This is a genomic window from Rhizobium vallis, from assembly GCF_003985155.1.
Lineage (GTDB): Bacteria > Pseudomonadota > Alphaproteobacteria > Rhizobiales > Rhizobiaceae > Rhizobium > Rhizobium vallis.
Map to the genome: position 1 here is coordinate 1 of NZ_ML133702.1, position 57,671 is coordinate 57,671.

At 60.2% G+C, this 57,671-nt stretch carries 46 protein-coding genes and 5 pseudogenes (1 of these 51 running past the window's edge); 25 read left to right on the top strand and 26 right to left on the bottom strand.

Annotation, left to right across the window (positions count from 1 at the left end; genetic code table 11):
• From EFQ99_RS31010 to argE, 7 genes and pseudogenes are all read right to left on the bottom strand, one after another.
• Window positions 1–270, bottom strand: a pseudogene (locus tag EFQ99_RS31010) (IS110 family RNA-guided transposase); the annotation flags it as partial.
• Window positions 271–388: 118 nt separating this feature from the next.
• Window positions 389–1,846 (bottom strand): NAD-dependent succinate-semialdehyde dehydrogenase, encoded by a 1,458-nt coding sequence (locus EFQ99_RS31015; protein WP_126924878.1) that lies wholly within the window; start codon window positions 1,844–1,846, stop codon window positions 389–391.
• A 23-nt stretch (window positions 1,847–1,869) separates the two neighbouring features.
• A complete protein-coding gene (locus EFQ99_RS31020; protein WP_126924879.1) occupies window positions 1,870–2,910 on the bottom strand; it encodes a tartrate dehydrogenase in 1,041 nt (346 codons plus the stop codon).
• Window positions 2,911–2,923: 13 nt separating this feature from the next.
• Window positions 2,924–4,387 carry an aldehyde dehydrogenase family protein gene (locus EFQ99_RS31025; RefSeq protein ID WP_126924880.1) on the bottom strand — a complete coding sequence of 488 codons (1,464 nt, stop codon included), beginning with the start codon at window positions 4,385–4,387 and terminating at the stop codon, window positions 2,924–2,926.
• Between the two features lie 126 nt (window positions 4,388–4,513).
• Window positions 4,514–4,870 (bottom strand): cupin domain-containing protein, encoded by a 357-nt coding sequence (locus EFQ99_RS31030; protein WP_126924881.1) that lies wholly within the window; start codon window positions 4,868–4,870, stop codon window positions 4,514–4,516.
• Between the two features lie 22 nt (window positions 4,871–4,892).
• On the bottom strand, window positions 4,893–5,816 hold the full coding sequence (locus EFQ99_RS31035; protein WP_126924882.1) for a 2-hydroxyacid dehydrogenase: 924 nt from the start codon (window positions 5,814–5,816) through the stop codon (window positions 4,893–4,895).
• Between the two features lie 25 nt (window positions 5,817–5,841).
• Window positions 5,842–7,014, bottom strand: a complete 1,173-nt coding sequence (gene argE / locus EFQ99_RS31040) for an acetylornithine deacetylase (RefSeq protein WP_126924883.1) — start codon at window positions 7,012–7,014, stop codon at window positions 5,842–5,844.
• A 258-nt stretch (window positions 7,015–7,272) separates the two neighbouring features.
• Between argE and EFQ99_RS31045 the strand changes: the two genes are divergently transcribed.
• The 5 genes from EFQ99_RS31045 to fabI all read left to right on the top strand — a co-directional run bounded on the left by EFQ99_RS31045 (window position 7,273) and on the right by fabI (window position 13,640).
• Entirely contained in the window at window positions 7,273–8,130 is an 858-nt protein-coding gene (locus tag EFQ99_RS31045) for a GNAT family N-acetyltransferase (RefSeq protein ID WP_245441612.1), read from the top strand.
• A gap of 258 nt (window positions 8,131–8,388) precedes the next feature.
• Window positions 8,389–10,635 carry a DUF3141 domain-containing protein gene (locus tag EFQ99_RS31050; protein WP_126924885.1) on the top strand — a complete coding sequence of 749 codons (2,247 nt, stop codon included), beginning with the start codon at window positions 8,389–8,391 and terminating at the stop codon, window positions 10,633–10,635.
• A 49-nt stretch (window positions 10,636–10,684) separates the two neighbouring features.
• On the top strand, window positions 10,685–11,650 hold the full coding sequence (locus EFQ99_RS31055; RefSeq protein ID WP_126924886.1) for a phosphate acetyltransferase: 966 nt from the start codon (window positions 10,685–10,687) through the stop codon (window positions 11,648–11,650).
• A 4-nt stretch (window positions 11,651–11,654) separates the two neighbouring features.
• Complete coding sequence (locus tag EFQ99_RS31060; protein ID WP_126924887.1) at window positions 11,655–12,824, top strand: acetate/propionate family kinase; 1,170 nt, start codon at window positions 11,655–11,657, stop codon at window positions 12,822–12,824.
• Between the two features lie 30 nt (window positions 12,825–12,854).
• Window positions 12,855–13,640: an enoyl-ACP reductase FabI gene (gene fabI / locus EFQ99_RS31065; RefSeq protein WP_126924888.1), complete on the top strand. Its 786-nt coding sequence runs from the start codon at window positions 12,855–12,857 to the stop codon at window positions 13,638–13,640.
• Between the two features lie 121 nt (window positions 13,641–13,761).
• Here the strand turns inward: fabI and EFQ99_RS31070 are convergent, their stop codons facing one another.
• Window positions 13,762–16,371, bottom strand: a complete 2,610-nt coding sequence (locus EFQ99_RS31070) for an AMP-binding protein (RefSeq protein ID WP_126924889.1) — start codon at window positions 16,369–16,371, stop codon at window positions 13,762–13,764.
• Window positions 16,372–16,650: 279 nt separating this feature from the next.
• Here EFQ99_RS31070 and EFQ99_RS31075 point away from each other — a divergent pair, with 279 nt between their 5' ends.
• The gene (locus EFQ99_RS31075; RefSeq protein WP_126924890.1) at window positions 16,651–17,673 is read left to right on the top strand and encodes a class I SAM-dependent methyltransferase; all 1,023 of its coding nucleotides are present in this window, start codon (window positions 16,651–16,653) and stop codon (window positions 17,671–17,673) included.
• A 110-nt stretch (window positions 17,674–17,783) separates the two neighbouring features.
• Here the strand turns inward: EFQ99_RS31075 and EFQ99_RS31080 are convergent, their stop codons facing one another.
• Window positions 17,784–18,968 (bottom strand): MFS transporter, encoded by a 1,185-nt coding sequence (locus EFQ99_RS31080; RefSeq protein ID WP_126924891.1) that lies wholly within the window; start codon window positions 18,966–18,968, stop codon window positions 17,784–17,786.
• 303 nt (window positions 18,969–19,271) lie between these two features.
• Here EFQ99_RS31080 and EFQ99_RS31085 point away from each other — a divergent pair, with 303 nt between their 5' ends.
• Both EFQ99_RS31085 and EFQ99_RS36350 read left to right on the top strand, forming a co-directional pair.
• Complete coding sequence (locus EFQ99_RS31085) at window positions 19,272–20,249, top strand: phosphodiester glycosidase family protein (protein WP_126924892.1); 978 nt, start codon at window positions 19,272–19,274, stop codon at window positions 20,247–20,249.
• A gap of 41 nt (window positions 20,250–20,290) precedes the next feature.
• Window positions 20,291–20,413 (top strand): annotated as a pseudogene (locus tag EFQ99_RS36350) (helix-turn-helix domain-containing protein); the annotation flags it as partial.
• Window positions 20,414–20,484: 71 nt separating this feature from the next.
• On the opposite strand, the gene EFQ99_RS31095 reads toward EFQ99_RS36350, so the two are convergent.
• The gene (locus EFQ99_RS31095; RefSeq protein WP_126924893.1) at window positions 20,485–22,446 is read right to left on the bottom strand and encodes an elongation factor G; all 1,962 of its coding nucleotides are present in this window, start codon (window positions 22,444–22,446) and stop codon (window positions 20,485–20,487) included.
• A 344-nt stretch (window positions 22,447–22,790) separates the two neighbouring features.
• On the opposite strand from EFQ99_RS31095, the gene EFQ99_RS31100 reads away from it, so the two are divergent.
• Complete coding sequence (locus tag EFQ99_RS31100) at window positions 22,791–23,093, top strand: zinc ribbon domain-containing protein YjdM (protein ID WP_126924894.1); 303 nt, start codon at window positions 22,791–22,793, stop codon at window positions 23,091–23,093.
• 20 nt (window positions 23,094–23,113) lie between these two features.
• On the opposite strand, the gene EFQ99_RS31105 is transcribed toward EFQ99_RS31100, so the two are convergent.
• Complete coding sequence (locus EFQ99_RS31105) at window positions 23,114–23,527, bottom strand: hypothetical protein (protein WP_126924895.1); 414 nt, start codon at window positions 23,525–23,527, stop codon at window positions 23,114–23,116.
• A complete protein-coding gene (locus tag EFQ99_RS31110; protein ID WP_126924896.1) occupies window positions 23,524–23,790 on the bottom strand; it encodes a type II toxin-antitoxin system prevent-host-death family antitoxin in 267 nt (88 codons plus the stop codon). The genes EFQ99_RS31105 and EFQ99_RS31110 overlap by 4 nt, the downstream gene beginning before the upstream one ends.
• 455 nt (window positions 23,791–24,245) lie before the next feature.
• Between EFQ99_RS31110 and EFQ99_RS31115 the strand changes: the two genes are divergently transcribed.
• Complete coding sequence (locus EFQ99_RS31115) at window positions 24,246–25,433, top strand: hypothetical protein (protein ID WP_126924897.1); 1,188 nt, start codon at window positions 24,246–24,248, stop codon at window positions 25,431–25,433.
• A 167-nt stretch (window positions 25,434–25,600) separates the two neighbouring features.
• Here EFQ99_RS31115 and EFQ99_RS31120 read toward each other — a convergent pair.
• Window positions 25,601–27,784: pseudogene (locus EFQ99_RS31120) on the bottom strand (DUF1217 domain-containing protein).
• A 212-nt stretch (window positions 27,785–27,996) separates the two neighbouring features.
• Entirely contained in the window at window positions 27,997–28,644 is a 648-nt protein-coding gene (locus EFQ99_RS31125) for a TetR/AcrR family transcriptional regulator (protein ID WP_126924898.1), read from the bottom strand.
• 612 nt (window positions 28,645–29,256) lie between these two features.
• Here EFQ99_RS31125 and EFQ99_RS31130 point away from each other — a divergent pair.
• The gene (locus EFQ99_RS31130; protein WP_126924899.1) at window positions 29,257–31,074 is read left to right on the top strand and encodes a methyl-accepting chemotaxis protein; all 1,818 of its coding nucleotides are present in this window, start codon (window positions 29,257–29,259) and stop codon (window positions 31,072–31,074) included.
• Window positions 31,075–31,218: 144 nt separating this feature from the next.
• Window positions 31,219–31,614, top strand: a complete 396-nt coding sequence (locus EFQ99_RS31135; RefSeq protein ID WP_126924900.1) for a DUF4112 domain-containing protein — start codon at window positions 31,219–31,221, stop codon at window positions 31,612–31,614.
• Window positions 31,615–31,650: 36 nt separating this feature from the next.
• On the opposite strand, the gene EFQ99_RS31140 is transcribed toward EFQ99_RS31135, so the two are convergent.
• From EFQ99_RS31140 to repA, 4 genes are all read right to left on the bottom strand, one after another.
• Entirely contained in the window at window positions 31,651–32,706 is a 1,056-nt protein-coding gene (locus EFQ99_RS31140) for a DUF1176 domain-containing protein (protein ID WP_126924901.1), read from the bottom strand.
• A 204-nt stretch (window positions 32,707–32,910) separates the two neighbouring features.
• Window positions 32,911–34,203 (bottom strand): plasmid replication protein RepC, encoded by a 1,293-nt coding sequence (gene repC, locus EFQ99_RS31145; protein WP_126924902.1) that lies wholly within the window; start codon window positions 34,201–34,203, stop codon window positions 32,911–32,913.
• A 156-nt stretch (window positions 34,204–34,359) separates the two neighbouring features.
• Entirely contained in the window at window positions 34,360–35,340 is a 981-nt protein-coding gene (gene repB, locus EFQ99_RS31150) for a plasmid partitioning protein RepB (RefSeq protein ID WP_126924903.1), read from the bottom strand.
• 75 nt (window positions 35,341–35,415) lie between these two features.
• Window positions 35,416–36,612 (bottom strand): plasmid partitioning protein RepA, encoded by a 1,197-nt coding sequence (gene repA / locus EFQ99_RS31155; protein WP_126924904.1) that lies wholly within the window; start codon window positions 36,610–36,612, stop codon window positions 35,416–35,418.
• Between the two features lie 390 nt (window positions 36,613–37,002).
• On the opposite strand from repA, the gene EFQ99_RS31160 reads away from it, so the two are divergent.
• The 4 genes from EFQ99_RS31160 to EFQ99_RS31180 all read left to right on the top strand — a co-directional run bounded on the left by EFQ99_RS31160 (window position 37,003) and on the right by EFQ99_RS31180 (window position 39,788).
• Window positions 37,003–37,737: an NYN domain-containing protein gene (locus tag EFQ99_RS31160; RefSeq protein WP_126924905.1), complete on the top strand. Its 735-nt coding sequence runs from the start codon at window positions 37,003–37,005 to the stop codon at window positions 37,735–37,737.
• Between the two features lie 155 nt (window positions 37,738–37,892).
• Window positions 37,893–38,099 carry a cold-shock protein gene (locus EFQ99_RS31165; protein WP_126924906.1) on the top strand — a complete coding sequence of 69 codons (207 nt, stop codon included), beginning with the start codon at window positions 37,893–37,895 and terminating at the stop codon, window positions 38,097–38,099.
• Between the two features lie 1,030 nt (window positions 38,100–39,129).
• The gene (locus EFQ99_RS31175) at window positions 39,130–39,378 is read left to right on the top strand and encodes a type II toxin-antitoxin system VapB family antitoxin (RefSeq protein ID WP_126924907.1); all 249 of its coding nucleotides are present in this window, start codon (window positions 39,130–39,132) and stop codon (window positions 39,376–39,378) included.
• Window positions 39,375–39,788 carry a type II toxin-antitoxin system VapC family toxin gene (locus EFQ99_RS31180; RefSeq protein ID WP_126924908.1) on the top strand — a complete coding sequence of 138 codons (414 nt, stop codon included), beginning with the start codon at window positions 39,375–39,377 and terminating at the stop codon, window positions 39,786–39,788. The genes EFQ99_RS31175 and EFQ99_RS31180 overlap by 4 nt, the downstream gene beginning before the upstream one ends.
• 179 nt (window positions 39,789–39,967) lie before the next feature.
• On the opposite strand, the pseudogene EFQ99_RS31185 reads toward EFQ99_RS31180, so the two are convergent.
• Together EFQ99_RS31185 and EFQ99_RS31190 are read right to left on the bottom strand one after the other, a co-directional pair.
• Window positions 39,968–40,778, bottom strand: a pseudogene (locus EFQ99_RS31185) (hypothetical protein).
• 9 nt (window positions 40,779–40,787) lie between these two features.
• Window positions 40,788–41,087 (bottom strand): type II toxin-antitoxin system Phd/YefM family antitoxin, encoded by a 300-nt coding sequence (locus EFQ99_RS31190; protein WP_126924909.1) that lies wholly within the window; start codon window positions 41,085–41,087, stop codon window positions 40,788–40,790.
• 157 nt (window positions 41,088–41,244) lie between these two features.
• Here EFQ99_RS31190 and EFQ99_RS31195 point away from each other — a divergent pair, with 157 nt between their 5' ends.
• Both EFQ99_RS31195 and EFQ99_RS31200 read left to right on the top strand, forming a co-directional pair.
• Window positions 41,245–41,520: a type II toxin-antitoxin system Phd/YefM family antitoxin gene (locus EFQ99_RS31195; protein WP_126924910.1), complete on the top strand. Its 276-nt coding sequence runs from the start codon at window positions 41,245–41,247 to the stop codon at window positions 41,518–41,520.
• On the top strand, window positions 41,507–41,938 hold the full coding sequence (locus EFQ99_RS31200; protein ID WP_126924911.1) for a plasmid maintenance toxin (PemK-like): 432 nt from the start codon (window positions 41,507–41,509) through the stop codon (window positions 41,936–41,938). Before EFQ99_RS31195 ends, EFQ99_RS31200 begins: the two co-directional genes overlap by 14 nt.
• Before the next feature lie 471 nt (window positions 41,939–42,409).
• On the opposite strand, the gene EFQ99_RS35235 is transcribed toward EFQ99_RS31200, so the two are convergent.
• From EFQ99_RS35235 to EFQ99_RS31225, 5 genes are all read right to left on the bottom strand, one after another.
• Complete coding sequence (locus tag EFQ99_RS35235) at window positions 42,410–42,577, bottom strand: hypothetical protein (protein WP_164736471.1); 168 nt, start codon at window positions 42,575–42,577, stop codon at window positions 42,410–42,412.
• Between the two features lie 264 nt (window positions 42,578–42,841).
• Complete coding sequence (locus EFQ99_RS36185; protein WP_342635432.1) at window positions 42,842–44,686, bottom strand: IS66 family transposase; 1,845 nt, start codon at window positions 44,684–44,686, stop codon at window positions 42,842–42,844.
• Between the two features lie 230 nt (window positions 44,687–44,916).
• Window positions 44,917–45,396, bottom strand: a complete 480-nt coding sequence (locus EFQ99_RS31215; protein ID WP_126924912.1) for an NUDIX hydrolase — start codon at window positions 45,394–45,396, stop codon at window positions 44,917–44,919.
• 191 nt (window positions 45,397–45,587) lie between these two features.
• The gene (locus EFQ99_RS31220; protein WP_126924913.1) at window positions 45,588–47,681 is read right to left on the bottom strand and encodes an ATP-binding protein; all 2,094 of its coding nucleotides are present in this window, start codon (window positions 47,679–47,681) and stop codon (window positions 45,588–45,590) included.
• Window positions 47,678–48,418: a response regulator gene (locus EFQ99_RS31225; RefSeq protein WP_126924914.1), complete on the bottom strand. Its 741-nt coding sequence runs from the start codon at window positions 48,416–48,418 to the stop codon at window positions 47,678–47,680. The genes EFQ99_RS31220 and EFQ99_RS31225 overlap by 4 nt, the downstream gene beginning before the upstream one ends.
• 216 nt (window positions 48,419–48,634) lie before the next feature.
• On the opposite strand from EFQ99_RS31225, the gene EFQ99_RS31230 reads away from it, so the two are divergent.
• From EFQ99_RS31230 to EFQ99_RS31260, 7 genes are all read left to right on the top strand, one after another.
• Window positions 48,635–49,657 carry an ABC transporter substrate-binding protein gene (locus EFQ99_RS31230; RefSeq protein ID WP_126924915.1) on the top strand — a complete coding sequence of 341 codons (1,023 nt, stop codon included), beginning with the start codon at window positions 48,635–48,637 and terminating at the stop codon, window positions 49,655–49,657.
• A gap of 116 nt (window positions 49,658–49,773) precedes the next feature.
• On the top strand, window positions 49,774–50,799 hold the full coding sequence (locus tag EFQ99_RS31235) for an ABC transporter substrate-binding protein (RefSeq protein WP_126924916.1): 1,026 nt from the start codon (window positions 49,774–49,776) through the stop codon (window positions 50,797–50,799).
• 68 nt (window positions 50,800–50,867) lie between these two features.
• Complete coding sequence (locus EFQ99_RS31240) at window positions 50,868–53,090, top strand: ABC transporter permease (RefSeq protein ID WP_126924917.1); 2,223 nt, start codon at window positions 50,868–50,870, stop codon at window positions 53,088–53,090.
• Window positions 53,087–54,148, top strand: a complete 1,062-nt coding sequence (locus EFQ99_RS31245) for an ABC transporter ATP-binding protein (protein ID WP_126924918.1) — start codon at window positions 53,087–53,089, stop codon at window positions 54,146–54,148. Before EFQ99_RS31240 ends, EFQ99_RS31245 begins: the two co-directional genes overlap by 4 nt.
• Before the next feature lie 346 nt (window positions 54,149–54,494).
• A complete protein-coding gene (locus tag EFQ99_RS35765; RefSeq protein ID WP_245441614.1) occupies window positions 54,495–54,896 on the top strand; it encodes an HAD family hydrolase in 402 nt (133 codons plus the stop codon).
• Window positions 54,897–55,060: 164 nt separating this feature from the next.
• Window positions 55,061–55,855, top strand: coding sequence for an inositol monophosphatase family protein (locus tag EFQ99_RS31255; protein ID WP_126924919.1), 795 nt, complete (start codon window positions 55,061–55,063; stop codon window positions 55,853–55,855).
• A gap of 206 nt (window positions 55,856–56,061) precedes the next feature.
• Window positions 56,062–56,724, top strand: a complete 663-nt coding sequence (locus EFQ99_RS31260) for an HAD family hydrolase (RefSeq protein WP_245441615.1) — start codon at window positions 56,062–56,064, stop codon at window positions 56,722–56,724.
• A gap of 946 nt (window positions 56,725–57,670) precedes the next feature.
• Here the strand turns inward: EFQ99_RS31260 and EFQ99_RS31270 are convergent.
• Window position 57,671: pseudogene (locus EFQ99_RS31270) on the bottom strand (PGN_0703 family putative restriction endonuclease) (its annotated part continues 215 nt past the right edge of the window); the annotation flags it as partial.

Here is a 57,671-nt window from a genome sequence, read left to right on the forward strand (position 1 = left end):
CGGCTGCGCTTTCAGGAAAGCCTTGGTGTGCCTGGTTTCGATGCAGATCACAGGAAGGTCGACCTTGGCCAGGCCCTCGAACAGCCATTGAGATAGCGGGCCCGCTTCGAGACCGATCCACTCAATACGCCACTGCGGATCGGATAGAAGTGTGATGAGATCTTCCGGGTGACTGACCACCTTACGTTCCCGGCAGACTTTTCCATTCTCATCGACAATACAAACGGAAGTCTCCTTTACGGAAACATCGAGACCGGCATAATGCTTCATGCTGCGCTTCCTTTCTGATGCTTGTGGCTGATGGCTCAGACCACGTTCTACCATCAACTCGAAGCGCAGCACCTTCCTCACCGTCAAAGATGGGCACCAAGCCGATTATCCCATCTGCTCAGGCGAGCCCACCGATGTGGAAGGACTTCATTTCCAGATATTCCTCGATGCCGGCCTGCGCGCCTTCGCGGCCGAGCCCCGACTGCTTGACGCCGCCGAACGGGGCGACTTCGGTCGAAATCGCGCCGGTGTTGAGGCCGATCATGCCGAACTCAAGCGCTTCACCAACCCGCCAGGCGCGTTTCAGACTTTCCGTATAGAAATAGGCGGCGAGGCCGTAAGGCGTGCCGTTGGCGATCGCGAGCGCTTCTTCCTCGGTCTCGAAGCGGAAGAGTGGCGCGACCGGACCGAAGGTCTCTTCGCTGGCGAGCTGCATGTCGGTGGTGGCGCCTGTGAGAACCATGGGTGCCGTATATTGCCTGCCGGCCGGCAGTTCCGCACTTCTTGTGACGATCGCGGCACCCTTGGTAAGGGCATCCTCGACATGGCGGTTGATCTTGGCGATCGCCGCTTCATTGATCATCGGCCCGATCGCAACGCCGGCTTCCGTGCCGGGGCCGACCTTCATCCTGTCGACGCGGACGGCAAGTTTTGCGGCGAAGACGTCATAAACGCCGGCCTGGACGAGAATACGGTTGGCGCAGACGCAGGTCTGGCCGCCGTTGCGGAATTTCGAGGCGATGGCGCCCTCGACGGCGGCATCGATATCGGCATCGTCGAAGACGATGAACGGCGCATTGCCGCCGAGTTCCAGGGAAAGCCGCTTCACGCTGTCGGCCGCACCGCGCATCAGCAGCGAACCGACGCGGGTCGAGCCGGTGAAGGAAATCTTGCGGACCGTCTCGTTGGCCATGATCTCGTTGCCGATCCCGCTGGGCATGCCGGTGACGATGTTGATCACGCCGGCCGGAATGCCGGCCTTTTCGGCAAGCCAGCCGATGGCGAGCGCCGAATAGGGTGTGAATTCGGAGGGCTTTATAACGACGGTGCAGCCGGCGGCAAGTGCGGGCGCGACCTTGCGGGTGATCATCGCATTGGGGAAATTCCAGGGCGTGATGATACCGCAGACGCCGACCGGCTCCTTCAAGACGACGATGCGCCGGTCCGGCGTCGGCGACGGGATCGTGTGGCCGCCGATGCGGCGGGCTTCCTCGGCAAACCATTTGATGAAGGAAGCGCCGTAGCGGATTTCGCCGCGGGCCTCATCGAGCGGTTTGCCCTGTTCCGTCGTCAGGATCAGCGCGAGATCCTCGATATGTTCGATCATCAGGGCGTGCCATGCCTCGAGAAGTGCTGCGCGTTCGGCATGCGTCCTCTTCTTCCACGGGCCATAGGCTGCCTCCGCGGCCTCGATTGCCGCCCGCGTTTCGGCGCTTCCCATATCGGGCACCGTGCCGATGATCGCCTGGCTGGCCGGATCGATGACGTCGACGCTGTTGCCGGATGCGGCGGGAATCCACCTTCCGCCGACAAGCGCCTGTTGCCGGAAGAGGCCGGCTTCCTTCAAGTTCTGCATCTATCTGTCCCCGGTGAAGAAAATCAAAGCTGAGCGAGAATGGCGGCGGTGATCGCCTCGGTCCTGTCCTTGCCCGGGACCGTGCCGATGCCGTCGGCGGTCGTTCGTTCGATCGCGGCAATAATGGCGCCGGCAGCGGCCTTTTCTCCGAGATGTTCGAGCATCATGGCGCCGGACCAGATGGCGGCGATGGGATTGGCAATGCCGAGATGGGCAATGTCGGGGGCCGATCCGTGCACGGGTTCGAACATCGACGGCGCGCTGCGATCCGGATTGATGTTGGCCGAGGCGGCAAAGCCTAGCCCGCCCTGGATGGCGGCGCCGAGATCGGTGAGGATATCGCCGAAGAGATTGGAGGCGACGACCACGTCGAGGCTTTCCGGCGCCATCACCATGCGCGCCGCCATGGCATCGATGTGATAGCTCGTCACCTCCACATCGGCATATTCGCCGGCAAGCTTGCGGGTGATCTCGTCCCAGAAGACCATCGAATATTTCTGGGCGTTCGATTTCGTCACCGAGGCGAGCTTGCCGCGGCGGGCGCGCGCCTGTTCGAATGCGAAGCGCAGGATGCGCTCGACGCCCGTGCGGGTGAAGATCGAGGTCTCGACAGCCACCTCGTCCGCCGTGCCCTGATGGACGCGGCCGCCGGCGCCGGAATATTCGCCCTCGGTGTTTTCGCGGATGCAGAGAATGTCGAAGCCATCGGACCTCAGCGGTCCCTTGACGCCCGGAAGCAGGCGGTGCGGGCGGATATTGGCATATTGCACGAAGCTTTTGCGGATCGGCAGCAGAAGGCCATGCAGCGACACCGAATCCGGCACCTCCGCCGGCCATCCCACCGCACCGAGCAGGATGGCGTCGAAACCGCACAGCGTCTCGATGCCGTCGGCCGGCATCATCGTGCCGGTTTCTTTGTAGAAGGCGCAGGACCAGGGGAACTCTTCGCCTTCGAGCGTGAAGCCGGTCTTGTCGGCCACCTTCTCAAGCACCGACCAGGCGGCGGCGGTGACATCGGGGCCAATGCCATCGCCGGGAATGAGAGCGATCCGGTAGGTTGTCATGGCGATATCCTCCTCAAAGGCTGATCAAGACGCTCTTGCTCTTGCGGTTGGCATGATAGGCCTCGCGGCCGAGATCCTTACCGATGCCCGACTGCTTGTAGCCGCCGGTGGGAAGGATATGATCGCGCGAGCGGTTGTATCGATTGACCCAGACGGTTCCGGCCTGCAGGCGGCGGGTGAGCCGGATCGCCCGGGAAAGGTCTCGGGTGAAGAGCCCGGCGGCAAGTCCATAGGTCGGATGATCCGCCAGCGCGAGCGCTTCTTCCTCGTCCCGGAATGTCTGAACCGTCAGCACCGGACCGAAAATCTCTTCGGTGATGGCGGGCGAATTTCCGTCGATCCCGCCAATCAGGGTCGGGCTGTAGAAATAGCCGGGAGCATCCATCGGCCTGCCGCCGGTCAGGCATTCGCCGCCGGCCTCGATGGCCGCGGAAACGATCGCATGAATACGATCCTGCTGCTTCTCGGAAATGATCGGGCAATATTGCGCCGCGCCATCCCAGGTGGGAGCGGCAACGGCGGTCTTCATCCGGGCAACGATTGCTTCCACAAGCGGGCCAGCAATGGCCTCCTCGACGATGAGACGGGAGCCGGCGACACAAGCCTGGCCGGCATTGCTCATGATCCCGGCGGCGATCGCGGCCGCCGTCTTGTCGAGATCCGCATCGGCAAAGACGAGCTGCGGGCTCTTGCCGCCAAGCTCCAGCGTCATCGGCTTGATGCCGGTTCGGGCGATGTTTTCCATGATCGCCGATCCCGCCCGCGTCGAGCCGGTGAAGCTCACCTTGCCGATGTCGGGATGGCCCGTTATCGCAGTGCCGGTGACCGGGCCGTCCCCCAGCACGACATTGATCAGCCCGGCAGGCAGGCCGGCGCGGAGCGCGAGTTCGGCAAGATGGATGGTCGAGAAGGGCGTCATCTCGGATGGCTTCAGAACCACCGCATTGCCGGCGGCAAGCGCCGGCCCGAGCTTCCAGGCCGCCATCGAGACCGGGAAATTCCACGGCGTGATCGCGCCGACGACGCCATAGGGCTCGGTCATGATCATGCCGAGATTGCCGTCATCGGTCGGCACGAGATCGCTGCCTTCTTTATCGGCAAACTCGGCGAAGAAGCGGATCTGTTCCGCCGAAACCGCAATGTCGCCCTCCACTAGATGGCCGACCGGACGCGTCGACGAGAGCGCCTCCAGCCTTGCCAGGTGAGGCGCTTCCGCTTCTATCAGGTCGGCCCACCGATGCAGCACCTTCAGGCGCTCCCGCGGGCGAACGCCGCCCCAGTTGCTGGCTTTCAGCGCCGTCTTCGCCGTTTGAACGGCCTGATCGACCAGATCCTCGCCGGCAATGGGGCAACCGGCATAGGCCTTGCCGTCGGAAGGGCGGCGCATCGGGATGACGCCGTTCGCCGGTATGAGGCGATCTCCAATGAGATGGCCGATCGGAAGGGAAAGACTGTCGGGATCGAAACTCAGCGTCATGGCAATACCTCGGATCACTGAGAGCAAGGCTAACCGATCGGCCGAAGTAGCTTGATCCGATGACGGCGGGGAGGGCAGCGGAAAAACCCGTTCTGCCGCCGCCCGACAGCTTATTGTTTGGCGCCTTCAGGCCATGACGGTGACGTAGATCTTGCGGACCGTTTCGATGGTCTTCCAGACACCGGCGAAACCGGGCTTCATGACGAAACTGTCGCCCGCCTTGTAGACGACGGGATCGGCACCTTCCCCAGTGATTTCGACGACGCCGGACAGGATGTGGCAGAATTCGAAGGTCTCGCCCTTTATCGAGCGCGTGACGCCCGGGGTGGCTTCCCAGACGCCGGTATGGATCATCTCGCCGCGGGCAACATCCTGCGCCCAGGTCTTGAACTCCGGATTGCCCGAGATCAGCCGCTCCGGCAGCGGCAGGTTTTCACGCGGCGCGAAGGAAGGGTTCGGGTCGATGGTCTTGAGAAGGGGCATGGGTTTTCCTTTCTTTGAAGTGTCAGTAGCCGCGGCGGCGGTCGATCAATCCGATCGGATCCAGGCCGGCACGTATCCGCTTGATGTTGTCGGCGACGGCGCATGCAGCGGTGTTGGGTTGGGTGACGCTCGCCACATGAGGGGTGAGCAATATGCGCGGGTGGCTCCAGAAGGCGTGGTCCGTCGGCAGCGGCTCCGGATCGGTGACGTCGATCACTGCGCCGGAAAGATGGTCGCTATCCAAAGCCGCAATCAGGGCTTCGTGGTCGAGCTGCGGCCCGCGGCCGGCATGAACGATCGCCGCTCCCTGCGGCAGGCGCGCGAAGAGACCGGCGTTGAGAAAGCTGCGGGTCTCATCGGTCAGCGGCAGGAGGCAGACCAGGATATCGGTTTCGGCAAGCATGGCCTCGAGCCCGGCATCGCCGGCATGGCAGGCCACCCCCTCGATATTACGCTGCGACCGGCTCCAGCCCGACAGGGGAAACCCGAAAGGCTTCAACCGCTCGAGCACGGCCCGGCCGAGAACGCCGAGGCCGAGCACGCCGACGCGACGCTCTTGCGCCTGAAGCTGCGGCAGAGCCTTCCAGACCCGATCGCGCTGCTGGCCGATATAGGCGGGCAGGTTGCGGTGGAGCGCCAGCACGGCAAGCGTCACATATTCCTGCATCATGCGCACGATGCCTTCCTCGACCATGCGCACCATCTTCACATGATCAGGCACGTCGCCGATCTGGAACTGATCGACGCCGGCGCCGATGGAAAACAGCACTTCGAGATTGCGGTAACGCGAGAGGTCGGCAGGGACCGTCCAGCTGATCAGGTAGCGCACGGCGTTCGGATCGACGCTCGCAGGCTCCATCGAAAAAGGCAGGTCCGGCAGCTCGCGCGCGAAGATTTCCTGGAAGACGGCGCCGCGGCGGGTATCGGAATTGAAGAGAAAGGTCATCGTCCGGAATCCTTGGCTGGAAAAGTCAGGCGCGGCAGCGGGCGGCGAGCGCCTCTATCATCGCCTGGCAGGCGGCAAGCTCGCTCGTGAGAATGAACTCATCAGGCTTGTGCGCACGGGCGATATCGCCCGGACCGCAGATGATCGCATCTACGCCCGCGCGCTGGTAGAGGCCGGCTTCCGTGCCGTAGCTGACGGCCGCTAGCGGCGTCTTGCCGGTCAATTCCTGCAGGAGGCCGGCGAGGGGTGCACCCGGCGGCAGCGACAGAGCCGGATAGGCGCTGAGAATTTCCCATTCGACGTCAAAGCCCGGCGCCTTCTGGCGCTCCGCAGCATCCTGCACGCCGGCGAGCAGGGAGACGGGATCGATGCCGGATATGGCCCGCGCCTCCACTTCCAGCGTGCAGAGATCGGGAATGATGTTGATAGCCTGACCGCCGCTGACGGTTCCGGCCTGCAGGGACGAGTAGGACGGTTCGAATGCGTCGTCGAACGGACCGTCGGCCAGATCCTGCGCCGTTGCGATCGCCGCGTTCAGCACGTCGGCCATGGCATGCACGGCGTTGAGCCCGAGATCGGGCCGGGAGGAATGGCCGGAGCGGCCCTTGATGGTGATGCGGGCGGCGGCCTTGCCCTTGTGGGCGAGGATCGCCTGCATGCCGCTCGGTTCGCCGATCACCGCGCCGAGCGGCTGCGCGCAGAGATCGGGCAGCCGGGCAAGCAGGTGCGGCACGCCGCGGCAGCCGGCTTCCTCGTCATAGGAAAAGGCGAGATGGATCGGGCGCGCAAGCGGGCTTGCCGTCAGCGTGGGAACGGCGGCAAGGACTGCGGCGAGGAAACCTTTCATGTCGGAAGTGCCGCGGCCATAGAGCCGCTCGCCTTCGGCTCTCAGCACGAAGGGATCGGAACTCCAGCCGGCTTCGTTGGCGGGGACGACATCCATATGGCCGGAAAGGATGTAGCCCGGCCTGTCCGAGGGGCCGATGATCGCAAAGAGATTGGCGCGGTCGCCCTCAGGACCGGGAAGGATACGGGCTTCGATCCCGAAGGAGCGGAGATAGGCATCGATCCAGTCGACCATCGCGCCATTGGGCGTGCCGACGACGGAGGGGAAGCCGATAAGCTTGTGGAGGATCTCGACCGCGGAGGTGGCCGGCAGGGCCTTGAACGGGCGATCAGCGCTGACGGGAGCAGACATTCCCAACCCCTTGAGTGAATGGCGACACCGCCGACTGGAATCTTTTCCAGGACGCGAGGCTTTAGATGCCGAAAGCTTCACCGATTTGGTTGATTGTTGCGTCTGCATGGGATTCACCAGCGATTTCTGCTGGCGGGTTTCCTATAGTCTGGTTGAGAGAGGACGTCCGGCCATGCGTTTGGCCGGCGTTGCCATGGGGATCAATTTTGGAGGAAGCGCGTGGCCGCTGGGAAATCGAAACTGGTCGACAGCTTCGAGATGCGCATCGCCGACATCAATACGGTCGATCTCGAACAATTGCATGCCTTGTCGATCGGGGTGGGCTGGCCGCATCGCGCCGACGATTGGCAATTCGTCCGCGAGCTAGGCAAGGGCGTGGTCGCGCTTGACGAAGTCGATCGCGTTCTCGGATCGGCCATGTGGTTTGCCTATGGCGAGGATTTCGCCACGATCGGTCTCGTCATCACCTCGCCGCGCCTGCAGGCCCGGGGCGCCGGCCAATGGCTGATGGACCACGTCCTTACCGAGATTCCCCAACACAATCTGGGTCTCAACTCCACGCGGGCGGCGAAACGCCTTTATCATTCCCTCGACTTCACCACGGAAGCCGTCGTCTCCCAATGTCAGGGCGAGGCTTTCTCTCCCGCTCCCGCGGAAACGCCGCCCGGCGCCGAACTCCGCGCGCTCGATATCGCAGACCTAGCGGCCATAACTGCATTGGACAAAGAGGCCTTCGGCGCCGATCGCACCGCGCTCCTTGCCCGAATTCTTCCTTCGTCCAGCGGCTTAGGGTTGATCCGCGACGGACAAATCGAGGCCTTCTCCTTCTGCCGGCGGTTCGGCCGCGGCCATGTCATCGGCCCGGTGGCGGCCTCAAGCGACGCGGATGCCATCGCCGTCATCCGCCCCCACGTCGCCGAGCATGCGGGCAAATTCCTGCGGCTCGACACACGGGAGAAAAGCGGAGCTTTTTCCGACTTCCTCTCCCAATGCGGCCTTTCCGTTTTTGACACCGTCACCACCATGTCGCGCGGCCGCCCATGGCTGGCAGTGCGGGAACGCCGGCACGCGGCCACGCCGAAAATATACGCATTGGCCGGTCACGCGCTCGGCTGACCCGAATCCGGCCGTGGGGCACAGCGTCGCCGTCGATCTTGATTTGTTCAGGCTACCAGTGACCTTTCCCGGTCAGGTCGGCGAACCGCCGTGTATGCTACCGTAAAATACGTTGGTGAGGCAGCGCGCTGCGCTTATGCTGCAAGTGCTAAGAGGGCGTGTGGCCGCCATACGCCAGCCCTGCACGAGGATCGAGATTATCACCCAGCATTAAGTCTTTGAGCTCCCGCCGAGAGCGGTGAGCCAGGAGGTTTTGGCATGCGGTATCCTTCCCATCTCCCCAAGCTTGATTACGTCACGCACCTCCGCCCAGCCGGTTTTGCTTTCGATTATGTCAGGGACGCCGCAGAGCGCAGTGTCCTCTACTGGGATGTAATGCGCCAGCGCGGCAATCAATATCGCGTCCATTCCGAAGCGGAAGCCCCGCATGTATTGAGCTTCACGCCCGAGGTTCTGCTCGATGGTCGCACGCTGAAGCGGCCCGTCAACTATGCGCTGGTCCGCATCGTTCCACCATCCGGCACAGAGATCGACGAGACGCGCCGGCCCTTCATCGTCGTCGATCCGCGCGCCGGGCACGGACCGGGTATTGGCGGTTTCAAGGCCGACAGCGAAATCGGGGTCGCGTTGAACGCCGGGCACCCCTGCTATTTCATCGGCTTCCTTCCGGAGCCAGTGGCTGGTCAGACGATCGAGGATATTGCGCTTGCCGAAGCGATCTTTCTGGAAAAGGTCATTTCGCTGCATCCCGGCGCCGATGCCAAGCCCTGTGTGATCGGCAACTGCCAGGCCGGCTGGGCTGTGATGATGCTGGCCGCCATGCGCCCGGAACTCTTCGGCTCGATCATCATTGCCGGCGCCCCTCTTTCTTACTGGGCGGGTGAACGCGGCAAATATCCGATGCGCTATACCGGCGGCCTGCTCGGCGGCACCTGGCTGACGGCGCTTGCCGGCGATCTCGGCCACGGGAAGTTCGACGGCGCCTGGCTGGTGCAGAATTTCGAGAACCAGAACCCCGCCAATACGCTCTGGACCAAGCAATATAACCTCTATTCCAAGATCGACACCGAAGCGCCGCGCTATCTCGGCTTCGAGCAATGGTGGGGCAATCACGTCAACCTTAACGCCGAGGAAATCCAGTTCATCGTCGACGAACTCTTCGTCGGCAACAATCTCGCCGCCGGCCGCATCGAGACCTCGAAGGGCGAGGCGATTGATCTGAGGAATATCCGTGCGCCGATCGTCGTCTTCTGCTCCAAGGGAGACAATATCACTCCGCCTGCCCAGGCGCTCGGCTGGATCACCGATCTCTATGACAGCGTCAACGAAATCCGCTCGCACGGGCAGACGATCGTCTACACGGTGCATGAAAAGATCGGCCATCTCGGCATCTTCGTGTCGGCGAGCGTCGCCCGCAAGGAGCACGGAGAATTCTCCAGCAATATCGATCTCATCGATGCACTGCCGCCGGGGCTCTATGAAGCGATTTTCGAAGCCAAGACCGATGCGACTGTCGGCGGCGATCTCGTCGAGGGCGACTGGATCATGCGCTGCGAGGAAAGGACGCTGGACGATATAAGTGCGCTCGGCTGCAACAATGCCGCCGATGACAGGCGCTTTGCGACGGCAGCCAAGGTCTCGGAGATCAACCTGTCGCTCTACCGCACCTTCGTTCAGCCCTTCGTGCGCGCGATGGTGCCGGAACAGGCGGCCGAAGAGATGCGCAGGCTCCATCCGCTCCGGCTGCATTATGAGCTGTTTTCCGACCTCAATCCCTGGATGTCGCGCATCGCCGACCTCGCCGTCGATGTGGCGGAGGAGCGCCATCCCGTTGCTGCCGACAATCCGTTCCTCGCCCTGGAGCAAATCTTTTCGCGCCAGATGGTTGCCGGGCTCGATGCATGGCGTGAAGGCATCGAGACACTCAGCGAGGCGGCGTTCCTGACCATCTATGGGTCTCCGTTCCTGCAGGCGGCGGTCGGCATAAATCCGGCGGACGAGAGACCGCACCGGCGCGCGAGCAAGACCGGATTGCATGCACAGGTGCTGAAAGCGAGGATCGAGGAACTGAAGGCTCAGATAGACAAGGGCGGCCTGAAGGAAGGCTTGGCGCGCAGCCTGCTTTATGTCGCGATGGCGAACGGTGCGGCCGACGAGCGCGGTTTTGCCGCCATCCGTCGGATGCGGCGCACCGAGGACGGAATGCCGGCGATGACACTTGGCGAATTCAAGGCCCTGATCCGCGACCAGTTCCTCATGCTCGTCATCGATGAGCAGGCGGCCGTCGATGCGATCCCGTATCTTCTGCCGACCGACGAGGACGATCGTCGTCACGCTTTGTCCTCGCTCCGCGAGGTGCTGACCGCACGCGGCGCTCTCTCCGGTGAGGCCGAACAGCGCTGGCAGAAGATCGTCAACCTCTTCGGCCTTTCGCAAGCGCCGCTCGCGGGGCCAGTTTCGCCGGACAGCCCGACGCCGCTCAGAGCCGTCAGGCGCGTGAAATAGCCGACTGCATCGGGAGTTGAACGCGTCTTTCAAGAGGGAGCACAGGCACATGCCGGATTGGGAAAACCCTGGCGAAGCCAGGCGGCACGAAAAGTATGAACGGCTGATCGCCAAGGCCAGGCAGGCGCCTCAGATGACGACAGTCGTCGCCCATCCCTGCGACGAGACATCGTTGCGAGGGGCTGTCGAGGCGGCTGAAGACGGGCTGATGCGTCCTATCCTTGTCGGGCCGGCGGAAAAGGTGCGAACTGCTGCAAAGGCCCATGCCATCGATATCTCGCCCTTCGAGCTGGTCGACACTCCGCACAGTGACGCGGCCGCCGCCAAAGCCGTGGAGATTATCCGTGAAGGCCGCGCTGACCTGTTGATGAAAGGCAGCCTGCATACGGACGAGTTGATGCGGGCCGTGACCTCGTCGACGACGGGATTGAGGACCGCGCGGCGGATCAGCCATGTCTTCGTGATGGACGTTCCGAACTATGCCGAAACGCTCTTCATCACCGACGCGGCCATCAACATCGCGCCAGATCTCGATGCCAAGCGCGACATCATTCAGAACGCCATCGATCTCTTCACCGAGATCGGTCTTGGCACGCCGCGGGTCGCGATCCTTTCGGCGGTCGAGACGGTCACCTTGAAGATCCCATCGACGATCGACGCGGCGGCATTGTGCAAGATGGCCGAGCGCGGTCAGATCACGGGCGGCATCCTCGACGGTCCGCTCGCCTTCGACAATGCGATCGATCCGGAAGCCGCAAGGATCAAGGGCATCCAGTCGGAGGTCGCCGGCCGGGCGCAGATCCTCGTCGTTCCCAATCTCGAGGCCGGCAACATGCTGGCGAAGAACCTCACCTTCCTGGCACGGGCGGATGCGGCAGGTATCGTCCTTGGTGCGCGCGTGCCGATCATCCTGACATCGCGGGCCGATAGCGTGCGGGCGCGCCTCGCCTCCTGCGCTGTCGGGGTGCTCTTTGCCGAAGCGCGCCGCCGCACGGCGCCGATACAGGGCGGTTGATGCCATGGATACGATCCTCGTCGTCAATGCCGGTTCCTCCAGCCTGAAATTCGAAGTCTTCTCCGTGGAAGGCTCGCTTGCGCGGCAGATCAAGGGAAAGATGGAGGGCATCGGCACCGCGCCGCACCTGACCATCAAGAGCGCCGGCGGTGACCGGCTGGCGGACGAAGACTATGCCCGCGAGGCCGTTCCCGATCTTCCCGCTGCCACGCGGGTGGTCGGACAATTGCTGCGTGAGAGGCACCAGGGGCAGTTGATCGCGGTCGGCCATCGGGTCGTCCACGGCGGGCCCGACCATATGCGCTCGTTGCGCATCGATGAAAAGCTGCTGCGGGAACTGGAACGCTACACGCCGCTTGCGCCACTGCATCAGCCGAACAATCTTGCGCCCATCCGCGTGCTGCTCGAACACCAGCCGCAGCTTGCCCAGGTCGCCTGTTTCGATACCGCCTTCCATCGCGGCCACGATCCGATGGCCGACCACTATGCCATTCCCGCCCATTATTTCGACGAGGGTGTGCGGCGCTATGGTTTCCATGGCCTGTCCTACGAATATGTCGCCGGAAAGCTGGCCGAGATCGCGCCCGATATCGGCGGGCGGGTCATCGTCGCGCATCTCGGAAGCGGTGCCTCCATGTGCGCGCTCAGCGGGGGAAAAAGCGTGGAGAGCACATTGGGCTTTACGGCTCTCGACGGCCTGCCGATGGGCACGCGCTGCGGCCAGATCGACCCGGGCGTGCTTCTCTATCTTCTCCAGCAGCACGGCATGAGCGCACGGGAGCTGCAGGATCTTCTTTACAAGGAATCCGGCCTCAAGGGGCTCTCAGGCCTCAGCAACGACGTGCGCGACCTGCTGGCGAGCGAGGAGCCGGGTGCGGCACTCGCGCTCGATCATTTCGTGCATCGCATCGGCCTCAATGCCGGCATGCTGGCGGCCGCGCTCGGCGGATTGGACGCTTTTGTCTTCACCGCAGGCGTCGGGGAAAACTCACCTGTGATGCGCGAGCGGATAAGCCGGAAGCTGGAATGGTTAGGCGCTAAGCTCGATAGGAGGCGAAACGCCGTAGGCGAGCTGTTGATTTCGGGCGACGATAGCACGGTCGCCGTCTACGCCGTGCCGACTGACGAGGAACTGATGATCGCGCGGCACACATACGCATTGATCGCCGCATGATGGGCAACCCGTGACCGAAGAGAGGGGCTGATGATAATCCCTGATGTGAAGGCCAAACTTCTTGAAGGTAAACGCGGGCTGGTGGTTGGCATCGCCAATGACCAGTCGATCGCCTGGGGCTGCGCCAGAGCCTTCCGTGCGCTCGGCGCGGAACTCGCGGTGACCTATCTCAACGATAAGGCCAAGCCCTATGTCGAGCCGCTGGCCGACGCCCTGGAAGCGCCGATCTTCATGCCGCTCGACGTATCGATGCCGGGACAGCTGGAGTTGGTCTTCGATCGCATTGGGGAACACTGGGGCGAGCTGGATTTCCTCGTCCATTCGATCGCCTTTTCGCCCAAGGACACGCTGCAGGGCCGTGTCGTCGATGTGCAGCGCGACGGCTTCCTGAAGACGATGGACATTTCCTGCTGGTCCTTCATCCGCATGGCGCAACTCGCCGAGCCGTTGATGAAACGCGGCGGCACTCTCTTCACCATGACCTATTACGGCAGCCAGATGGTGGTGAAGAACTACAACGTCATGGGAGTCGCCAAGGCGGCACTCGAAAGCGCCGTGCGCTACATCGCCGCCGAACTCGGGCCGAAAGGCATTCGGGTGCATGCCATCTCGCCCGGACCGCTGGCGACACGGGCTGCCTCCGGCATCCCGGAATTCGACGATCTGCTCAGCAAGGCCGAGGAAAGGGCGCCGACACGCAGCCTGGTGTCGATCGACGATGTCGGCATGGCGACAGCTTTTCTGGCGCATGACGCTGCACGGTCGATGACCGGCGACACGATCTATATCGACGGCGGCTACCACATCATGGATTAGGCGCAATGTGCGCTGCTATACTGGATCGGCTGAAAATATCCGGCCGGTCACGCGCTCGGCTGAATTGCCTTCCCGCCGACGGCCGCCTCTGTCATCACCGCATGCCGATCGCTTCCCAACATCAATTTGAGCCGATCGGCAGCGCTAACTCCAAGCGGCGTCCAACCGAAAGATTGCCGAGCAGATTGCGAAGTCGAGCCAGCGCGTGGTTGGCGGCGATACCGGCCACGACACCGCCCGCGATCGCCACGAGATGAAAGGCGGCAGGGGGAAGAATGCCCGCCGCAGGCGCCATCAGCAATTCCGGGACGAAACGGTGCAACAGGTAGATTGGAAAGGCTGATGTCGCGATCAGCGTCACGAGACGCCCCATCTCGGCCGGCAACCGGATGCGCTTGATATAAACAAGGGCAAGGAGCGCTGCAAAGATCGTCAAATACTTGACCGTCGTTCCGATCCAGACGGCCTCCCAGAAGGCGAGGTAGCCGAGGACCAGTGCGGCCGACGCCATCAAAACTAGCCTCTTTGCCGGCCGATCGGCAAAGCCTGCGCACCAGCCGAAAACGCAGAGGTGAAAAACCCAATAGGTCGCGAAGATCTGACGCCCGCCAATCTCGATGAAATGCGGCAGCGAAAAGCGCGCGACGACGGCAAGACCCAACAGGCCGAGCGAGAAGGCGAAGGGCCGCGCCAGCGCGAGCCTGCGTGCGGCCGGCAGGGCAAAGATGAGCGCGAAGGCGAGAAGAATTTGCGCATAGGCTTCGATGAACCAATAGAGATAGGGGATCATCTCGTGGCGCTCCGGCTCGGCATAGCCGAAATTGCCGGTCAGCGTGACCGAAGCCCATGGCACCGCCCGCCAGGCGACCGCATAGGCGGCGACGATCAGGAAATATGGGATCAGGACGTTGATTGCCGGTCTCAGCGCCAGGCCAAGCCGGCCGGCGAACAAATGACCTGATTGAAAGCGCGCCAGGCTAAAGCCGACCAGCAGCATCATCACGCCGGAGCCGCCGGGAATAGGCCAGAAGGTCTCGTGCTGTATCACCACCAGCAGGATTGCGACTGCTCTGAGCACCAGGTCGATCGGCACCCCGCTTGCTCCTTGGCGCTTCGCCGGAAACGTCGTCGGATGGCGCGTGCCAAGCTCGGCGATCGTCATGCGTTCCCAACCGTCGGGAACAGCAACGCCCAGGCTTTCGAGCTCCATGACCAACTGCAGGAAACGCAGTGAATCTCCGCCGAGCGAGATGAAACTGTCCTTGCGGCTGACGGCGAGGGGATAGAATACGCGGGCATAGGCATCCAGCACCGTGCCCGACGCCATGCGCAATTCCGCCCGCCCTTTCCGCGTCTCCTCCCGGAGACAGGCATAATCGATCTTGCCGGAAGCAAGCCTTGGAAGACTGTCGCGCGCCGTCGCGGAAATCAGATTGGCCGGAAGACCGCTTGCCTCAGCGACGACGGCCCGCGCACGCTTCAAACAGCCTGCATCGACCACGTAGACCCGCAGCCCCGCATCGTCACCGAGGACTGCCGCCGTAATGCCCTCGCGCAGCAGCGCCTGTTCCATGACGTCGAAGCCGATCCTGAGGCCCGCGATCTTGGCAAAGCGGCTCTTTCGCCCGACGATGCGGAAGAAGCCCTGTTCATCCCGCACGGCAATGTCGCCGGTGCTCAGCGCCTCGATCTCGGCGCCTCGGGCAAGATCGCCGCGCTCCCTGCCGTAGCCCATCATCACGTTCGGGCCGCGGTAGACGAGTTCTCCGGCGATGCCTGATTGGCTAATCGGCCTGCCTTCGTCATCGGCGAGGGTGAGGCTGCCCCCCGGTATTGATATGCCGATGCGCTGCTCCTCGTCGGACAGGCTTTCCGGCGGAACGAAGGCAATGCGCGCCGTCGCCTCGGTCTGGCCGTACATGACGAAGAAGCGGCCGCCTTGCGCACGCATATGGTCCCGGTAAAGGCGGATCAGATCAGAGTCGAGCTTGCCGCCCGCGACCGTCATGAGACGCAGCGCCCTCGTTTGCGAGGTGCGAAAGTCAGACCTTTCCAGCAGTTCATAGGAGTAGGGTACGCCGGAGAGATTTGTGCAGCCGTTCTCATCGATGATGCGGACGAAATCGCCGTCCGTCACGGAGGTGCCGGGAAAGAATATACTGCCGCCCGCAATGAGATGCGAGTTGAGCACCGACAGCCCGTAGGAATAATGCAGAGGCAGGACCAAGGCGGCGCGATCGCTGGACGAGAGTTCGAGATAGGCGGCGATCGAACGTGAATTGGCGTCGAGATTGGCACGGGAAAGGCGCACTGCCTTGGCAGCGCCCGAACTGCCCGATGTCATGAGCAAGAGCGCGAGATCAGGATGGATCGCCGGTCTGTCCTTTCCGGGCCGGATGTCCTCGATCAGCCGCCAGCGGCCATCGGCGCGACGGAAGGTGAAATCCGGCTGGAAGGCGTCGATAAAATCATCCCAGATCCTCTCATCGCAGGGCGGCAGCATGGCGACCGCGTGTCCTGAGCGCAATGCCGCGAGATAGGCAACGGTGGCATGCTCCGAGGCTTCCGCAGCGATAGCCACGAGCCGCTTTTCCCCATGGCCCAGCCGGTTTGCGAAGCGTCGCATTTGCTCGTCGAGTTCCGCATAGGAAAGGCTCCGCCCGCCGCCGAAAAGAAGCGCCGGGCGATCCTCGGTGCGAGCGATTTCGGAAACGATGTCGGTCAGAAGCATGGTCACGCGCGTCGGATTATGGCTAGAAAACCAAGCGCCTATATTCCTTGAGTATTCGAGTCAACTATCCGATTGCCCGCTCACCGGTGATTGCAGCATTGAGGCGTGAATAGTTGGCGGAATTTCGCGCAAAGGGGGCGGCCGGCGCACAGCGCGGTCTTTAACGCGGAGGCACCCGATAGGGTTAGCGCGGTACGTATTGTAGAATATGTGAATGTACGCATAATCTCGGCGGCTGGCGCTGCCAGGCAAGATCAGTCGAAGGCTCTGGGGGATCCCATGGAAACAATTGTCGAGGACGCCCATGCCGGCGTCGTGTCGCCCGAACTCGTGGTCGATGCACTGTTTGCCTGCCGAAAGACGGCGGCGATGAGGGCGGCCATCGAGCTCGATCTCTTTACTCATATCGGCGAAGGCAGAACGGCAGCGTTGTTGGCGGCGGCGACAAGCGCCTCGGAGCGCGGGGTGCGCATCCTGTGCGACTACCTTGTGGTCCATGGTTTCCTGACAAAGGAGAGCGGACAGTACCGAATGACGCCTTCGACCAGAATGTTCCTCGATCGCAATTCGCCGGCCTATATGGGTTCTGCCGTCGAGTTCGTCGCCGCACCCGAAATACTGGATAATTTTCTGCGCGATCCGGCCGCCATCGTGCGAAACGGCGGTTCGTCCGGGCTTGCCAACATGTCGGCAGACAACCCCGTCTGGTTGAAGTTTGCCCGCGGCATGGGCTCCTTTACCGGGCTCAGCGCCAAGATACTGGCTGGCGAAATCTCCGGCTGGCCGAGGTCTCCCAAAAAGGTCTTGGACATCGCGGCAGGTCCAGGCGTTTTCGGAATCGAAATTGCCAAGGTCTTTCCATCGGCGGAAATCGCAGCCGTCGACTGGGCCGCCGTATTGGAACTATCGAGGCAGAATGCGGAAAAGGCCGGCGTGGCCGACCGGTACCGGACGATCGCCGGCAGTGCCTTTGATGTGGATTGGGGCACGGGGTATGATCTTGTGCTGCTTCCAAATTTTCTGCACCACTTCGATGTGCCGACATGTGCTGAGCTTTTGCGAAAGATCATCGCGAGCCTTGCAAGGGATGGCCGGATCGTCGCGGTCGATTTCGTGCCGAACGAAGATGGCGTTTCGCCGCCTTTTCCCGCGGCCTTCTCCTGGGAGATGCTCGCCGGCACACCGGCGGGCCAGGCTTATACGCAAAGTGAGTTGACTGAGATGGCAAGACTGGCCGGACTTTCCGGCGTTACGGTCAAACCGATGCCGCCAACTCCGGCAAGCCTCATTGCCTTTGAATAGCCGGTCGACCGTCGCTGCGTCGCCCGGCTGACACCGGGTTGGTCAGACCGGTAAACCACAGCCAATGCGGTCGGCGTAGCCGAATTGGCTAACCCTCTGCTGGCAATCCGTCATCCGTTGACGCTCTGAACAGTCGCAACGCTAGCGCCGCCGGCAGCCCGGCGCGTGGCAAGCGCCTTGACCGAAAAGAGTGCGTAGATGATCAGCGGAAGGCAGACGAGATAGGAGGTCCTGATGCCTGCATGTTCGGCAATGAAACCGAGCAGCGGCGGCGCCAGGAAGAAGACGACGAAGGTCATCTGGCCGAGAGCGGCGACGTTGAGATAGGCCGCGCGATCAGTGCGCTGGGCCGCTGCCGAGACGGCGAGGGGATAGACCGCGCTGCAGCCGGCGCCCATCAAGGCGAAGCCCGCCAGTGCGACATAGGCATGCGGTGCGCCCCAGACGGCGCAGGTGCCGATCGCCGAAAGCACAAGCAGCATCGTGGCGACGGCCCGCGCGCCAAACCGATCGACCAGCGGATCGACGAACAGGCGCGCCAGCGCCATGCAAAAGGTAAAGAGTGTCAATCCCAGTCCACCGATGAAGGGCTCGACTGCAAACACATCGCGCATATAGATCGCCGACCAGTCGATCCCCGCACCTTCGACGAGAAAGGCGGCGATGCCGATGACGCAGAGCGGCATCAGCCCCCAGGTAGGAAGCGCTATCGGCGGCGCCTTGCCTTCCTCCAACGTGATCCGCGCCGGCGCATTGCGCATGCCGGCGATCGCCCAGATGCCGATGAAGAGGACCGCGACGAAGGTCACGGCGAGATGTAGCTGCATCGAAATACCGGCTTGGCGGACGACCGAGGAGACAAGCGCCGTGACGAAGAAGCCGAGGCTCCAGAAACCATGAGCCCTGTTCATCACGCCGCGTCCCAGTTGTGCTTCGATGCGGTCGATCTCGACATTGAGATTGATCTCCAGCGCCCCGGCGAGCAGCCCCTCGGCGAAAAACAAACAGAATACGACCGGCGCAGCACCGATCCATGGCACCAGCGACAGCAGCGCAGATGTGCCGAGAACTGTAATGAACGCCGTCGTCCGCGCGCCGAGCCGGGCGATCAATGGCGAAGAGAAAGTCAACGAAATCAAGGCGCCGATCGCAGACCCTATCAACGTCAACCCAAGCTCGGACTTATCGACGCCAAGCGCAACCTGCAAATCCGGCATCCTCGACAGCAGCGCCCCCAGCGACACGGCGAAGAGAAAGAAGCAGACATAGATCCGCTGCTGCGGCGCAATTTTCATGATGCAACTCCGGGGATTGACGCGTCGAAGCAGAACACGCGCTTTTGGATCTGTGATGAATACCTCAGAGGGCCGGAGATCAAAACTTGTTTCTGAGGGGATGCGACGGAACAGGCGGTTTGCTCGACATTCTTCACGAGCGCCCGCGAGGGGCGCCGGCGGCGGTAACGCAGGCCATCTCATCGGGCGCCGCCCTCGGCTTATATGATCGTCGTAGAAAAGCCTCACTTGAAATCGCATGTGCGCAGCACATGCGTCACGTCGCATACCTAACCTAACTATATGGATTAGAGAGAACTTTTGATGTCGGTCGTTCGCAAGCTCCTCTACGGAATAGCCGCAGCATTGGTCATCGCGATTGTCATTGGTGCGGGATGGCTCTGGCAGATTGCGGGCGCTTACGGTTTCAACAGCATATTGCGACGCGGCGGAACCTATTGGATCACTGTGAAGCCTGACGACGAGCGGCTATCTGCCTCCATGCAATTGGCGCTAAAGAGCCCAGTCCCGACCGTGCAGCCGGGGCCGCTAGTCTGGCAGCAGCCTGAGCCCGGCTTCGAAGTAGCAGAACTGCCAGTGCTTGCCGATGGACGCGAGGTCGACCGGATTTTTCTCAGCCGGATTGACCCGGCGCGCTTCCGCTTCGTCGTCCATAACGCACCAAAGGGTGATACGGGTATCGACGAATGGGAACATGCTTTGCCGAAGGCCGTGCTGATCGTCAATGGCAGCTATTACGACACACATGGCCGGCCGGACACACCCTTCATCGGTGAGGGTGTAGCGCTGGGTCCCCAGCAGTATGATGCAAAGGCTGGCGCCTTCATTGCGGATGCAAACTCAGCCGACATCCGTGACCTGACCCATCAGGATTGGCAGAGCGCCTTTGCCGGAGCGACAAATTCCATGGTTTCATATCCGCTTCTGATCGGTGACGATGGCCAGACCCACGTGAACGTGAAAAGCCGCTGGCTAGCCAATCGGACCTTTGTGGCCAAGGACGGCGCAGGCCGCATTGTGATCGGCACGACAAAGGAGGCGTTCTTTTCCCTCGACCGGTTGGCGGACTTTCTCAAGGCGTCGCCACTGGATCTCAAGATCGCCCTCAACCTCGATGGCGGTCCCATCGCATGCCGGAGCGTCCGGTTGAACGGGTATAGCCAAAAGTTCTATGCGCGATGGGAAGCGCAGGTCGACGACGATAACGTCAAATTGCTGCGCTGGCCGATTTCTCAGGCTACCTGGGCCATGCCAATGGTTTTGACCGTTGAGCCGAGATAGGCGAAAGGACCACAATTCGGAGGTGAGTTCGACCGTCCCTACAGGATTGGCCCGTCGCACATTATGTCGATCTGCTCGCCACCACGCCCTACCTTCTGGTCAAGGATATGCTGCTGCAGCGACGGCTTCTGGAGGAGAAGCGCCTGCTGATGTTCAGGATGAAGTGCGACTCACGGTTAACTGCCAAGCGACATGAGCCCCATTCTGCGAACAAGCATGAAGTGGCGCGAGCGTTTCAGTGTGCGACGCCTGGTTCCTCGTGTGCCCTCACGATGGCGTCCGCTTCCTTGCCGTATAGCTCCTCGAAGTGATCGAAGGTCTTGGAAAAGTAACCAATGCCTTGTGTTGCCGAGCGCAGCGCCCGCGCCAGATCGTCAAGTGCGCCGCCCGGAATGAGTGCCCGGAAGATGTCCCATCCCTTAGCGGTTTCATCCCGGTCGAAGCCGAGAACCTGACCCTTGAGAGCGGAGACGATCTGGACGAGGCTGCCGGAATAGATCGACGGAATGTGAATTTCGCTGCGGAAGACCGGTTGCATTAAAACGGCCGACCCTTCGGAAAGCGCCTGTCGCACTCCCATTTTCGACGCAGTCCGGAAGGCGTGTTCCGAACTGTCGACGGCATGGTGTTGACCATCGTACAGCGTTACGCCGACATCGATGACCTGGAAGCCTAGCGGCCCTTTCTCCATCGCTTCGCGCGCGCCTGCTTCGACAGCCGGGATGTAGTTGCGCGGAACGACGCCACCCTTGACGGTTTCGCTAAAGGTGAAGCCCCGGCCGCGCTCATTGGGGCGAATGCTCAGCTTAACATCCGCGAACTGTCCGGCACCGCCGGTCTGTTTGCGGTGACGGTAATGAACCTCAGATGGTTTCGCAATTGTCTCGCGGTAGATCGGCGTGGGCGGTCGATCGGTTACGTCGATGTGAAACACGTCGGACAGGGTTCGGCAGAGATCGCGCAGGTGCACCGGCCCCTGGGCGCGCACGAGCTGGGCGCCGGTGCTTTCCTCCTGCAAGACCGTTAGGCCGCGATCCGTCTCGGAAAGTTTTGCCAGCGTTTCGGAGAGCTTGTTTTCATCGCGCTCGCTGCCTGGGACTAGGATCCTTTCAAGCATCGGCGTGGGTGGCTCCGTCCATTCAGGCGGGGCGGCCACCGCGTTTGATGTCAACAGCGAAGGGACGGGCAAGTGGTCCGACTTGACCGTCGCAAACACATCCCCCGACGCAGGCACAACCGCCGAATTGGACCGCCCGTTTGCAAGATGCTGTACGGCGCCGAGGCTGGAGCCGCCCAGTGATGCGCCCTGCCGCAGTCCCTCGCCAAGCGCGCGCACGAGCACTGTCTTACCGACATTCTGGCGATGATAGGCATGGAAGCTCACGGCAGTCAGCTTGTTTTCATCGACATTGCCCGCACGAGCCAGGCGCTGTCGAAGAACCCCCACCGGCGGCGCCTCGTGGCGCAGCGCCTTCATCAGTCTCATCATGCCGTTGCCGTGACTTGCGGCACCGATCAGGACTGGAATAATCCTGTTTTCCCTGAGAACCCGCGACGAGATGGCATAAAGCGCGTCGCTGGGCGGCTCGCGATCTTCGATCAATTCCTCGAGAAGCCAATCGTCGAATTCGGAGAGATGTTCCAGCAGCTCGGTGCGCGCTTCATGCTCGCGCTCGGCGGTATTTTCGGGGATTGCGATCAGCGCCGAGGTCTGACCTTCCCGGTATCGCCACGCCCGTTCGGAAATCAGATCACAACTGCCTATGATCCTGTCACCCTCGCGGATCGGGATCTGGCGAAGCAAAAGCGTGTGGTTGGCGTAGTCTTGAAGCGCAGCGATCACGTCCCTCAGCCGCCCTCTCGGTTCATCCATTCGGTTGACGAAGAGGATGCACGGCGTCCCCGAGGCTTCGACTATCCGCAGATAGGGCGCGGCGAGCACAGCCTCCTCGGGTGCCGATGAAACGCACAGGATGCAGGCGTCGCTGGCAAGAAGCGCGTGCTGTGCATGCGCCAACGCCTCGTTGGGTCCTGGCGCATCCAGAGCACACCACGCCTCGTTTCCAAAGGTGAATTCTGTGAGGTTCAATCCATAAGGGGAGCTGGATTTTCTCGGCGCCCCCTCCAGCGAGCCGAGCTTTTCCACGACTGTTGATTTTCCGGTCTGCGAGGGTCCAAGCACGGTAAAGCAGCGCATCGGCATTCCTCCAACTGCGATAAACACAATTTTCAGCCATCATAGGATGCCCTGAACCGCTGCAAGGCGCCAGAGGTGTTTCAGTTTCGCAACGCTTTTGACCTGGACTTGCGTTTGAGGCTGAGGTCCCTTTGCATTTAATCATCAGATTCTGTCTGCAACGATTTCAAGAGGATACCTCGACACCAAATTCGAGACACGGCAGTTAATGTGAGAATGCCGTTTTGAGTTTGGCACCGAGGAGCGCCACCCGAGTTGCCATGGACGAACGTCTGCGATAAGCGCCTTTGCACGCAGCTCCCGCACGAGAGGCGCCAAAGGACTTCTAGGGAATCGAGACGAGCATGGCCGCTGACGACGACGAATACATCTATGACGAAGTGACAGGCGAATGGCGTCCGGCTTCGGAGGTGGCAGCAGCCGCCGGCAATGAGGCGGTCGTTCGGGACGCAAGCGGCAATGTCCTTGCCGATGGCGACTCCGTCACCGTCATCAAGGATTTGAAGGTCAAGGGAGCCGGCCAGACGCTGAAACAGGGCACCGTCATCAGGTCGATCCGCCTCACCGATAATCCCGAGGAGATCGATTGCCGCCATGACGGAATCAAGGGTCTCGTTCTGCGCACCGAGTTCGTGCGCAAACGCTAGTCCAAATTCTCGGGGCCCGCTCAGCGGGTCCGGCTGACTTCCGTGGCCGACTTGCGGCGACTGATGAATTCACGCAGAAGCGGCAGGAAGAAGGCCTTGCTGAAGCGGCCGATTGGCGGCTCAGGTTCGAGATAGAACGAGTTCCCGACGATGTCGGTGTTGAACTCGTCGAAGATGATCCAGAGCCTGCGATCGGCATCGAGGCCGGCGCGGCGCTTTTCGATAGCCGGCACTTCCACGGCAAACCGCGACGCCTCCGGCTGCTTGGTGGTGATGGGGAAGAAGAGAACCAGATCACCGTCCGGTCGCGGCATTCTGACGCCGACGGCGACCGGCCGTTCCTTGCGTCCTTCCGTCTCTCCACGCCCGGCCTCTCTCGCCCATAGATACGGATAGCGTATGACGCTTGCGGTCTGGATCAGCTCATAGTTCACCGGCCAGTCTCGTCCTCGTCGGCATAGACCTCGACGGCATTTTCGAACTCGGCAAAGAATTCATCTGACATCGTTTCGATTGTCCCGACGGTGCGCCGATCCGACTGCTTCATCAGCCGCTGGTAGTCTTCGATATTGAGCAGGACCAATCGGGGTTTATTCCGCTGGGTGATGGTCACTGGATGGCGCAGGGCCTCGGCGATGATGTCGCCAGACTTACGCGAGAGATCGCTGGTTGAATAGGAACCGCTTGACTTAGGCATGTAGTTTCCCTGTTGCTGTATTTGTTGTAAAATACAACATTTCCAACAATGCTGCAATTTTTCATGCGATGTTGAACGCATTGCTGCTCAGTTCGCACCAGCGTCCGCCGGCCGAGGCCTGCAACGGTTTCGCCGGTCATCGTCGCCGTCGCCAAAGCCTCGTTAACCCCGCTTAAACCAGATCGATGGGGAAGAGCCTGCTACGGCGGCCGGGCTCGATGCAAACGGCTGCGAGGTGATTGAATCCGATCCGGAAATCTATATGCAAATGGTTGCAAGATTCGCGGAGATATACGAATGAGACGCCGCCCTTCCCGCGGCCGCATGACGACAGGTCTTCGGCCCCAGCGTTCGGCTCTCAATCTCGTCGCCCAGAATTAAGCCAGCAGGATGATGCCGCAGCACAAGGCCTGTGTTCCTGCTTCTCGCATCCATTTCTCCACAAGGATCTTTCGATGAAACACATCCGCAATCTCAATCTCCTGGCGGCAAGTGCTGCGTTCCTGACGCTAGGCGGCCCGGCCTTTGCCCTTGATGGCGCCGATATGATGAAGAAGCTTGCTGCGGCCACCGGCGCCGGCGGTACGGTCATCACCTTCGAGAAGGCTGATGTCGATGGCGACACGGTCACGGCATCAGGCGTCGAGGTCGGACTTGCGAGCCTGCCTGGCGATAAGATGAAGATCGGCGAGATCACCTTCGAGGGCGTGAAGGAGACCGAAGGCGGCGGGTATTACGCCAAGTCGGTCGCCTTCCCAGATGTCGACGTGAAGCAGGAGGGTGGTGAGTTTTCCGCCAAGGATTTGCAGGTCCAGGGTCTGACCATCCCCGCCAATGCCGCCGGAGCGACGCTCGACGACATCGTGCTCTATGAGGTCGTCAGCACCGGCCGGATCGCCTTCAACATGAACGGCAAGGATGTCTTCTCGATCGAAAGCTCCGAGTCGAATCTCGGGCGCGAGGATGGCGGCTTCACCTACGACGCCAATGTCGCCGGCCTCAAGATCGACCTGTCGCAGGTCGAGGAGCCGGCCTCCAAAGACGCGATCGAGAAGCTGGGGCTGACGACGCTAGACGGCGCAGTCACGATGAAGGGCAGCTGGGAGACCGAAAGCGGCAAGGTCGCGATCGACGAATATGCCTTCGACTTCAAGAATGTCGGCCGGCTGAACCTCGCGGTAGACTTTTCCGGTTACACGCTGAATTTCATCAAATCGCTGCAGGAAGCGGCCAAGACCGCCGAAGCCAATCCGAACAAGGAAGAGGCAAATCAGGCGATGGGCCTCGCCATGCTGGGCATGATGCAGCAGCTGACGTTCAACAGTGCCGAACTGCGCTTCGACGATGCATCGATCACCAAGAAGGCTCTAGATTATGCCGGCTCGCAGCAGGGCGTCAGCGGCGACCAGCTCGCGCAATCGCTGAAGGGACTCGTGCCGGTGATGCTGGCGCAGCTCAACCTGCCGGAACTGCAGAACCAGATCTCGGCCGCCGTCAATACCTACCTCGACGGCCCGAAGAGCCTGACGATCAGCGCCGCCCCTGAAAAGCCGGTGCCCTTCCCGATGATCGTGGGCGCGGCCATGGGTGCGCCGAACACCATTCCCACGGTGCTTGGCGTCAAGGTGACGGCGAACGACTAACGCATCGGCCCGAAATCGAAATCGATTTTCGGAATGCAGGATGCGCATTTCAAACTGTTGGAGACGCCGTGCATTCGAGAGGACGCACGGCGTTTCAAGACCGGCTTGCCGGGTGTGAAAGCTTGGCAACTGGTACGCCTCGGACAGCGGGACGCTGCAGCAGCCCCTCACCCGCTCTTCAATTGCGCGACTGCAAGCAGCGTATCGGCGCTGATCGAGGTCGAGCCGGTCAGGATGGAAAGCGCGCTCGAGGTGGTGCCGGTGCCGTTTGCCATATCGTACATGGCGGTAAAGCGCTTGATCAGATCCTGCACCTTGTCGGGGGCGGAGAGATCCTTGATGTCGATGAAATTGTCGATCATCTCGGCCTGCTTGTCGACGTCCATGTTGGAGACGTAGCTGGAGAGATTGAAGCTCGTCGTGAAGAACTCGAAAAGCGCGCTGTCGCCCAGAATGTCGTAGGCGTTCGAAATCTCCGGCGCCTTGCGTTCGAAATAGAGCGCGAGCCGCACACCGGTATTGCTGTCGCCCTGGTCGTCTTCGAGCGTCAGGCGGACATAGGCATCGACCGTTTCCAGCACGTCGCCGCGCTGCTGCACCGTCCCGGTGGGATCATCCGAAATATTGCCGTCCTGATCGAAATTGAAAGCACCGACGAGCTCGGCGAAACGATTGTCTTCCAGCTTGTTAACGTAGCTGTCTTCGTCGTCGAGGTCGGAAGAGAACATCCTTTTCAGCTGGTCGGCGGTGACGTCATCGGGATCGAGCCCCTTCGCCTCCAGCGCGAAGGCGACCAGCCTGTCATCGGCGAGAAACTCGCTGGCAGAAGTGATCGTCGCCATCTGATCGCGGAAATAGGTGATCTCGTCATCGGCCGCGTCGGTCGCCTCCGTCAGCTCGTCGCCTTCGAGGTATCGGATCTTGTTCTGCTTGTAATAGGCAGCGTAGTCATCGACGACCGATTCCGACATGGCCTGCAAAGGAACGGTCACATCGCCGTTATCATCGAAGTTGAAGGCTTTGCGAAAGGCGAAGAACCGGTCATCATCGAGGCTGTTGACATAGCTTTTCGAGTCCGAAGGATCGCTTTCGAGAATTTTCCTGACCTCGCTTCTCGAGACACTGTCCGGGTCTATGTCATAGGCCCGCAGCGCCATTTCCCACAATTCCGGAAGATCGTCGTTGTCGTCATCGTCGTCATCGGCGTTCGACACCAGGAAATCGTCGATCGAGGTGACGCTGGCGATGCGTGTCGTATAGTTGTCGACGGCGTCTTGCGTGTCGGTATTGGCGATCAGCACCTGATAATCTTCATCGAAGGCGGCCGTCGTCGCGGCCGTCTGTTCCGACGTCTGGGCCGTGTCACCATCGGCAAGCGCGCCGTCCTCATCGAAATTGAAGGCGTCGTGCAGGTCAGACAGGCCGATCGCGTCGGCGAGGTCGGCGCTTTTCAGTGCTGCGGAAATGAAGTTGTCGGTTTCGCTATCGGTGAGCCCATAGGCAGTCCTCAGATAGGAAACCAGCTTGTCGTCGCTCATCAACTGGTCGACGGAGGTGATGTTTCCGATTTCCGCTGCGAAATAGCTGTCATAGGCCTCCCCCGTTTCCGTGGAAGCGATCGTCGACGAGGCCACCGCATAAGCGCTTGTCACAAGCGAGAGCTGGTCTTCCGACATCACGTCGCCGTCGGTCGAGCCATCCTCGTTGAAGTTGAAGGCCTTTGCCAGGCAGACATAGACATCGTCGTCGAGCTGGTTGACGAAGCTGTCGGCGTCGTCGACATCGCTCGTCAGGACGCTCTTCAGGAAGCTGGTCGAGGTATAGTCGGTGCTGAGGCCAAAAGCCGTCAGCACATAATTCTTCAGTCTCGAACTCGAGAGCAGATCGTCGACCGAGGTGATCGACGAGATATTCTCGTCGAAATAATCCGTCTCGTTTTCGATGTTTTCTGCCTCAGTGTCGAAAGAACGCTCATAAGCGTCGAACAGGCTGTCGCGCTGCGCGTCCGATTGCGCGGTCTTGGTCTCGCCGGCGAATTTGAAGGCGGCGGCGAACTCGGCATAGCGGCTGTCGCTCAAAGTGTTGGCAAAGCTCGATGAATCGCTGAGGTCGCTTTCCAGCACCTTCTTCATCAAGGCCTTTGGCATAGGTCATGTCTTCAAGGCCGTAGGCCTTCATGGCATAGGAATAGAGCTTGTAGTCGCCCATGAATTCGTCGACGGTCGTGACCTTGCCGATGTTCTCCTTGTAATAGGCGCTGTCGCGGGCAACCGTTGCCTGGGAGGCCACGCTCGAAAGGCTGGCGTTCAGATTCGCGCGACCGCGAGATAGCTTACATAGGTGGAAACCAACGTTTGCCCCTTCCGATAGGCAGGGCGCTACCACGCGAAAGCCTGCTGGGCAGCCACGGGTAAACCTCTGATCTTTGCTGAGATATCGTCGCCGGTCATGGCGAAGCGCAGCCACGTTCATGCGGCCGAATCGACTTAATAGAACTCTATAGTTCTATAATTCATCCGGTGCGGAATGGGAAGCTGAAATTGAAGGATTGCAGCTTTGCCGCTTATGCGGCGCCGACGCCTGCAGCGAAGATGGCGATGCAGCGGCGAAGGTGGGCAAGCAGTTCAGCCTGATTGGCCCAGGCCTGCGCGCGTCCTTCCGGCGGGCCCATGGCCCCGAGGATCATATCCATCAACATCCGGGCGCCGCTCGCCGGGTCATCCAGCGACAGCCTGCCTTCCGCCCGGCGCTCGTTCAGCCAGTCGGCAAGCTCCTGCCGGCTGGCCAGCATGCCTTCGCGCTGCAGGATCTCGATAAGCTCGGGAAACTGCGCCGCTTCGCGAAAGACGATTTGCAGGAAACCGGCGCGATCGGCATCCATGTCCTCGTCCATGTCGATCATGAAGATCCGTTCGAGGCTTTCAGCGATCGGGATATCTTCGGCAGGCCTCGGCAGGTCGAGCATCAGCCGCCGATGCGCACCCACCACGGCGGCAAACAGCTCTTCCTTGCTCTGAAACAGCTTATAGAGCGTCTGTTTGGAAACGCCCGCCTCGGCGGCAACGACCGCTGTCGTGCTTCCGGCATAGCCGTATCTTACGAAAACACGGCCGGCGACGGCGACGATGTGCGCACGCTTGTCTTCGTCACTAGAGACTTTGGGCCGGCCTCTTTTGCGCGGCTCATCTGAGGGCTCGTCGATAACATCCATGATGGTCTAGGCCGCTCCGCCGAAACGCATGCCGGCCACCTGAGAACGCAGATTACGATTTCTGATGGACGATTTCCTCAGCTGTGGCATTTGCAATTTCAATTTATAGAACCAATTAGTTCCGCAATGCGTTCATCCCTACCCTCTAGCGATCGAACGCTTATGACGACAATTTCTCCCGCCACATCGGCCTCTTCCTATTCCCATAGCGAGAATTCGACATCTGCAGGACATCGCATCCTCTAGTACAGTTTTTGCGAAAAAATCAACCACAACCGGACAGCGTAACGATGACACCTCCCAGCGGCTGGCAAATTGATGGCCCAGCTGATGTTGCCGGCGATGAACCCCTGCGCCAGCTCCCGATCCTGTCTGGAGCCTTTCGATCCCGGCATCGAAGATCTTATTAATCACGCGATAGTTGGCTTTTGTTATATTGGCGTTCCCAAATGTAGTATTCACACGAGAATTTGATGTGAAAAGGCATCAAAAACTTTCTCGTTAAGAGCGAGCCTTAGAAAATTAACTATATTGAAGTGTCCCTGTGAAATAGTGGCGTACGTAGATCAGGCACCTTGAAGCACAGGTGCTAAAAGTTATTTGGAGGCAGCCTTGGCATTTACCATTGCCCGTAGTCTGGTGGCGTTCGGCGTCGCCGTTTCAACCGGGCTTTTCATCTCGATCGGATTGCAGCAATCGGCGCTGGAAAGGCTAGAAGTCAACGGCCCGGTTTACGAACAGGTCGTCTACGGCAAGGATCTCGTTGCCGATATTCTTCCGCCGCCGCTCTTCGTCGTCGAGTCCTATATGCTCTCCTTCGAGGCGAGCAAATTTCCCGAACTGACCGAAACCAATCTCGCGAAGATCGCAGATCTGAAAGCCGCTTATGACGACCGCCGCGCCTATTGGAAAACCACCCGGCTGCCGCAGGCTTTGAAGGACGAGCTTGAAAACGATGTGCTGGCCAAGGGCGATGCCTTCTGGGACGTGATGAATCGTGAGATCATCCCGGCCCTGAATGCAAAGAATGAAGACAAGGCGCGCGGCGCGATCGAGCAGTTGCGCGTCGCCTTCCATACGCACCAGGATGCTGTGGAGAAACTTGTCGCGAATTCCGACGCCTTCATGAAAAATGAAGAGAGCAACGCGGCTTCGGAAATCGTGCGCTGGACGATCTATGCGGGTGCTGCCGGTTTTGGCTCCGTCGCACTGCTGATCGTCGGGCTCTACCTCCTGCGTCGCCGGGCAATCGTGCCGCTCGACGGCATGAAGGCCTATATGGGCAATCTTGCCGAAGGCGATTTTTCCACCGAAGTTCCTTATGCCAACCGTTCCGATGAGATCGGCGCCATGTCAAAGGCCGTGGCGGTGTTCCGCCGCAATGCGCTGGAACGTCAGGACGCGCAGAAGCGCGAAACAGCGCTTCGCGACGCGGAATTCGAGCGCGAACGCAGCCAGATGGCCGAAAAGGCAGCCGAGGAACAGATACGCGAAACGGTGATCGACCAGCTTACATATGGGCTGGAGCAATTGTCGCAGGGCAATCTTGATTGCCGCATCACGACACCATTCGCCGCCGCCTACGAGGCCTTGCGCGCGAAGTTCAACGACAGCATGAACGCGCTTTCCGCCTCGATGGCCGAGATCGCCCGGACCTCCAGACAGGTCGGCAATTCCTCGACTGACATCACTAACGCCGCCGATAGTCTCGCCTCGCGCACGGAGCAGCAAGCCGCGATGCTCGAAGAAGCCACGACCGCGCTCAAGGAGATGAACGCCAAAACCAAGGACGCCTCCCATCATGCCGGCAAGGCAACCGGGATGATGGCCGAGACCCGCACCAGCGCCGAACATTCGGCAGCCGTCGTTCGCGACGCGATCGCCGCCATGGAAAGGATCGAAGGCTCGTCCGCCCGGATCGGCGACATCGTCAACGTCATCGACGAAATTGCCTTCCAGACCAACCTTCTCGCGCTCAATGCCGGGGTCGAAGCGGCGCGTGCGGGCGAAGCCGGCAAGGGTTTTGCTGTCGTGGCGCAGGAAGTGCGCGAACTCGCTTTGCGCTCGGCCAACGCCGCCAAGGAGATCCGGGCTCTGATTTCCACCTCCTCGACCCAGGTCTCGACCGGGGTGGACCTCGTCAACCGGACCGGCAAGGCGCTGATGGAAATCGAAGGACAGGTCGAGCAGGTTTCCACCCTCATCGCCCGCATCGCTTCCGTGTCCTCCGAGCAGGCAGCCACGATCGGCGAAATCAACGCTTCGGTCAGTGCGCTCGATGAGGTCACGCAACGCAACGCTGCCATGGCCGTTGAAACCGTCTCCGCTTGCCGCGCGCTCGGCAGCCAGACGCAGACACTGGAAGGCGTGGTTGGCCGTTTTCAGATCGAAGCACCAGCCGGCAGAGCGAGACCGCAAAGAGCCGCTTGACGTCATCGACCTGAAGGACTGACGCCGCAGACGAACCTTATCGGGCCTGCGGCGTTTCACGGCAATGGACAATCATTGTCGTGATCCCGCACCTTCGCTGCATCAGGACCTCGCGCCGCAATCTGCGGCGCCGCAGGAATTTTGATGCCGACCTCCGCTGACACCAAACGCCTCACGTCAATCGAGCGCGAAAGAATCCGGCGCGCCGTCCGCATCGCTCGGCTGATGGACACCGCCGTCAGATTGCCCGTCATCGGCGTGCGGATCGGGGCGGACTCGGTTCTCGGCCTCATCCCGGCCGTCGGCGACGTCGCCGGATCCCTCATCGGTCTTTACCTCATCAATGAGGCAAGACACCTTGGCGTTCCCAACCACAAGCTGGCGCGCATGGCCGTCAATCTCGGCATCGATGCCGCCGGTGGAACGGTTCCCCTGATCGGCGATCTCTTCGACATCTATTTCAAGTCGCATCGCCGAAACGTCGGCATCATCCTCGAGCATTTCGGCTTAAGCGAAAGCGAGTTGGATCGGCGCATGTGAAATGTCGATCGCCTTTGGGCGGAAGCCCGCGGCAACTTATCTCGTCCGGAACAGGGTCGGCCAGTCCACAGCCTGGCTGCCGCCGCACGATGACTGGAAGGATGCGTCCGCAAGCTTGAACTTGGCATCATCCCACACCCATTCGGCAGAGAGGCCGCAGTCACCGACGCCACGTCCTCTGCCGGATATCTGCAAGCTTCCGGTACCCGGATCGAAACCCGGCTCCACGAAGAGCGTCGTCGGACCTTCGCCCTTGCCGAGAGGAAGCTGCGGACGAAAGGGAATGGGGACACCGTCTCCTTTCATCGGCTGGATGAAGGCGAGCGACGATCCCTGGTAAGCACCCATGATGCAGGGGATGAGAACAAGCGCGTGGTCTGCATCGAGGGGAAAAACCTCGGCGTTAAGTCCCTCATTCGCCGCGTCCGCTTGGCATCCTTCACTCTCGAAAAGCGCCTTGCCTGCGCCCATGACCCGAGCGATCAGCCGTTGTCCTTCCGCATCCGACAGGCTGATCTCGATCTTTCGCCGATGGACGACCGGCAAGGCAGGCGCAGCAGGCACCTTCGAAGCGGAAGCATTCCCTGCCTTGATCAGCGCGGTGACGCCGCCGACGCGTCCCTGACGATCATCCATGTGCAGAAGAGCGGCAACCATGCCGTCGAGCGGAATGACCGCCTTGTCATCGCCGACCTCGATCTTTGCGTCATTGCGCAGATCCGAAAGAAATTCCCTCACCGCCGCGGGGTCGCTCGTCGAGATCGTCGTCAGGTCCTCATCCCGGGAGAGCGTCCAGGACGACCCAAGATGCAGCGGTTCCCCGTCGGCGTAAAAGTCGCCGAGGCCGACAGGAAAAGGCACGCTGATCGTAACCTCGGTGGCCGCGTCCGGACCGGGGGCACGGATGAAGCGCATGTCGGGGCTGCTGATGGTGCCGTCCTCGAAGCCCTTGGCTTCACACTTCAACCCATTGTCGCAGACTGCCAACCACGATTTGTATTTGTCGTAGGACGGTTCCGCAGCGCTTGCCGGGCCACACAGAACGGTGCCCGCCAAAAGGATTGCACTGGTCCTTTTACAGAGCTGCTTCATTCACCGCTTCTCCATCGACTACACCTTGTTGAAATTAAATCATTTCCTGGCGTGGCCCGCGCGGGAATCCTGGTACCGGCACGCTCTGCAACGAATGCGAAACTCCACCATGAGCACCTGCCAGCTTGAACACCACTACCGAATCCCGAGCTTACCTGGACTTGTAAAATGAACAATGCGCATATGGCGTCTGGTCTCTTTCCATCAGCCGGCAACACGCCGCACTCCACCATTTGCCCGCACCAGTGCCATCAGCATCGGGCCGATTGCAAACTCGCCTCTCTCGGTCCTTCGGGTGAGATTGCGGAGATAACCGCCGGGCGAATTGATGTGTCCGCCTCTTTCCAGAATACAGGCGATCACCGTCGCGGCGTTTTCCGGCCCCATGCCGGCGCAGGCCTCCTCATAGGCCGAGGGGCTGACGCCCAGCATCGAGCGGACGACCACGGCGGCCGACATCAGGTCGCGCCAGTTGCCGATCGTTCCGCCCGGTCCGTAATCGTGAATTTGCGGGCAGGCCTGGAGAACGAGGCCGAGCGGGAAGGATTTCAGGCCATGCCCCGTCGCCGGATCAGCCATCGGCGGTTTCCTGCCGGAAGGCCCCTGATGTTTCAGCCTTGGCTCGTCCTGCGGCCCGGCGACCGGGTCGTTATCGGCCGCCGCCTTCGCGCCCTGCTTCGTTTCGAAGCTTGGTTCAAGTTCAGATCTGGAGTCGGGGTTTGAATTCTGTTTGTGGCGCTCAATTTGAGACTCATTGGCGTCCATTTTTTTAATTTTTACCTGTCTTTCCAGCAGGTTGACCGCTTCCTCGCGCAACAGCCCCATCTCGTCGAGCAGCGCCGTCAACGCCCCCGCGCTGGCCACGCGCGGAAGCCGCAGCACGAGATCGCGAAACAGCATCGATATCTGCTCCCAGTCGCCCGGAACTCCTTCCTCGATGGCTGCCGCAATCAGCTTCGAGATATCGCGCCGGCACACCGTCAGGCGCTCCCTGGTCGCCCTGACGAGCTCCCGGTCGGCGACTGCCGCAGCGGCAAGGCTTTCGATCTCGACCGCACGTGCCAGAAGCGGCGCGACGCTGAAGCCGAAGGCCTCGCCGATCGCCCCCGCCCTGTCGCGGCGCGCATAGCGCTTTCCGTTCGCGCTGTCCTTGCGCAGGATCAGGCCGGCCTCGACCAGCACGGCAAGATGCCGCCTCAGCGTCGCCGGCGTCATCCCACGGGCGCGAAGCGAAAGCTGCGCGTTCGAGGGAAAGACGATCAGGCCTCTCTCCTCGGAAATCTCGTCGTCGGGATAGAAGGTCAGAAGCGCATCGAGCACCGTCAGCGCCCGGTCCGTCACGCCAAGCGCCGGCCGTGCTTCGCAGATCGCCCTGAACAGCTTCCATTTGCTGCGTTTTATCCCCGGCTCGATCGTCTCGGCCAGTTGCTGGCTTGCCAGCATGCCAAGCGACATCGGCCGTCGCCCAAAGGGCGTCGTCACATATCCACTCTCCATTTGCCTTCACCTCAGTTTAGGCAAAAGAACTCTGCTCACCAAAAACCGGCGCCAAGACTCTTGACTGTGATTCGTGGAAATGCGATTCTCGATCTGCTAGGAATACGAGGAAGGCTTCCACGACTTGGTCGTTTGGGGGCCTTTTTCTTTTGCTGTCTACTCTCCTTGTTGAACGTTTCTGCCTCGATAAGCCTTGTAGAGATCCGTCAGGTTCTCGGAGAGGAAGTCTCCAAACCCGACCGCATCCTTGGCCTTCAAAGCGAGTGTAAAAGTACGTCCGTCGCTCCGCAGGTCGGCGGCAACGGACTTATCTTCAGAAATCCATTTGCTGGCACGACCCTGTTTCGACGGACCCGAGCGGCCTGACGCCTTGATATGAGTCAGCAGGACGTTAAACCGATCGTCCCCCGTCTTTGCACCGAATTCCTCGGTTCCAACGAAGGCGCGCGCCCTCGCCAGGTTCGAAGGCCGCTCCAACAGGGTCTTCAACTCATACCATCGATCGCGCCCGATGCCTTTGGCGGCGCCGACGGCATCCAGCAATTCCCGAGGCATGCTCGCTACCGCCAGCATCTTCGACAGGGTCGCCCTATCCACGGAGAGTGCTGAGAGAATGATCGCATTGTCGCCATCGAAGTGAAGCCGCGCGATTTCACTCGCAAACATTGCCTTCTCGAAAAATGACAGATTGGCGCGCGCCGAATTCTCTTGCCCCTGCGCGACCAGATGATCACTGTCTTTTAGGTCCTTGACGACCGCACGGACTTTCCTTCCGAGCGCCCTCGCCGCTCGGAGACGCCGGTGTCCGAACACCACCATATAGCGCTCGGAACTCTTGGGATGGGGTCGCACCAGGATTGGGCTATCCTGGCCACGCTCGCGAATTGCAGAAAGCAATTCATCAAATTCCTGTTCGTCGTCCTCAATACGATCCCGCACGAACGATGCATCAACTAGATCTGGGTCCAGTTCGATGACGGTCTCGCCTTCAAGCAGCTTGTCTGCACGGGCGGCCATCTCATCGATGGAGTTCAGGATCGACTTTGAAGCGCCCCTGATGGTGTAATCTAGCGCCGCCCGGTTGTTGTCGGTGGGCGTATCGCTCATCACATTGGCGAATGGGTTTTTCCGAGCCATATCGCTATCCTGGAAACCTTGATATCGGTTTGTTTTGGCTGAAGATTCTCGAGGTTTTGACGACCGTGAACATCATTACAGCCTCCCCCAAGCCTTATGGATCAACCCCTGAACCTCGAAGTTAACAGCATCCATGCATTCGATCGCCCGGTCATAGGTTTCTCGCGTGAAATTTGAGCGGTCAAGTTCGTAAAGGGTGCGTTTCGTCAAACCGGCATCGGAGATCGCGGTCGTCTTCACCATCGGGCTCTTAAGGATTTCCTCGGCGAACATCGATTGCATGAAGCCCAGCATCTGTACCTGAGGAACGTCCGTGGGCTCGAAGCGAGTGATCAGGTAACGGAGCCAGTCCATGCGCACATTGGCGCCGGCCTTCTTGATTGTCTTTGTGATATTGCCAAGCATGAGAAGGAATTGCGACATCGACATCAGGTCCAACATCTGCGGATGGACCGTAATCAAGACGGAGGTCGCCGCGGTTAGCGCGGTTAAGGTGAGATATCCGAGCTGCGGCGGGCAATCGACCACCACGACATCATAGCGGCCATCTACTTCCTCGAGCGCCTTACCGAGACGCGTGAAGAAACGCTTCCCCTCTGCGTCCCCCTGCATCGCAAGCGGCGTGTCGTATTCATATTCCTGCAATTCCAAATTCGCCGGGATGATGTCGAGGCCCGGGAAATTGGTCGGCAGAATGACATCGGCAATCGACCTGCGCTCGTTGTCATAACGTATCGCATCATAGAGCGAAGGGTTCCGATCAAGCTCTGGCTGGAAACCGTGCAGAGCCGAAAGCGACGCCTGCGGGTCAAGATCAACTGCAAGCACGCGATGTCCGGTGAGCGCCAAGTGCTGCGCGAGGTGAGCTGTGGTAGTTGTCTTCCCGGAGCCCCCCTTAAAGTTGACAACGGCGATGACTTGCAATTTGTCCCCCGGTTTGCGGTGGGGAACATATCTTTTGGCTTCCGTCTTTCCTGTCTTGTCGAGGAAAAACCGCAGCTCCAGCATCTGTTCAGCAGTGTAATACCTGCGATTTCCCGACATCGTGGTCGGCTTCGGGCCCTTGCCGTCGAGATAAAGGCGCTTCAAATTGCTCGGCGTGACGCCAAGATAATGTGCGACCTCAGCGAGCGAGAACTGGCGCAGCGTCTTTTTTGCGTTTGGGAGAGAATTCTCCAGACGCAGCTGATCAAGCTTGCGCGAGATTTCCGCACCTTGCATCAGGATCTTGTCGTCAAACTCAAACGACGGCAGCGAGCTAAACGCGTTCATTGTGCCTCTGGCCATTCTGTCGATAAAATCGCCGAAACCGGTGAAATGCCGTCATTATCTCCGATTCTCTGATTCTGACAAGAAAAATAGAGTTAATAGAAGGCTACCGGGCATCTGAACTGCAACTCATCGCGATTCTCTCTTGGAGTAAAGGTCGAGATCTGTTTATCCACCGAACTTGTTGACTGCCGTCAAAACCAGAGATTTCATCAATAAACGCAGTAGCTTACAGGTTGGATTGTGAGCATCTTTTCCGGCTGTCACCAAACACGTGTCGCTACAGCGTCATCAGCAGAACGCCAGCAGGCAACCTGATCGCCTCACCGCAAGCCAGAGAGGCTGATGAATTGCGATGGCGTCACATACCCTATCCCAAAGCGGAGGAACCCTATGCCGTCCGAAACACGATCGCCGCGCCTGGCTGTACTGATCGATGCTGATAACACCTCGGCAAAAATCGCGGACGGGCTGTTTGAAGAGGTCGCCAAAATAGGCGAAGCAAGTGTCCGACGCATCTATGGTGATTTCTCCGGCTCGCGGTCCAAGGGCTGGGCGGATGTGTTGGCCAAACACGCGATTATTCCACAGCAGCAGTTCGCCTATACGACAGGGAAGAATGCCTCTGACATCACCCTGGTGATCGATGCGATGGACCTGTTGCACAGTGCCCGGTTCGACGGTTTCTGCCTGGTGTCATCGGATAGCGATTTCACGCGACTTGCCGCCCGGATTCGTGAACAGGGCGTCGATGTTTTCGGCTTCGGCGAACAGAAGACGCCGGAAAGTTTCCGTCAGGCCTGCCGGCGGTTCGTCTACACCGAGAACCTTCTTCCCGGCACTGTCAAAGACGAGCACGATTCCGCGTCTGCCGACAAACCCCTGCAGCCGGCAACTGCAGCTGTGCCGTTCATCAAAAAGGTGCTGTCCCAAGAAAACACCGAAGACGGCTGGGTCAACCTGGGCACCGTCGGTAAGCAGCTCCTGAACCTGGCGCCGGACTTCGACCCACGAACGTTCGGCTTCCGAAAACTCAGCGATCTCATCCGCAAGACAAACCAGTTCGAAGTCCGCCAGGCCGAGGGCGGTTCCATCAGCATCAGAGTGAAGCAACGAGGCAAGAAGTAGGGTCGCCGCCGCGGGATTGGTGAGAGCAGGGACGCGGAAACCCGGGCTGTCCGTATGCTTTTCGTCGTGTCGAGAAGCGTCTATCAGTACATTCGCGAATAGGAGCATCTGCCGAGCCAAAGGGTTCGGCAAGACGATAATCAAAGGAAGATGTAATGGCGACTGGTACGGTGAAGTGGTTCAACGCAACGAAGGGCTTCGGTTTCATTCAGCCGGATGACGGCAGCACCGATGTCTTCGTCCACATTTCCGCAGTGGAGCGGGCTGGCCTGCGAAGCCTCAACGACGGCCAGAAGATTACCTACGAACTGGTAAAGGATCGCAAGTCCGGCAAGATGTCGGCGGATAACCTGCAGGGCTGATTGTGATTGCCATGCGATCACTGGAAGGCCGGATGCCCCCGGCCTTCTCCGTACCCGTTGCGAAGTATGTGACATCGATGCAGTCAGGCTGCCTCATGGGTCCGGCGGATTTGAGAATTTCGGCAAGCGCCGAAGCAGTGTGAGGCGGCTTAACGAACCAGCAGATCAGCAGCTTGATACTAAGCTGTTCTCCCTGACCAAGCCGCCGCCAGACAAATCTCAAGCCGAACGGGAACGCGTTCTCGATGCTATCGAGCAAGCGGTGGCGCGGAGGACTAAGCATGATCCTGTAATTGCGGTTTTTATCCTTCTGCTCTATCAGGAGGGCAGTAAGACCAGGTGTGGCGACGGCCGGAAAGCACAGGATGAACTGGTCCGAGGGCGCTCGAAATGCTCACAACCCTGAGACCTCGATGAGGTAACCGCGAGACCACTCGCGCCAGCTCTGATACTGTTGCGTCATTTCAGCTCGGACGAGGAGGCAAGGCTGGCACGTAGCGAGCGCTGCGTTCCAAATCGTCGGCTGTCACCGAAACAATAATTCCTAAGCGAGATCGAGTAGAGTTTTGCCTAGCGAGGCGAGGGGCATTGCTTCGACGTCATTTTTAACGGGAAGATTTCCGTTCCGGGATAGACGACGATGCGTCGCACGGGTCCAGATCCTCGCACGCAATATAAAAGCCTTTTTCGAGTTTTGGTTTCAGGCTGCAGTTGACTTCGATAGCCTGCTGACGCCCGCCCGGCGGGCTGAGGAGGAGATCGATTCCGGCGCCAGCCGCCGCAATTCGACGCTCAATCATCCTTGCATTTACGGAGTTTAATTCCGCAATTGCTAGGATAACCTTCATCCAATCCAACGGCTTCTGTGGCTGAATTTCCGAGAAATCGTCCCAGTTTGAGCAGGTTCGATCCGGCGCAGCGCTGTTGGTTGTTGCCGAAGCCCTAAAGTGGCACGCGCGATGGCAAGCCGGCATCTGCCATCTTGATGGCAGCGCACTTTGAGCCTATATTTTCAGTAAAGGAGACTGCAATGGCCGCACCACAACTTTCTGTCCGAAGCTCCAAGGCAAGGGATCTGGCTCACCGACTGGCGCGCCGTGAAAATCGTTCGATTGCCGAAGTCGTCGAGCGTGCGCTTGAAGCCTACGAGACACGCGAGGCGGGTCGCGAACCAGCGGCAAGTTTCTACCAGCGCGTCAACGCGCAAGCTGCCATAGATATCGACCTGGATTCCATCATCCGTGAAAGCCGTCGTCCTCACCCGGGCATCGAGCTTTGATCTTTCTCGACACGAACGTCGTCTCGGAGACGTTGCGAAAGGATCCTGACGAGGCCGTCATGGCATGGCTGGTTCGGTTCGACGCGGAATTGGCACTGCCCACTGTGACAATCGCCGAGATCGCTTTCGGCATTCAAAAGATCAGGCCGGACCAGCGGGCCGAGCGTTTGGAACAGGGGTTGACGGAATGGCGTCGTCGATTTGCCGACCGGATGTTTGGCCTCACAGAAGAAGCCGCGCTCGCTTATGGTGAAATCATGGGGCAGGCGGCTCGTCAGGGTCACGCAATGTCGGCACCCGATGCAATGATCGCCGCAATAGCGCACGTGAACGGCGGACGCTTGGCCACGCACAATCTCAAGGATTTCGAAACGACAGGTCTCAGCCTCCTCAATCCCTGGGATTTTTAACCCGCTCGAGTGCGTGAGCTTGTTTGCCGCATTTCTTGGGCTTGTTACCCGTGGAGTATGAGCGTGGCGGCAAGGCGAGGGCCTCTTATCAGCGGCTTTTGAACGCTTTGGGCTCTGTATTCGAAGGCGACTTTCGCCGTTTTGCCACATGAAATCAATCGCTGAGCGGCGCGTGCGGTTCAAAGCATGCGGGCGGCGCGGCCACTGCGCCGTGTCGCGTCGTTGTAGTAGCTTGATGCCTGTTGCACGGACCGGTGACGCGACTGCTCCATCGCTTCGGCAAGAGGAATTCCCCGATTGGCGTCACCGGTGACCGGCGCCTCGACCGTCAGTTGTTCTATGCGCAGGCCGGCGACTTCGCTGCGCCGGCGGCCGCCGGAGGCAAAGGCGACCATCAGGATCGCCCGGTCGCGAACATCGCGGAGGCTGTCGCCGCCCCAGGTCGCCAGCAGTTTCGCCAGCACGTCGCGCCGGTGACCGCCTTGGCGCTCTTGTGGCGACGTGGCCGCGGCACGGCGCGCACCGCCAGCCGGATCGCCGACTTCAGGGCAGGGGAGGCGAAGGCGGCCGTCGAGGCCGCGCCATTTGGTCAGCGTCGACCAGCTTGCCAGCCGCCGGCGCACCGTGTCAGGAGCATGCGGTCCCACCGATCTCAGAAAGCCCGGTCGCGAAGGCTGTGTTGGACATTCGCCGGCATGCCGTGCTCGGGATCGCTGTCGCGTCTCTGCGGATCAAAAAGATGGTGTGCCACGAATTTCAAGAGCAGTGCCTCCGGCGCCGGCCAGGGGAGGGGATCGCCGATGGCGGCCAGCGACCAGGCCTGCAGATAGGCAAGATCGGAGGTCAGGGCTCGCAGCGTATTGTCGCCCATGCCCTCGTTGACCAGATGCCGCAGGGTTTCGACATCTTGGTCGGTCAGCAGCTCGGAAAGTTCATCGCGGGGCCGATCGGCAGCACCGCGGCGATCGTGTCCAGCTCTTCGGCGATCAATAGCGGCGTTCATTTCGGGAGACCGTGTTCGTCGTAAAAATCGTCATGTGCTGAAGTGGTGTGGCCGTCGACAGCGACACGGCCTTCGGCGGCCAGTTTCAAGAACTTATCCATCCGGCTGGCACTTTGGGCGCTGCTCGAGGTTTCGTTGGCCAATGATTGGCGCTCATTTTTGCTGGGCTCGCCTTTGGCTATCGCCGTGAGGACAGCGACGGGAGTGCCATCACGGCAAATGATCACTTCATCTTTCGGCACAATCAGATCCAGAAGCTCTTCCAACCGTTCGGCCGCCTCGATCACTATGCGCATACCGTTTTCCCTTGCTTGATACACCCTATGCAACTGACAAGGTGTTGATCTCCGTGAACCTGTTCTGACGTCTGGCGGTCTGCGTTGTCGTTTACCTCGGGCTCAGCATTGCAAAACTTCCGGAAAATCCGTATATTCCGGAAAAAGGAGTTTTGACATGACCTCCACTGTCACGGCTGCCGTTGTCTCGAAGAATTTCGGCACCTATCAGGATGCGGCTGTCCGCGATCCCGTCATCATCACCAAGAACGGCCGTCCGAGAACGGTGCTGATCGCCTACGAAGACTATATGCGTCTGACGAAGCGGGATAGGCGTGTCGAGCTGACGTCGTCGCTCAGTGACAACGACCTTGCAGCGATCGAGGCTTCCGAGATGGGTGATGGCCTGGATCATCTCAACTCCGAGCTGACCGGCAAGCATGCTGCCGATTGAACCGAAGGTCGGCTGGGTCCTTCGCTACTCCTATCTCTGGCATTGGCAACATCTCGAAGGCCGCGAGGAGGGTGACAAGGATCGCCCGGCGCTTGTGCTGGCCATCGTCGCGCATCTCGACGACGGCACGCCGATGGTTCGCGTTTTGCCAATCACCCACACGCCGACCGGCAACGCCGAAGAGGCGATCGAGATTCCGCCGGCGACAAAGCGACGGCTTGGACTCGACGACGATCGTTCCTGGATCATGCTGACCGAGAGCAACCGCTTTGGCTGGCCGGGTCCGGATATCCGACCGGTCGATGGCGAGACGGGGTATATCGGACCTTTGCCGCCGGCGCTGTTTAGCGAGGTGAAGCGCCGCTTCGTCGAACTGGCCCGGTCGCAGCGGCATCGAGCGACACCAAGAAGCGAATAGCGGCATCACTCGCGGCCGCGGTGGCCCTGATTTACTACGATCCACACCGATCGGCGCTAAACGATTGTTTTTGCAAGCATTCCGCCGTGCTTATTCATAGGTGCAAGCTTGCTCTGGCTTTACTGAGCTTTCATCCACAAAATACGCGTATCAACTTGGATTTCGGATCAGTCACGGACTGGACTGCGGTGCCACTGTGGACGAAATTCAAACGCGAAGGCGTATCGGTAGCAACCCGTTCTTCACTTCCATAGTGTCGCGAATCTCCGGGTATGTTCAGCCCCGCCGTTGCAGAGGATGGGCCTCCTACAAACTTTTGATATCGAGAGGCACCGCAAGCATCAGAGGTTGGGCCCGCTACCGAGTTGGGTGAGGACGAAGTTGCACATGTTCCCCATACGCAAACGCGCACCAGCGGGCGTCTAGGGCGGAAATGCCGGAAAAGCAGCGGTTTCCAAGGTAACCTCACGATCAAAGGCCGGCTTCAGGGGTATTGAAGTCAGTCGTGGCGGCGGTGACGGACCATTCGCGCCGACGGCAACTGTCGAATTCCGCTTGCGCGAGTCCGGTCAACCCGGCCGAAATCGGCTGAAGAGCCCGGAAAGCCGGGCGTTTCCGGTCATCCAGGGCGACCGACATTCGCTGATTCCGGCATGAAATCAATCACTTCCGATAATTGATACTTATCGATGGCTAGTTGTCACGCTTCAGTCGCTATCGGTTACGGAAGTTAGAGGCCGATACGCTTCCAGAAAGGAAAAGAACAACGTTAATTCATATGGTTAACGAGATCGAAACGTGCTGAGCTGCGGGGGTAACCGGGGTAAGTGGAGCAAATTTGGTGGCACTGGCGGTTTGTTGGGCAACGTCGCTGAATGCGGCCGAGCCGAGCGGCTCCGGTGTTTAGGCCCTGGCGAGAACGATCGCCGGCAGCGGCGGGACTGGGTTACCTATGGTGCCAATGCCGAGCCGGTCACCGAGGAAGTGGTAGAAGGAAAGCCCCAACTTCTGACACGTCTTCATCAAACCAAGCATGACATCGCGCGCAACACGACCATCCTCGCTCATCGTACCGCCGGAGATCTTCCGCTTCGTGACAAACGTTCGTAGGTCATTCTCCGATGCGTTGGTGTGCAACGGAATATCGGGATGTTCGAGGACCTTCAGCAGCTCATTCTTTCGTCGATGCAGCCGTTCGAGCAACTTGTCGAGGGCCTCATAACCGGTGTGTAAGGTAAAGATCCTGTCGAACCGTCGTCGGAACGCGGGAGCGGAGTGAGGGGAAGGATTCTGCTTGTAGGCATTCAGCGCCTTGTAGAAGCGCCACACGAGATCGCGGGCCATCGTGAGCAGCCGCTCCTCCTTCGCGGTCGCCGGCATCAGCTTCTGCAGAAGGCGCTCGGCATGCACCCAGCACAGGGCGTGATTGCCGACGCGGAACTGACCGGCGTCGTCGGACACGATCACTATGTTGCCCACCAGGCCATGATGGCGGATGGCGCCCCAGAGGCCGGCCTCGGCAAGCGTGCCAATCTCCTGCCGGTCAAAGATGTCGATACCCTTGTCGGCCAGATGCGCCATGAATGGCACCTGGTTGCAGAAGCGCTGGGGTTCAAGAGCGCGAAGTCCGGCAGTAATGGCCGCATCCGCACGGCGTTCTTTCAGGTAATCGAACGCGGCATCGTTCGGCACATAATCCTGGTAGCCGCCGCGCAGTAGCGACAGGAAATTCAGGCGCGACTTCGATTTTGTGGTGCGAAAGACAGTAAAATTCGGGCCGCCGATGTGTGTGGCGTAATACAGATTATGGGAATGTCGGGCGCCGGTGTCGTCGACGGTGACATAAGACGACGACACCAGACCGGCATGCAACACCGCCGCGTCCTCGGCAACAAAGCCATCCAGCTGCCGGGTCAAAAGCCGGACCATCTGGCGTTTTGAGATGTCGAGACCAATGTCATTGAGCAATGTCGTCAGACGCGCGGTCGTTACCTGTCCCTGTGAATGCAACATCAGGCACAGCCGCCTGAGATTGGCGCCATAGCCACCGATGATCCCCGCCGGCAAGGCTGCCAGTACCGTCTTTCCATCCGGCGTCACCCAGCATTCGCGACGGTAATGCACAAGCTCCGCCTTGAGCACCAGGTCGCGAACATAGACGCTTTTGTACCCCTTGAAGCGTGAGCCGGCCGGGGCATTGATGCGCAGGATCTCCTGCCGGCTCACCCGTTTCACATCCAACTTCGCACCGCGCAGCTTCTTCTTTGTCTGGGCTTTGTTATCGGATTTGGCATCCGTCGCCTTGTCCATACCGGAGGAGCGAAGCGGCGAACTCAGCTTATTGATCTCGACGCTCGGATAAACTCGCTCCTCCAACAATTCAAGCGATCGGACGGTGCCCCTTATCGGGGCAAATCCATCAATGTTGACCTTTGATATCCGTTCTGCAGCAGAAAACCTGAACAGCGTTATATGAGCGATCTGGGGCGGTCTCGGATGCCAATCTTCGAAACAGACGGCATGTGAAATGGCCGAACGCAGTTTGCGCAGATCTGAGGGCTCCTGTGCTGCCTTTAGGAAGACAGCGGCTTCTGACGTAGCGACCTCGCTGAATTCGAGATCAATTGGCGGAGTCTTCTCAGCAAGCTTATCCACAATCTCCCTCCATTGGCCCTCTTTCAGCTTCCAGACCTCATGGTTTGGAACCGAAAAAAGGGCCGTCGCATCGATCAGGGTGACGATCGTCATGTGCAGGCTTGTGGCGGGGCCCGAAGAAGCGGCGCATTACTATGCTGCTCGATGCGGTCCTGCAGATCGCAGAGCTTTGATTGCATCATAGCGTCGGGAAAAAACTGCAAATGAAAAGCGCAGCAATGCCTCCTCCATAGCGTGTCGATCTTCGTTCGGATCACAAAAGGCCTCTCCAACTGATAAAACACGTTCTATCTACCGCGCCAGCCTGTACGACCCGCGAGGCCTCAACCTGCGTGTTTTTCCATGCGACGCAGTAAGCCTCGCAATTCGGGCTCATAGACGAGAGACGCAGCCTCAGCAGGTCGCATCCAGGCGAGCGTGCGACTTTTACACTCCGGGAAACGCTTCTTAGTATCATGGGCTTTAAGCAGATGAACCTCGACAAAAGCGGGAACCTGCTGCCCATCCTCGAGCGACTTGATGTAGACAAAGTGGCCGAAGATCCGCTTCTTCGCCCGTCCCTTCACACCAGCTTCTTCCCACGCTTCTCTTTCGGCAACTTCATGGGGAGCCAGCCCATCAATTGGCCATCCCTTGGGAATCGTCCAGCGCCCAGTCTCCCGGGTTGTAATCAGGAGAACTTCAAGGCCATCGTCGGCGATTGTGCGAAAACACAGGGCACCGTACTGCTGTGTAGACCTACCGTCGAGAATCGTCCTGGTGTGGTCAGCTAGCCGGTTTAATTGAGTTTTGACCTTCTTCATGCTGAGAAGTTGGGGCGTAAATCGATTCCTGACAAGCTACCCACAGTTCGGAAGCGTAGCTGAACGCTCGCCGTATCGGCGTAAAGCTGCCATTCGCCCCAGGATTCGCCAACCTCGGCGGGCCGCAACCCGGGGCGAGGTTTGCAAGTTCCATGAACCGCAAAACCATAACTCAGGACAGGGACTGCAATTCACGCTGGAAACCAAAGTTCAACGACTGTTCCCTTTCCCGACAACGAGGAAATGCGAGCATCGCCGCCGCTTTGGCGGACGAAGCCATAGACCACGGCCAAGCCAAGACCCGCGCCGCCTTCGGCATCGCGGGTGGTAAAGTAGGGCTCGAAGGCCTTGTCGACAGCCTCGGGTGTCATGCCGATACCGTTGTCCGTTACGCTGACGCTGACGCCGGCCTCGCTGCGGGAACCGCGGATGAGGATGGTTCCGCCCGCAGGCATGGCCGCGGCGGCGTTGAGGCAGAGATTGAGGATCGATTGCTCGAAGAGCGCCGTGTCGATCAGGACGGTGGGCAGGCCGTCGGCTATCTCGAAGGCAAGCCGGCATTTTTCGCCGATGGCGATTTCCAGCACGTCGGCCATGCCGCGCAGCACCGCGCCAATCTCCACCGCGTCCGGATGGATCGGCTGCTGGCTGCCGATGGAAAGCATACTCCCGGCCAGCGACCTGCCGCGGTCGGCTGCCTTGCGGATGCGGGCGAGATGCCGCTTTTGCCGGTCATTGAAGCCGGTTTCGCGCTCCAGCAGGCCGAGGCTGCCGGTGATGATACCGATCATGTTCCCGACCTCGTGGCTCACCTGGTGGGTCATGCGCATGATGCCGTCGAGGCGTTGGATCTTTGCTGCCTCTGCCTCCTGCCTGTCCATTTCGGTGATATCGCGCGCCAGCAGCACGATGCCGCCATCCGGTTGGCGCGATAGCGACACTTCGGTTACCCGGCCGGCGTCGGAGCGGTGGCGTAGCACGGAGCGGTCGGAGAGCAGGCCGGTGTCGTTCTCGGCCGGCAGGAGTGCCGGATCGATCTCTGGCAACGGCGTCACGAAACTGCGGAGCGGCAGTTTCCTGGCCGAACCAGACCAGCCGACCAGCTCGATGACGCGCCGGTTCATGGTGATCGGCCTGCCGTGCGGATCGAAGAGCGCGATGCCCTCGTTCATGCTGCGGAAGGTGGAGCGGATGGTGCGGGCTGCGGCCTCCGCCGTGCGCCGCAGTCGTGTCACGCGCTCGACGCTCTCGCGGAACGCACTGAAGGCTTCGAGCAGGCGCACCAGTTCGGTCTCCGTGCCGTCATAGCGCGGCGCATCGACATCCTTGCGCCCTTCCGCCAGTGCATTCATGCCGTTCGAAAGCGAGACGATGCCGCGTGAGACGCGCATGACTGAGCGGATCGAGACGACGGCCATTGCCAGCACGAGCAGTGAGGCGAGGGCGACGATGACAAGGATGCGGCTCAAGGCATCGGAGGTCGAAACGAGATCATCGCTTAGGCTGCGGGCAACGGCCTCGCTTTGCGTTTCCGTCGCATGCGACAGATCGCGTGAGACCGTATGCAGGCGCGAGACGGCGGCACGGATGGCGAACATTTCGAGGAGATAGCGCGTCTGTGCCTCGAAGACCCGTTCGTAAGGCGCAAGATCGGCGACGGCAATCCGGATGTCCGGCGAAGCGCGTTCGAGACGCGGGGCGGTTTCGGAGACGTAGCGCCGCCGCAATTCACCGAGCTGGAAGAGACTGTCTGAATTGGAGGCGGATTGCACGATGGCATTCAGCCGACTGCGGAAATCGGCATCCGCAATGCCGCTGCCGGTCGCGATCTCGCCGAGCGCTGCCGCAGCCTCCGCCTTGTGCTGCTGGGCGGATTCCGCATCTCCTGCAAGCGCCGTCGTCTGTGTGCGGATCGTTTCCAGCAGCTCGACGATGCGGTTGCTCGCAAAACCCCTGACGGCGGCCCCGTCGTTTTCAGGTTGCATGGCGCGCAACAGCGCATCGACCTGCACGACGACCGAGCGACTTTCGCTGGAGACCCGGTAGGGCGAGGTCGCATTCATCAGAAAGGGCGCACTGGAGACGAGGTCGGAAACCTGGCGTGAGACCAGCGAGGCCTTGGCGAGACTCGAAAATGCCTGCAGACCGTAGGCCGCCATCTCGTCCCGGGCGCGCTGAAGTCCGTAGACCGCAATAGTCGCCAGGCTGAAAACGAGCACGCAGATGAAGGCGATGGCGAAAGGCAGCCGGAAGGCGATGGACGAGAGGAACGAACGGCTGATCACGACGATGGCTCACCATCGCCTGTGCTCAGAACATAGCCTTTGCCGCGGCGCGTCTGGATGTGGCGCGGCAGGTCCGGATTGCGCTCGATCTTGCGGCGAAGGCGCAGCACGAGCACGTCGACATTGCGGTCAATGTAGCGTTCGCTCTCAGCTCCAAGGCGGTCAAGGATAAGCGCGCGGCTGACAGGCATGTTCGGCGTCTCGGCAAGGATTTCGAGCAGGGCGAATTCTGCGCTGGTGAGCGACTTGGCGGGATCGGTCAGGCAGACGGCGCGACGGTTCTTGAGATCGACCGACCAATCGCTGAGCTTCAGCGCCGCCGGTTCGTGCTCCCGCTCACTTTCCCGCTCCGGCTTCAGCGAGGGGATCGTCCGGCGCAGCACGGCCTTAATACGCGCCGTCAATTCGATAGGTTCGAAGGGTTTGACGACATAGTCGTCGGCCGCCGTTTCGAGGCCGAGCACCCGGTCCGCGGCGCTGCCGGCAGCTGTCACCATGACGATGCCGATATTGGTCTGCGCCCGCAGACGCTGCGCGAAGGTGCGGCCGGAGGTGCCGGGCAGGTTATGGTCGACGAGCACGAGATGCACGGTTTCGCGCGAAAGCACGATCGCGGCCTCCTCCGCCGACGGCGCGGTGAGTGGTGTCCAGCCTTCCGCCTCCACGAGGTCGGAGATAAGCTCCGCCATGTCCGGATCGTCCTCGACGATCAGAATGCTGATCCTCTCATTTAACACATGCACGTCCTCCCGCATCCATTATAGGCAGGGCCGTCACGATCTTCAAAGCGGGCTCGTGTTATGCGCTTTGTCACATTTGTAACCTTTGACATTTTTGAGGGGATCGTCGTGGGCAAAGCTGTAAGAACCGTAACCATTCTCCGATTGCGCAGGGCAGCAGATGTGACATCCTGACTGCGGAGATTGGGACGCAAGGTCCAATGGGAGGAAATCGTGAGAGGCATCACCGCTTTCAGCGCGGTCGCGGCTTTGTGGCTCGCGAGCGCCGGCACCGGCATAGCTGCCTCGTCGCTCACCGTTTTATGCGGTGTGGACGAGATGTGGTGTGCCGCGATGAAGACGGCCTATGAGGCGAAGACCGGGGTGGAAATTTCGGTGACCCGCAAGAGCACCGGCGATATCCTCAATCAGATCCGCGCGGAGAAAGCAGCGCCGACCGTCGATGTCTGGTGGGGCGGCACGGGCGACACCCATCTGCAGGCCGGTTCTGAAAACCTGCTCGAACCCTACCAGCCGGCCCATGAGCGCGACATGCTGCCCTGGGCGCAAAATTTCTTCGCCATGTCCGGCGGCCGCTCGGCCGGCATCTATGCCGGGGCGCTGGGCTTTGCCTACAATGCCGATCTGCTGCGCGAGTTGAAGCTGCCGGCGCCGACCTGCTGGAAGGACCTGACGGACATCGCCTATCGCGGCCGCATCCAGAGCGGCAATCCGAATTCGTCCGGCACCGCCTTCACGACACTTGCGACGCTGGTGCAACTCTTCGGCGAGGATGAGGCTTTCCGTTATCTCGCCGCGCTCAACCACAATATCGAGCGTTACACCCCCTCGGGATCTGCGCCTATCAAGGCGGCGGCGCGCGGCGAAACGCTTATCGGCATTTCCTTCATGCATGACGCCGTCACGCAGAAGCAAGCGGGGTTTCCTCTCGTGATTGTCGCACCCTGCGAAGGCACCGGCTACGAGATCGGCGCCGTGAGCATCGTCAAGGGTGCGAGAAACATCGAGGAAGCAAAGCGCTTCGTCGATTTTGCACTAAGCCCGGAAGGGCAGGGGACCGGGGCGGCGTCCGGCCAGAACCAAGTGCCATCCAACGCGAAATCCGGCCTGCCGCTCGCAGCCCCTGACATTTCGATGATCAAGATGGTCGACTACGATTTCGCTACCTTCGGCTCGCCGGAGGAACGAAGTCGACTGCTCCGCAGGTTCGACGCGGAAATTGCCGCAACGAACTGATCGAGCCCTTTAGACAACCGCAATCGGAAATCGTGAACGCGCCGCCGCGGGCAGGCCGAAGGCCGCGCTGTGTCTTGTTCACGCGAAATCAAACCCAGGCAACAGGAGGATGCCCCATGAAAATCAAGACCCTTTCCCTGCTCTTCGCCGGCACGGCGCTCGGGGCGCTACCGGCGCAGGCGGCTGGCGAACTCAATCTCATCTGCTCGGCCGATGTCGTCATCTGCGAGCAGATGAAGGGCGATTTCGAGAAGGCGCATAGCGACATCAAGGTGAACATGGTTCGCCTCTCGTCCGGCGAGACCTATGCCAAGGTGCGAGCCGAGGCTCGCAACCCGAAGACCGACATCTGGTGGGCCGGTACGGGCGACCCCCATCTTCAGGCAGCCTCGGAAAATCTGACGCTGGAATATAAGTCGCCGAAGCTCGATGAACTCAACGACTGGGCGAAGAAGCAGGCCGAAAGCTCTGGCTACAAGACGGTCGGCGTCTATGCCGGGGCGCTCGGCTGGGGCTACAACACGGAAATCTTCAAAACCAAGGGCTACAAGGAGCCGGTCTGCTGGGCCGACCTTCTGGCGCCGGAATTGAAGGGCGAAATCCAGATCGCCAACCCGAATTCTTCCGGCACCGCCTACACCGCGCTCGCCTCGCTGGTGCAGATCATGGGCGAGGACCAGGCCTTCGACTACCTGAAGAAGCTGAACGGCAACATCTCGCAATATACCAAGTCCGGCTCTGCACCCGTCAAGGCGGCTGCACGCGGCGAGACGGCGCTCGGCATCGTCTTCGTGCATGACGCGGTGGCGCAGACGGCGGAAGGTTTCCCGGTCAAGTCGATCACGCCCTGCGAAGGCACCGGCTATGAGATCGGCTCCATGTCGATCATCAAGGGCGCGCGCAACCTCGACAATGCGAAGATCTGGTACGACTGGGCGCTGACGGCGGAAGTCCAGTCCCGCATGAAGGATGCAAAGTCCTTTCAGCTGCCTTCCAACAAGAGCGCGGTAATCCCGAAAGAAGCGCCGCGCTTCGAGAACATCAAACTGATCGACTACGACTTCAAGACCTATGGTGATCCGGCAAAGCGCAAGGAACTGCTGGAACGTTGGGATCGCGAAGTCGGCGCCGCCGCCAACTGATGTCCTGAACGGCGGCGCCTGTCTCCCCGGGCGCCGCCTCCTCACACTCAAAGACAGCGAGGTTAGCCATGAGACATGGCAATCGCAGGCTGGACGTGGTCCTGATCCTGGGCGCGGTCGCATTGACCCTATTGCCCTGGTATCGGATCGAAAACGGCTTCTTCGGAGCCGGTTGGCTGGCCGGTTTCCCCCTTTCCACGGAGGCCGCCCCCGGTCTCGTGCAGATTTTCGCGCATGGCCGGCTGTGGCTTGCCGGTGCGCTCGTGCTCCTTCTCCTGGCGGTCACGGCTCGCGGCATGACGGACCCGATGCGCCGCGGCGCCGTGCTGGCCTGGACCGGCGCGATCGGTGTCCTCTTCCTCTCCCTTCAGGGCCTCGCCGTCGGCTTTTCCGGTTGGACCTGGACAGTGAGCGACACGCTCTTCGGCCCGCTCTCGAACGGCCAGCCCGCCATGGGCGCGGGTGCGGTGCTCTCCGCCATCGCCTTCGTGCTGCTCTTCGCCTTCGGCCTTGCCGAGCGCGGTGTGATGAAGGGCGATGCCTTCGTCGTCAGCGCCATCGCACTGCTCGTCTTCCTCGTCGCCGTCTTCGTCTTCTACCCGATCGGCAGCATGTTCATCGGTTCGGTGCAGGATTTCGACGGCTCGTTCAATGCGGCCAACTTCATCCGCAACATTCAGGATCCGAGCATCTGGAGCCTCAACTGCGTGATCGGTGCCGGCCGCTGCGGCGTCGCCTGGCGAACCCTCTGGCTTGCCATCATGACCGGCCTCGGCTCGACCCTGCTCGGGCTTGCCTTCGCGCTCGTCGCCACCCGCACGCGCTTTCCCTTCAAAAAGGGCCTGCGGCTGCTGACGATCCTGCCAATCATTACGCCGCCCTTCGTCATCGGTCTCGCGCTGACGCTGCTCTTCGGCCGCGCCGGCGTCGTCACCCAGGGGCTGTCGGAACTGTTCGGCATCGAGCCCGGCCGCTGGCTTTACGGCCTCACCGGCATCTGGATCGCGCAGGTGCTGTCCTTCACGCCGATCTCCTTCCTCGTGCTGATCGGCGTCGTCGAAGGCGTCAGCCCGTCGATGGAGGAGGCGTCCACGACACTGCGTGCCGACCGTTGGCGCACCTTCTGGCGGGTGTCTCTGCCGCTGATGAAGCCCGGTCTCGCCAACGCCTTCCTCATCGGCTTCATCGAAAGCATGGCTGATTTCGGCAATCCGCTTGTGCTCGGTGGCAGCCATGGCGTGCTTTCGACGGAAATCTTCTTCGCCGTGGTGGGGTCGCAGAACGATCCCTCGCGCGCTGCCGTGCTCGCCATGGTGCTGCTCGCCTTCACGCTCTCCGCCTTCCTCGCGCAGCGCGTCTGGCTGTCGGGCAAGAACTTTGCCACCGTCACCGGCAAGGGCGATAGCGGATCGCATATCGCTCTGCCGCGCGGGCTGTCGATCGGCGTTCACGCCGTCGTCATCCCGTGGATCCTCTTCACGCTCGTCATCTACGGCATGATCCTGATCGGCGGCTTCGTGAAGACCTGGGGCCTCGACAATTCGCTGACGCTCGACCACTACGTTAAGGCCTTCTCGATCGGCTTCGAAAACGGGATTGCCTGGACAGGTGTCGCCTGGAATTCGTTCTGGACGACGATGGAGATCGCGCTGATCTCCGCGCCGCTGACTGCCGCCGTCGGTCTGCTGACCGCCTATATCATCGTGCGTCAGAAATTCGCCGGCAAGAATGCCTTCGAATTCGCCCTGATGATGAGCTTTGCCATTCCCGGCACGGTCATCGGCGTCAGCTACATCATGGCCTTCAACCTGCCGCCGCTTGAGATGACGGGCTCGGCGCTGATCCTCATCGCCTGCTTCGTCTTCCGCAACATGCCGGTCGGCGTGCGCGGCGGCATTGCGGCGATGAGCCAGCTCGACAAGAGCCTGGACGAAGCCTCGCTGACGCTCCGGGCCAACAGCTTCCGCACGATCCGCAAGGTCATTCTGCCGCTATTGCGTCCTGCCATCACCGCCGCGCTCGTCTATTCCTTCGTGCGCGCCATCACCTCCATCAGCGCCGTCATCTTCCTCGTCAGCGCTGAGTACAACATGGCGACCTCCTACATCGTCGGCCTCGTCGAGAATGGCGAATACGGCGTGGCGATCGCCTATTCCTCCATGCTGATCGTCGTGATGATCACCGTCATCGCCGGCTTCCAGCTCGTCGTGGGCGAACGGCGCCTGCGCCGTGAAAACCGCGTCGCCGGCCTCGCCACCGCCACTTCCTCTCGCCAGGAGAAAATCGCATGATCAACCAGAAAGCCGGTTCCGTCGTCTTCCAGAACGTGCGCAAGACGTTTGGTGCCTTCACCGCCATTCCGGACCTCTCGCTCGCTATTGAGCCCGGCACGCTCGTTACCCTGCTTGGCCCTTCCGGCTGCGGCAAGACGACGACATTGCGCATGCTTGCCGGCCTTGAACATCCTTCGGCCGGAAAAATCCTGATCGGCGGCAAGGACGTCACCATGCTGCCGGCCAATGAACGCGATGTCTCGATGGTCTTCCAGTCCTATGCGCTGTTCCCGCATATGAATGCGCGCGACAATGTCGCCTATGGCCTGGACGCCTCCGGCCTCAGCCGCAAGGAAGCGCGCGAGAAGGCGGACGAGGGGCTGGCGCTCGTCGGTCTTGCCGGCATGGGCCATCGCCTTCCCGCCGAACTCTCCGGCGGCCAGCAGCAGCGCGTCGCCGTTGCCCGCGCGCTGGTGTTGGAGCCGCAGGTGCTGCTGCTCGATGAGCCGCTCTCCAACCTCGATGCGCGCCTGCGACGCAAGGTGCGCACGGATATCCGGGAACTCCAGCAGCGCCTCGGCTTCACGGCTGTCTATGTCACGCATGATCAGGAGGAGGCGCTTGCCGTGTCCGACCGCATCATCATCATGAAGGATGGTGAAGTCGCCCAGTCCGGCGCCCCGCGCGACCTCTACGAAGCGCCAGCTTCCGCCTTCATTGCCGATTTCATGGGGGAGGCGAACGTCATCCCCTGCGAGGTGGTCGGCATCGATGGAGCCGATGCTGAAATCCGCATAGGCGGTTTTGAGCATCGCGTGCCGGCGGGCAGGGCGACGCCGGGTGCGGCGAGCCTTGCGGTTCGTCCTGGCGCCATCGCGCTCTCCGAGGGACAAGGGCAGGGTCTTGCCGGCCGCATCCTGCATTCGGCCTATCTTGGAGATCATGTCGAGTACGAGGTCGAGACCGATGTCGGTACGCTCTTCATCGTCGACCACGCCGTCGACCGCATTCTGCCGGTCGCGTCCGACGCCACGCTGGGGTTCCGAAGTCGCGGCATCGCTCTTATCAGCACGTGAGAGCCTCTGCGGCAAAGCTCCGGGCCGGTCGGCGTTCGACGCCGGTCTATCCGGGTTGCGCCGATTGAAACCTCAAGTCGATTTCCTGCTCGCCTGAAGGAGTAAGTATGATTGATATTCTGTCGCTCGAAAGAGATTTCGAGGCTGTGATTTTTGATTGCGATGGCACACTTGTCCACACGCCGCCTATCTTTGCCGACGCATGGTCGGCCGGCTTTTCACTTTCCGGCAAAGTGATGAACCAGGCCTGGTATTTGGTGCGGGCCGGGATGTCCGAAGGGTTCTTATGGACGCCTTCGAGAGGGAATTCGACGTTGTGCTCGATCGCGAATCCGTTGTCGCCATCATGCGATCGCACTTTCTCCGGAATGTACACAATGTGCGTGAAGTTGGTGCGGTTGCTGCAACCGTTCGCCGGTTGGCCGGCTTGCTTCCCATGGTTGTTGCATCCGGCAGTTCGCGAGAAATTGTGACAGCGACGCTGCAAGCGACGGGTCTGTGGGAATATTTCGACCACGTGGTCACCATCGATGACGTGACAAATCCAAAGCCATCACCGGACCTGTTTCTGCAGGCGGCCACGTTGTTGGGAATAGAACCAGCCCGGTGTGTCGTGTTCGAAGATAGCGAACAAGGTCTTGAAGCAGCTCGACGGGCGGGGATGAGCGTTATTGATGTGAATCGTCTCGATCTCCATGAGCAGCAACGCGAGATGAAGATGGGCGACAGCTTGCAGATTAACACCTGAACATTCCGTCGGAGGCGCATTGTTCCTGCTGCGGATGTTGATGCGCGTTGCCGATGAACACCGGCAACGATTCTCCGAGTCACACTACCTGACGCACGCTAGCCTTCCGACTGCGGCACCGACCCCGTAAACAGCCAACGACCATTGCAAGGAGAACCAGCATTATGTCGCAAGAGACGGAACTTGATACACGCTTTGTCTTCGCCAAAGCGATTGCACAGGAGGCCGGCGCCATGGCGCTCGAATATTTCAACGGGCGCGACACGCTCGTGATCGAGACGAAGCGGGATTTGCAGGATGTCGTGTCGATTGCCGACCGCAACGTCGAGACGTTCATACGAGCGCGCGTGGCGGAGGCATTCGGGGCGGACGGATTTCTCGGCGAGGAATACGGTTATCAGGAAGGACACTCGGGGCTGACATGGGTGGTCGATCCGATTGACGGGACCGCGCCCTTCGTCAATGGCCTGCCGACATGGTGTGTATCGATTGCCGTTCTGCACAGCGGTGTGCCCGTGATCGGCGTGATCCACGTTCCGTGCGATGATGAACTCTACGCAGCGGCAACAGGCATGGGCGCGAGCCTGAACGGCAAGACCCTCGGCCTCGATCCATCGCGGAATTTGCAGAATGCGATGACGGGCATCGGCTGCAACAGCTATGTCACCCCGGAACGGGTAGGCGCGATTGTCTCTGCCTTGCTCGGCAAAGGCGGGAATTTCATCCGCAACGGCTCGGGCGCGCTGATGCTGGCCTACGTGGCCGCAGGCCGGCTTGTTGGCTACTATGAGCCCCACATGCGTGCCTGGGACTGCATGGCCGGCTACTGCCTCGTCAAGGAGGCCGGTGGAACCCATTTACCTTTCCCCGCTGAGGGCGAAGCCTTGCTGCAGGGCCATCCGGTGCTGGCGAGCAATCAGACAGTCTATGCGGATTTGCTGGCAATCCATACCGTTTGACCTCTCCAGCCTGCCCAACGCAGGTTCTTGGTTCGGCCCGCTCAAGGCGACTAAGTAAACATCACGCGGCAGGTTTGTTGCGTATCGCCGATAAACAGCAGCAAAGACTTTCCAAAAATCTGCCTCGCCCGAGCGTCACCATAGTGTTCCGAAATCGTAGCATCGGCCTCATGAAAAGCCAAAAACTGGAGAAATTTTAAGTGGAAATGAAATATGAATCGATCATATACGACTTTGATGGCGTAATACTGGATACCGTTGCAAAAAAGATCAATGCATTCTTAGATGTCTATCGCACAGAAGATCAGTCAAAAATCAACGAAGTTCGTGCGTATGCAGAGGCAAACGGCGGTATGTCGCGATATGAGAAGTTTAAATATTTCGAGAGTGTGATCTTCAAACGATCGCTGTCTGCCACTCGATTGGATCAGCTTTGTTCGGATTACCGCGCATCCGTTGAAATCGGGGTCGCGTCAGCACGATTTATCGAAGGGGCGCTCAATGCAATAACGACCCTCCAGGGGAGTGTCGCTCAGCACGTCGTTTCCGCCGCACCCGAAGACGAACTCGAAGTGGCGTTGATTGATCGCGGCATCAAGGGCTGTTTCAAATCCATCGCAGGCGCGCCAAAGTCCAAGCTATCCGAATTTCGCAGAATATTGCGCGAGGACGGCATCGAACCACAACGTGTACTAGCCATCGGTGACTCTCTTGCCGAATATAATGCTGCGCTGGAGTTGGGAATTCCGTTCTTAGCGATCGTTGCTGTAGATGTAAGTGACAGATTTCCAAGTAGTGTTCGGAAAGAGCCAGACTTGAGGAGTCTCATTTCCCATGTTCGCGGGACTGAGAATGACTTGTGCTATTGATAGAAAAAAGTACTCAGACAGGGGCAAATTCCTTCACACATCGCTCGTGGACAGTGTCGCCGCAGACGCAGGGCAACGAAAGTTCCATAAATACCTTTTACGCCACTGACACTGAAATAGCAGGTCAACGGTTTTAGCACGGCGAGTGTTTTCGAGGCCAGCGTCCGGTCTATTGCCGTTGTGTTCACGTTCTGTGCGAAGAAGATCGCATAATGTATCGACTGGAAGTGGCTGTGTGCCGACGATTGGAAAAATCACCAATTGCCAAACACATAGCTACTTCAGGCGAGGGATCTCCCTTTCGATTCCTTATCAAGAGCGTCGCTGTGGTCAATAGATTTTAGGCGGCCCAATATGGAACGTACCGCGCGTTGCGCCTACCTTGATCGGGATCTGCGGGCGCAATGCGATTGAGTTTGATCGATTCAGCGATGATTGCCGAAACGGCCTGATATTCCTCCGGCGGGAGTGAAAAACGCTCACGAAGTGTGGCGAGACATATTCTCCGATTTGGACTGGATCCTTGTTGTTGACCTCGAACTCTAACCACGCGCTTTCGATCGGTTCTTCAATTAGTCGATTGAGCAGAGAGCAGGGGTCGTGAATGGGCATTGTGGGTCCTCTTTTATCCCCCTTATATCAGATTCGGCCGTTCCAGAAACTCGCGGTGCGGAAAACTTCGAGTGGAAACAAGGCGATGGCACGAAGACAAAGACGCGGATTTTTATCCGCGTTTTGTTGAATTGCGTGCAAACATCCCTCCGGCAATGCAGAAACAAGCCGGTTATTTATATCCTGGTTTTATCAAAATTTTGAAACGACGCTCAGATCCATATCAATGAAAACAATTGGATAACAGCCAATTCAAGGCGCCGATTATGTCAGGCATAGACTGATAGCACACCCCGCCGTTGCTATGCGGCCGCCTCCCAGACTTGATTCAAGAT

Coding starts and splice junctions, on each gene's coding strand:
- EFQ99_RS31015 (WP_126924878.1), bottom strand. CDS start 1,846: ATGCAGAACTTGAAGGAAGCCGGCCTCTTCCGGCAACAGGCGCTTGTC.
- EFQ99_RS31020 (WP_126924879.1), bottom strand. CDS start 2,910: ATGACAACCTACCGGATCGCTCTCATTCCCGGCGATGGCATTGGCCCC.
- EFQ99_RS31025 (WP_126924880.1), bottom strand. CDS start 4,387: ATGACGCTGAGTTTCGATCCCGACAGTCTTTCCCTTCCGATCGGCCAT.
- EFQ99_RS31030 (WP_126924881.1), bottom strand. CDS start 4,870: ATGCCCCTTCTCAAGACCATCGACCCGAACCCTTCCTTCGCGCCGCGT.
- EFQ99_RS31035 (WP_126924882.1), bottom strand. CDS start 5,816: ATGACCTTTCTCTTCAATTCCGATACCCGCCGCGGCGCCGTCTTCCAG.
- argE (WP_126924883.1), bottom strand. CDS start 7,014: ATGTCTGCTCCCGTCAGCGCTGATCGCCCGTTCAAGGCCCTGCCGGCC.
- EFQ99_RS31045 (WP_245441612.1), top strand. CDS start 7,273: ATGCGCATCGCCGACATCAATACGGTCGATCTCGAACAATTGCATGCC.
- EFQ99_RS31050 (WP_126924885.1), top strand. CDS start 8,389: ATGCGGTATCCTTCCCATCTCCCCAAGCTTGATTACGTCACGCACCTC.
- EFQ99_RS31055 (WP_126924886.1), top strand. CDS start 10,685: ATGCCGGATTGGGAAAACCCTGGCGAAGCCAGGCGGCACGAAAAGTAT.
- EFQ99_RS31060 (WP_126924887.1), top strand. CDS start 11,655: ATGGATACGATCCTCGTCGTCAATGCCGGTTCCTCCAGCCTGAAATTC.
- fabI (WP_126924888.1), top strand. CDS start 12,855: ATGATAATCCCTGATGTGAAGGCCAAACTTCTTGAAGGTAAACGCGGG.
- EFQ99_RS31070 (WP_126924889.1), bottom strand. CDS start 16,371: ATGCTTCTGACCGACATCGTTTCCGAAATCGCTCGCACCGAGGATCGC.
- EFQ99_RS31075 (WP_126924890.1), top strand. CDS start 16,651: ATGGAAACAATTGTCGAGGACGCCCATGCCGGCGTCGTGTCGCCCGAA.
- EFQ99_RS31080 (WP_126924891.1), bottom strand. CDS start 18,968: ATGAAAATTGCGCCGCAGCAGCGGATCTATGTCTGCTTCTTTCTCTTC.
- EFQ99_RS31085 (WP_126924892.1), top strand. CDS start 19,272: ATGTCGGTCGTTCGCAAGCTCCTCTACGGAATAGCCGCAGCATTGGTC.
- EFQ99_RS31095 (WP_126924893.1), bottom strand. CDS start 22,446: ATGCGCTGCTTTACCGTGCTTGGACCCTCGCAGACCGGAAAATCAACA.
- EFQ99_RS31100 (WP_126924894.1), top strand. CDS start 22,791: ATGGCCGCTGACGACGACGAATACATCTATGACGAAGTGACAGGCGAA.
- EFQ99_RS31110 (WP_126924896.1), bottom strand. CDS start 23,790: ATGCCTAAGTCAAGCGGTTCCTATTCAACCAGCGATCTCTCGCGTAAG.
- EFQ99_RS31115 (WP_126924897.1), top strand. CDS start 24,246: ATGAAACACATCCGCAATCTCAATCTCCTGGCGGCAAGTGCTGCGTTC.
- EFQ99_RS31125 (WP_126924898.1), bottom strand. CDS start 28,644: ATGGATGTTATCGACGAGCCCTCAGATGAGCCGCGCAAAAGAGGCCGG.
- EFQ99_RS31135 (WP_126924900.1), top strand. CDS start 31,219: ATGCCGACCTCCGCTGACACCAAACGCCTCACGTCAATCGAGCGCGAA.
- EFQ99_RS31140 (WP_126924901.1), bottom strand. CDS start 32,706: ATGAAGCAGCTCTGTAAAAGGACCAGTGCAATCCTTTTGGCGGGCACC.
- repC (WP_126924902.1), bottom strand. CDS start 34,203: ATGGAGAGTGGATATGTGACGACGCCCTTTGGGCGACGGCCGATGTCG.
- repB (WP_126924903.1), bottom strand. CDS start 35,340: ATGGCTCGGAAAAACCCATTCGCCAATGTGATGAGCGATACGCCCACC.
- repA (WP_126924904.1), bottom strand. CDS start 36,612: ATGAACGCGTTTAGCTCGCTGCCGTCGTTTGAGTTTGACGACAAGATC.
- EFQ99_RS31160 (WP_126924905.1), top strand. CDS start 37,003: ATGCCGTCCGAAACACGATCGCCGCGCCTGGCTGTACTGATCGATGCT.
- EFQ99_RS31165 (WP_126924906.1), top strand. CDS start 37,893: ATGGCGACTGGTACGGTGAAGTGGTTCAACGCAACGAAGGGCTTCGGT.
- EFQ99_RS31175 (WP_126924907.1), top strand. CDS start 39,130: ATGGCCGCACCACAACTTTCTGTCCGAAGCTCCAAGGCAAGGGATCTG.
- EFQ99_RS31190 (WP_126924909.1), bottom strand. CDS start 41,087: ATGCGCATAGTGATCGAGGCGGCCGAACGGTTGGAAGAGCTTCTGGAT.
- EFQ99_RS31195 (WP_126924910.1), top strand. CDS start 41,245: ATGACCTCCACTGTCACGGCTGCCGTTGTCTCGAAGAATTTCGGCACC.
- EFQ99_RS31200 (WP_126924911.1), top strand. CDS start 41,507: ATGCTGCCGATTGAACCGAAGGTCGGCTGGGTCCTTCGCTACTCCTAT.
- EFQ99_RS35235 (WP_164736471.1), bottom strand. CDS start 42,577: ATGTCGGTCGCCCTGGATGACCGGAAACGCCCGGCTTTCCGGGCTCTT.
- EFQ99_RS36185 (WP_342635432.1), bottom strand. CDS start 44,686: ATGACGATCGTCACCCTGATCGATGCGACGGCCCTTTTTTCGGTTCCA.
- EFQ99_RS31215 (WP_126924912.1), bottom strand. CDS start 45,396: ATGAAGAAGGTCAAAACTCAATTAAACCGGCTAGCTGACCACACCAGG.
- EFQ99_RS31235 (WP_126924916.1), top strand. CDS start 49,774: ATGAAAATCAAGACCCTTTCCCTGCTCTTCGCCGGCACGGCGCTCGGG.
- EFQ99_RS31240 (WP_126924917.1), top strand. CDS start 50,868: ATGAGACATGGCAATCGCAGGCTGGACGTGGTCCTGATCCTGGGCGCG.
- EFQ99_RS31245 (WP_126924918.1), top strand. CDS start 53,087: ATGATCAACCAGAAAGCCGGTTCCGTCGTCTTCCAGAACGTGCGCAAG.
- EFQ99_RS35765 (WP_245441614.1), top strand. CDS start 54,495: ATGCGATCGCACTTTCTCCGGAATGTACACAATGTGCGTGAAGTTGGT.
- EFQ99_RS31255 (WP_126924919.1), top strand. CDS start 55,061: ATGTCGCAAGAGACGGAACTTGATACACGCTTTGTCTTCGCCAAAGCG.
- EFQ99_RS31260 (WP_245441615.1), top strand. CDS start 56,062: ATGAAATATGAATCGATCATATACGACTTTGATGGCGTAATACTGGAT.